The organism is Oceanobacillus sp. MO10714A (genome assembly GCF_037072045.1).
GTDB lineage: Bacteria > Bacillota > Bacilli > Bacillales > Amphibacillaceae > Oceanobacillus > Oceanobacillus indicireducens.
In genome coordinates this window covers 57672-100599 of the sequence record NZ_JAXHDC010000007.1, presented here as the reverse complement: position 1 = coordinate 100599, position 42928 = coordinate 57672, and the positions used below count along the sequence as shown (strand labels likewise).

44 protein-coding genes and 1 pseudogene are annotated in these 42928 nt (G+C 40.4%); 15 read left to right on the top strand and 30 right to left on the bottom strand.

The window, feature by feature from the left end; genetic code table 11:
- Positions 1 to 226 (top strand): annotated as a pseudogene (locus SPD53_RS07385) (ABC transporter ATP-binding protein); the annotation flags it as partial.
- A complete protein-coding gene (locus tag SPD53_RS07380) occupies positions 223 to 981 on the top strand; it encodes a hypothetical protein (protein ID WP_336252131.1) in 759 nt (252 codons plus the stop codon). The pseudogene SPD53_RS07385 and the gene SPD53_RS07380, both read left to right, overlap by 4 nt.
- A 298-nt stretch (positions 982 to 1279) precedes the next feature.
- On the opposite strand, the gene SPD53_RS07375 is transcribed toward SPD53_RS07380, so the two are convergent.
- Positions 1280 to 1693 (bottom strand): MarR family winged helix-turn-helix transcriptional regulator, encoded by a 414-nt coding sequence (locus SPD53_RS07375; RefSeq protein ID WP_336252130.1) that lies wholly within the window; start codon positions 1691 to 1693, stop codon positions 1280 to 1282.
- A gap of 93 nt (positions 1694 to 1786) precedes the next feature.
- Between SPD53_RS07375 and SPD53_RS07370 the strand changes: the two genes are divergently transcribed.
- Both SPD53_RS07370 and SPD53_RS07365 read left to right on the top strand, forming a co-directional pair.
- Positions 1787 to 2833: an NADH:flavin oxidoreductase/NADH oxidase gene (locus SPD53_RS07370; RefSeq protein ID WP_336252129.1), complete on the top strand. Its 1047-nt coding sequence runs from the start codon at positions 1787 to 1789 to the stop codon at positions 2831 to 2833.
- Positions 2834 to 2943: 110 nt separating this feature from the next.
- The gene (locus tag SPD53_RS07365; protein WP_336252128.1) at positions 2944 to 3492 is read left to right on the top strand and encodes a short-chain dehydrogenase; all 549 of its coding nucleotides are present in this window, start codon (positions 2944 to 2946) and stop codon (positions 3490 to 3492) included.
- Here the strand turns inward: SPD53_RS07365 and SPD53_RS07360 are convergent.
- Positions 3489 to 3971 carry a GNAT family N-acetyltransferase gene (locus SPD53_RS07360; protein WP_336252127.1) on the bottom strand — a complete coding sequence of 161 codons (483 nt, stop codon included), beginning with the start codon at positions 3969 to 3971 and terminating at the stop codon, positions 3489 to 3491. The genes SPD53_RS07365 and SPD53_RS07360 overlap by 4 nt on opposite strands.
- Positions 3972 to 4149: 178 nt before the next feature.
- Between SPD53_RS07360 and nagB the strand changes: the two genes are divergently transcribed.
- The 7 genes from nagB (at position 4150) to SPD53_RS07325 (ending at position 12775) form a co-directional block, all read left to right on the top strand.
- Positions 4150 to 4884, top strand: a complete 735-nt coding sequence (gene nagB, locus SPD53_RS07355; RefSeq protein ID WP_336252126.1) for a glucosamine-6-phosphate deaminase — start codon at positions 4150 to 4152, stop codon at positions 4882 to 4884.
- Positions 4885 to 5104: 220 nt separating this feature from the next.
- Positions 5105 to 6550: a PTS mannitol transporter subunit IICB gene (locus SPD53_RS07350; protein ID WP_336252125.1), complete on the top strand. Its 1446-nt coding sequence runs from the start codon at positions 5105 to 5107 to the stop codon at positions 6548 to 6550.
- Between the two features lie 16 nt (positions 6551 to 6566).
- The gene (locus SPD53_RS07345) at positions 6567 to 8621 is read left to right on the top strand and encodes a BglG family transcription antiterminator (RefSeq protein WP_336252124.1); all 2055 of its coding nucleotides are present in this window, start codon (positions 6567 to 6569) and stop codon (positions 8619 to 8621) included.
- A gap of 49 nt (positions 8622 to 8670) precedes the next feature.
- Positions 8671 to 9108 (top strand): PTS sugar transporter subunit IIA, encoded by a 438-nt coding sequence (locus SPD53_RS07340; RefSeq protein ID WP_336252123.1) that lies wholly within the window; start codon positions 8671 to 8673, stop codon positions 9106 to 9108.
- Positions 9109 to 10260 carry a mannitol-1-phosphate 5-dehydrogenase gene (locus SPD53_RS07335; RefSeq protein WP_336252122.1) on the top strand — a complete coding sequence of 384 codons (1152 nt, stop codon included), beginning with the start codon at positions 9109 to 9111 and terminating at the stop codon, positions 10258 to 10260.
- A 39-nt stretch (positions 10261 to 10299) separates the two neighbouring features.
- On the top strand, positions 10300 to 12021 hold the full coding sequence (gene ptsP, locus SPD53_RS07330; protein WP_336252121.1) for a phosphoenolpyruvate--protein phosphotransferase: 1722 nt from the start codon (positions 10300 to 10302) through the stop codon (positions 12019 to 12021).
- A 580-nt stretch (positions 12022 to 12601) separates the two neighbouring features.
- Complete coding sequence (locus SPD53_RS07325; protein WP_336252120.1) at positions 12602 to 12775, top strand: hypothetical protein; 174 nt, start codon at positions 12602 to 12604, stop codon at positions 12773 to 12775.
- Positions 12776 to 12781: 6 nt separating this feature from the next.
- Here the strand turns inward: SPD53_RS07325 and SPD53_RS07320 are convergent, their stop codons facing one another.
- The 3 genes from SPD53_RS07320 to SPD53_RS07310 all read right to left on the bottom strand — a co-directional run bounded on the left by SPD53_RS07320 (position 12782) and on the right by SPD53_RS07310 (position 16164).
- Complete coding sequence (locus tag SPD53_RS07320; protein WP_336252119.1) at positions 12782 to 13144, bottom strand: DUF2200 domain-containing protein; 363 nt, start codon at positions 13142 to 13144, stop codon at positions 12782 to 12784.
- Between the two features lie 120 nt (positions 13145 to 13264).
- Positions 13265 to 14725 carry a CoA-acylating methylmalonate-semialdehyde dehydrogenase gene (locus SPD53_RS07315; protein WP_336252118.1) on the bottom strand — a complete coding sequence of 487 codons (1461 nt, stop codon included), beginning with the start codon at positions 14723 to 14725 and terminating at the stop codon, positions 13265 to 13267.
- Between the two features lie 77 nt (positions 14726 to 14802).
- Positions 14803 to 16164: an aspartate aminotransferase family protein gene (locus SPD53_RS07310; RefSeq protein WP_336252117.1), complete on the bottom strand. Its 1362-nt coding sequence runs from the start codon at positions 16162 to 16164 to the stop codon at positions 14803 to 14805.
- 219 nt (positions 16165 to 16383) lie between these two features.
- On the opposite strand from SPD53_RS07310, the gene SPD53_RS07305 reads away from it, so the two are divergent.
- Complete coding sequence (locus SPD53_RS07305) at positions 16384 to 18012, top strand: PucR family transcriptional regulator (protein WP_336252116.1); 1629 nt, start codon at positions 16384 to 16386, stop codon at positions 18010 to 18012.
- A 70-nt stretch (positions 18013 to 18082) separates the two neighbouring features.
- Here SPD53_RS07305 and SPD53_RS07300 read toward each other — a convergent pair whose 3' ends face one another.
- The 10 genes from SPD53_RS07300 to SPD53_RS07255 all read right to left on the bottom strand — a co-directional run bounded on the left by SPD53_RS07300 (position 18083) and on the right by SPD53_RS07255 (position 27855).
- Entirely contained in the window at positions 18083 to 18613 is a 531-nt protein-coding gene (locus SPD53_RS07300; protein WP_336252115.1) for a M20/M25/M40 family metallo-hydrolase, read from the bottom strand.
- 200 nt (positions 18614 to 18813) lie between these two features.
- On the bottom strand, positions 18814 to 20436 hold the full coding sequence (locus SPD53_RS07295; RefSeq protein WP_336252114.1) for an amidohydrolase: 1623 nt from the start codon (positions 20434 to 20436) through the stop codon (positions 18814 to 18816).
- A gap of 46 nt (positions 20437 to 20482) precedes the next feature.
- Positions 20483 to 22003 carry a sodium:solute symporter family protein gene (locus tag SPD53_RS07290; RefSeq protein WP_336252113.1) on the bottom strand — a complete coding sequence of 507 codons (1521 nt, stop codon included), beginning with the start codon at positions 22001 to 22003 and terminating at the stop codon, positions 20483 to 20485.
- Positions 22003 to 22224 carry a hypothetical protein gene (locus SPD53_RS07285; RefSeq protein WP_336252112.1) on the bottom strand — a complete coding sequence of 74 codons (222 nt, stop codon included), beginning with the start codon at positions 22222 to 22224 and terminating at the stop codon, positions 22003 to 22005. Before SPD53_RS07285 ends, SPD53_RS07290 begins: the two co-directional genes overlap by 1 nt.
- Before the next feature lie 395 nt (positions 22225 to 22619).
- A complete protein-coding gene (locus tag SPD53_RS07280; protein ID WP_336252111.1) occupies positions 22620 to 22787 on the bottom strand; it encodes an NAD-dependent epimerase/dehydratase family protein in 168 nt (55 codons plus the stop codon).
- A gap of 207 nt (positions 22788 to 22994) precedes the next feature.
- Positions 22995 to 23912 (bottom strand): 16S rRNA (adenine(1518)-N(6)/adenine(1519)-N(6))-dimethyltransferase RsmA, encoded by a 918-nt coding sequence (rsmA, locus tag SPD53_RS07275; RefSeq protein WP_156855276.1) that lies wholly within the window; start codon positions 23910 to 23912, stop codon positions 22995 to 22997.
- Position 23913: 1 nt separating this feature from the next.
- Positions 23914 to 24471, bottom strand: coding sequence for a ribonuclease M5 (gene rnmV / locus SPD53_RS07270; protein ID WP_336252110.1), 558 nt, complete (start codon positions 24469 to 24471; stop codon positions 23914 to 23916).
- Positions 24472 to 24544: 73 nt separating this feature from the next.
- On the bottom strand, positions 24545 to 25759 hold the full coding sequence (locus tag SPD53_RS07265; protein WP_336252109.1) for a ubiquitin-like domain-containing protein: 1215 nt from the start codon (positions 25757 to 25759) through the stop codon (positions 24545 to 24547).
- A gap of 467 nt (positions 25760 to 26226) precedes the next feature.
- Positions 26227 to 26991 carry a TIGR01457 family HAD-type hydrolase gene (locus SPD53_RS07260; RefSeq protein WP_336252108.1) on the bottom strand — a complete coding sequence of 255 codons (765 nt, stop codon included), beginning with the start codon at positions 26989 to 26991 and terminating at the stop codon, positions 26227 to 26229.
- A gap of 24 nt (positions 26992 to 27015) precedes the next feature.
- Positions 27016 to 27855, bottom strand: coding sequence for a YitT family protein (locus tag SPD53_RS07255; RefSeq protein ID WP_336252107.1), 840 nt, complete (start codon positions 27853 to 27855; stop codon positions 27016 to 27018).
- 220 nt (positions 27856 to 28075) lie between these two features.
- Between SPD53_RS07255 and SPD53_RS07250 the strand changes: the two genes are divergently transcribed.
- Positions 28076 to 28726, top strand: coding sequence for a LysR family transcriptional regulator substrate-binding protein (locus SPD53_RS07250; RefSeq protein ID WP_336252106.1), 651 nt, complete (start codon positions 28076 to 28078; stop codon positions 28724 to 28726).
- Positions 28727 to 28928: 202 nt separating this feature from the next.
- On the opposite strand, the gene SPD53_RS07245 is transcribed toward SPD53_RS07250, so the two are convergent.
- Both SPD53_RS07245 and metG read right to left on the bottom strand, forming a co-directional pair.
- Positions 28929 to 29702 (bottom strand): TatD family hydrolase, encoded by a 774-nt coding sequence (locus tag SPD53_RS07245; RefSeq protein ID WP_336252105.1) that lies wholly within the window; start codon positions 29700 to 29702, stop codon positions 28929 to 28931.
- A 69-nt stretch (positions 29703 to 29771) separates the two neighbouring features.
- On the bottom strand, positions 29772 to 31775 hold the full coding sequence (metG, locus tag SPD53_RS07240; RefSeq protein WP_336252104.1) for a methionine--tRNA ligase: 2004 nt from the start codon (positions 31773 to 31775) through the stop codon (positions 29772 to 29774).
- Positions 31776 to 32284: 509 nt separating this feature from the next.
- Between metG and SPD53_RS07235 the strand changes: the two genes are divergently transcribed.
- The gene (locus SPD53_RS07235) at positions 32285 to 32563 is read left to right on the top strand and encodes an AbrB/MazE/SpoVT family DNA-binding domain-containing protein (protein WP_156855284.1); all 279 of its coding nucleotides are present in this window, start codon (positions 32285 to 32287) and stop codon (positions 32561 to 32563) included.
- A gap of 93 nt (positions 32564 to 32656) precedes the next feature.
- Here SPD53_RS07235 and rsmI read toward each other — a convergent pair whose 3' ends face one another.
- The 13 genes from rsmI to SPD53_RS07170 form a co-directional block, all read right to left on the bottom strand.
- Positions 32657 to 33532: a 16S rRNA (cytidine(1402)-2'-O)-methyltransferase gene (rsmI, locus tag SPD53_RS07230; protein ID WP_336252103.1), complete on the bottom strand. Its 876-nt coding sequence runs from the start codon at positions 33530 to 33532 to the stop codon at positions 32657 to 32659.
- Positions 33529 to 33801, bottom strand: a complete 273-nt coding sequence (locus SPD53_RS07225; RefSeq protein WP_336252102.1) for a GIY-YIG nuclease family protein — start codon at positions 33799 to 33801, stop codon at positions 33529 to 33531. The genes rsmI and SPD53_RS07225 overlap by 4 nt, the downstream gene beginning before the upstream one ends.
- Positions 33794 to 34534, bottom strand: coding sequence for a tRNA1(Val) (adenine(37)-N6)-methyltransferase (locus SPD53_RS07220; RefSeq protein ID WP_336252101.1), 741 nt, complete (start codon positions 34532 to 34534; stop codon positions 33794 to 33796). Before SPD53_RS07220 ends, SPD53_RS07225 begins: the two co-directional genes overlap by 8 nt.
- 125 nt (positions 34535 to 34659) lie before the next feature.
- Positions 34660 to 35016, bottom strand: coding sequence for a DNA replication initiation control protein YabA (gene yabA, locus SPD53_RS07215; RefSeq protein WP_156855288.1), 357 nt, complete (start codon positions 35014 to 35016; stop codon positions 34660 to 34662).
- Positions 35017 to 35033: 17 nt separating this feature from the next.
- On the bottom strand, positions 35034 to 35858 hold the full coding sequence (locus SPD53_RS07210; protein ID WP_156855289.1) for a PSP1 domain-containing protein: 825 nt from the start codon (positions 35856 to 35858) through the stop codon (positions 35034 to 35036).
- A 10-nt stretch (positions 35859 to 35868) separates the two neighbouring features.
- Entirely contained in the window at positions 35869 to 36858 is a 990-nt protein-coding gene (gene holB / locus SPD53_RS07205) for a DNA polymerase III subunit delta' (protein ID WP_156855290.1), read from the bottom strand.
- A 185-nt stretch (positions 36859 to 37043) separates the two neighbouring features.
- Positions 37044 to 37478, bottom strand: a complete 435-nt coding sequence (locus SPD53_RS07200) for a YaaR family protein (RefSeq protein WP_156855291.1) — start codon at positions 37476 to 37478, stop codon at positions 37044 to 37046.
- A gap of 209 nt (positions 37479 to 37687) precedes the next feature.
- A complete protein-coding gene (locus SPD53_RS07195; RefSeq protein ID WP_156855292.1) occupies positions 37688 to 38017 on the bottom strand; it encodes a cyclic-di-AMP receptor in 330 nt (109 codons plus the stop codon).
- A 17-nt stretch (positions 38018 to 38034) separates the two neighbouring features.
- Positions 38035 to 38661 carry a dTMP kinase gene (gene tmk, locus SPD53_RS07190; protein WP_188856992.1) on the bottom strand — a complete coding sequence of 209 codons (627 nt, stop codon included), beginning with the start codon at positions 38659 to 38661 and terminating at the stop codon, positions 38035 to 38037.
- Positions 38662 to 38682: 21 nt separating this feature from the next.
- Positions 38683 to 40095: an aminotransferase class I/II-fold pyridoxal phosphate-dependent enzyme gene (locus tag SPD53_RS07185; protein ID WP_336252100.1), complete on the bottom strand. Its 1413-nt coding sequence runs from the start codon at positions 40093 to 40095 to the stop codon at positions 38683 to 38685.
- 250 nt (positions 40096 to 40345) lie between these two features.
- Positions 40346 to 41245, bottom strand: coding sequence for a TraB/GumN family protein (locus tag SPD53_RS07180; RefSeq protein WP_336252099.1), 900 nt, complete (start codon positions 41243 to 41245; stop codon positions 40346 to 40348).
- Positions 41246 to 41410: 165 nt separating this feature from the next.
- The gene (locus tag SPD53_RS07175) at positions 41411 to 41599 is read right to left on the bottom strand and encodes a sigma factor G inhibitor Gin (protein ID WP_156855296.1); all 189 of its coding nucleotides are present in this window, start codon (positions 41597 to 41599) and stop codon (positions 41411 to 41413) included.
- A 169-nt stretch (positions 41600 to 41768) separates the two neighbouring features.
- Positions 41769 to 42032, bottom strand: a complete 264-nt coding sequence (locus tag SPD53_RS07170) for a pro-sigmaK processing inhibitor BofA family protein (RefSeq protein WP_156855297.1) — start codon at positions 42030 to 42032, stop codon at positions 41769 to 41771.
- A 175-nt stretch (positions 42033 to 42207) separates the two neighbouring features.
- Here SPD53_RS07170 and SPD53_RS07165 point away from each other — a divergent pair, with 175 nt between their 5' ends.
- Positions 42208 to 42759: a DUF7010 family protein gene (locus SPD53_RS07165; protein WP_336252098.1), complete on the top strand. Its 552-nt coding sequence runs from the start codon at positions 42208 to 42210 to the stop codon at positions 42757 to 42759.
- The last annotated feature ends 169 nt before the right edge of the window (positions 42760 to 42928 follow it).

Genomic DNA, 42928 nt, shown 5'->3' with positions numbered 1-42928 from the left:
TGTTAAATTAAAAAGCGTACTACAGGAAAAACATGCTTTAATCAAACCTCATAACCCAGGTCTCGAAGTACGAAACTTAGATGCAAGTGAAATCGGAAGGTTAGCTCATGATCATCACATTATCCTATTTCAACTAACAAAAGTAAATCCTTCTTTAGAAGACCTATTTACCGAAATAACCGATGGGAAAGTAGAATATGTTGCAAAAGGAGTTGAGACCAAATGAAAAACTTAATTAAGGCAGATTTCAAAAAAACATTCTTCCTTCCAAGCAATCGATACTTTCTGCTTTCAACCATTTGTTTGAGTACCTTACTGGGAATGACTTTTTTATTCACCACGAATGTTACACAAGGGAGAGTATTAATAGAGCTATCTAGTATGGAAGTTATTGATATAACATTACTTGGTATGGACGCTGCAGCAATAATGCTCGTTATATTTACTGCTAATTATATCAAAAAAGATTTAACTTCAGGAGCAGTTCATACAAACCTTGCAATTACTCCCGTTCGGCGAAATTATTTTCTGTCTAAAGTTTCATTTATATCCATTCTCGCCATTCTTACTAGCATTATATTAATACTACTTTTCTTGGCCATTGATCAGCTGGTATTATCAATGAATGATATGGGAGGCTTATCAATATTCGTTATAAATATTTTTACTAGGATTGTTGGTTCTGTCGTGATGGTATTATTCTACAGCCTATTAAGCGCGTCAGGTACTTTTTATCTACAATCCGCATTTGGGGGGGCAGCTTTTGCACTAAGCGTGATGTTCCTTCCAGCGCTCATTAAAATGTTTCCCGCCGATATTTCTAATATATTATTACCGCTTTTTCCCGAGGATGCATTATCCACACTCATCGATGTTTATTCTGCTGATGGGTCACTTTCCCAAGCAATATTAATACTATTATTATGGATCATTGTTTCAAGTCTAATAGGACAATGGAAATTTAAAAGAATTGATTACTAACTTTTCAAGGGGGGAGTTGCAGCAAAGCATAGCAGGCCCTTTCCATTTATTACTCTATCTATTGCTAGGTATTCACCTTCCTGTCCCCTTGCTGCAATTGTTCCCTTGATTTCAAATATTCAACGACAAATTTAGCTTGTTCTCCACCTTTGTCTACATGGAGGATTCTTAATTTTTAATTGCCCCTATAACGATTATTGTTAACAATATATTTCACTTAAATTCTTAGATAAAGAAAGCCGGAATCCTATGAGACCTGATTAGTCTATATTTGATAATTTCGAAACCACATCACTTTTCACTCAACAAGCCGCTTAATATTTATTATATCCTTCTCTACCATTCTCGATTGCAAGCTCTCATTAATCAGCATTTGCATTTCAGAAACAAGTTCTTCTCCCTTTTCTAGAAGCACAATAGCAACCGATCGTTTATCTTCCTTGTCCGCTTGCCGCTCCACCAAGGCACCATCCCGATATTTCTCCAGTCTTGTAACTAACCGTGATAACGCGCTATGACTGAGACCCACTTTCGGAACTAAATCCGATAATCTCATCTTTTTCTGTTCAGATTGCTGTAAATAATACATCAGATAAAACTCTTTTATTCCTATTTGATACTGATCATGAAGTGTATAATCAATTGCTTTTAATATGCGGTCATGATATTTTGTCAGTTTGATCCAAGCATGAAACAGTTCATTATGATCCATAAGAATAATCTCCTCTAAACATATTTATTGCACCTGCATATATTGTACGTTATATTATATGCATGCGCAAACAAATGAAAGGAGTTTTACATGATGAGTCAACTATTCAGCCCTTACACGGTTAAGAATTTAACATTAAAAAATCGGATTGTAATGGCACCAATGTGTCAATATTCCGTTACAAAAGAGGATGGGATTCCAAATGATTGGCATTTTGTCCACTACGTCTCACGAGCAGTTGGAGGAACTGGTCTCATCATAATGGAAATGACGAGTGTCACTCCCGAGGGTCGGATCACAGATAACGACCTTGGATTATGGTCAGATGAACATATTCCACATTACGAACGCCTTGTTCAAGCTATCAAAAAGCATGATGCCAAGGTTGGTATTCAAATTGCTCATGCTGGGAGAAAAGCGGAAGATGCAAAACAACCGGTAGGGCCTTCCAATATTCCAGTAGAAGTATTGCCAGAAGAAACTATGGATGGTGGACTAAAAGCCCCACGAGCTTTAACAACCGAAGAAGTAAAAGAAACGGTTCAGCAATTTAAGGAAGCTGCCGTGCGAGCAGTAAAAGCTGGATTTGATACGATTGAGTTACACGGTGCTCATGGCTATCTTATTCATCAATTCATGTCACCGAGCATTAATAATCGTACAGATGAGTATGGAAAAGATTTGGCTCTGTTCGGGGAAGAAATCGTTAAAGCAGTAAAAAGCGTAATACCTGCAGATATGCCCCTTCTTATGCGTATGTCTGCTATAGAATATATCGATGGAGGATATGACTTAGATCATTCAATCGCGATTGCCAAGCGATTTAAAGAAGCAGGTGTTGATGTCTTTCACGTTTCTAGCGGTGGAGAAGGTCCCCCAGGTAAACGTAAACCATTAAACACCCCAGGCTATCAAGTTCCTTTCGCACGCGAATTCAAAAAACAATTGGACGTTCCAGTAATCGCAGTAGGTAATTTGAGCAACCCAGAACTTGCTGAAGCGACCATTACTAATGGAGATGCAGAGCTTGTATCTATAGCAAGAGGGATGCTTAACGATCCTTATTGGGGATTACACGCAGAGAAAAAACTAACTCGGAAAGTAAGTCCACCGTTTCAATATGAGAGAGGAATAAGGTAAATATAAAATCTTATCATTACCCGTTCATGTGTCTAAACGGGTGATGATTCCCAATATCGCGGTGATACAACTTGATTTTAAAAAAATTAACTTAGAAGGAGCAGATTGGAATGAAACACGCACTAGTAGTCGGTGGAACAGGCATGTTATCAGACGTATCACTTTGGCTAGTGGATCAAGGTTACCACGTGTCCATCGTTGCTCGTAATCCTGAACGGATGGAAGAACTAATGAGCAAGACTGTTTCAAGTGAAAAGATAACACCACTCTTCGTTAATTACAGAAATGAAGAGAAATTACAAGAAAAAATTAACGGTACAATTAAGAAAAATGGCAACATCAATATCGTAGTAGCATGGATTCATTCCATTGCCGAAAATGCCCTGCCAATAATCACAAATGAAGTCGCTAAAAGTCAAAATGAGTGGGAATTATTCCATATACTAGGCAGCAGTACAGACTTAGATGAAATCCAACAAAAGACGATTGTACCTAATAATTGTTTGTATCATCAAGTCCAACTGGGCTTTGTAATCGAGGGCAATCACTCTAGATGGTTAACTAACAAGGAAATTTCTAATGGTGTAATTGAAGCAATTAAAGGAAAAAGGCAAGTGCTCACGGTTGGCCAACTTGAACCCTGGGAAGACAGACCTTAACCAATTCGTCGTAAATAGCGCCCTTTCTGATCCAGCTGCCGAAAGCCACGAGCCTTATAAAAAGGGATGCCAAGTTCATTTCCCTCTTCAACAGATACATACTGTTCCCTTGCACCTTTTTCTACATGTTTCATCGTAAATGCCTCGAGTAGCCTTGCACCAATACCTTGATATCTATAGTTTTCATCTACATAGAAAACATATATCTCACTGACACTTGGACCTGTCATCACCCCTCCGATTGTCCCAGCAACTTCTCCATCTACCAATGCGACGTGCGTGTATGCACCTTGAACAATATCTTCAAGAACCCGTTCATGGTTATACCAATGTTCTACATTTTTAGCTTGGTATTCCTCATCATAAACACCTCGAACCGTTTGCCGCCAGCCAATGGAACAGATTCTACTTATCTCTTCCGTATGTTCTGGAGCTGCTTTAATAATTGAAATATTAATCGTTAGCCCCTCCCGTATCATAATCTTCTTTTATCATACATCAACTCCATTGTGAATATCTACACAAATTCCTGAAATTGACACACTTTATCAATTTCAAAAGTGTTAAACTTAATGTACCAATATGGTTGTTTCATGACCATATCAATCTTAACGTCATCTATCTAAGATGCGCGTTTCCTACAAGGAGAGTAAAAAGATGAAAATCATTCAAGTAAAAGATTATGATGCATTGAGCGAGAGGGCTTGTTCTTTCCTCGTTGAAAGAATCAATGAACTCGAAAATCCTGTATTAGGATTAGCTACCGGCTCGACTCCTGAAGGGCTTTACAAACAAATAATTAAGAAATATAACCAAGGCGAGGTTTCCTTTCAGGAGGTAAAGACATTTAACCTCGATGAATATGTCGGCATCGAAAAAACCGATCCAAACAGCTATTATTATTTTATGAAAGATAAATTATTCGATCATATTAATATCTCATTAGATAATGTCCGGATTCCCAATGGAGTTGCTCCAGATTTACAGCAAGAATGCGAAGAATATGAAGAAGCCATCCAGGCTGCAGGGGGAATTGATATTCAAGTACTAGGAATTGGTGCAAACGGCCATATCGGCTTCAATGAACCTGGTACACCATTTACTTGCAGAACCCAAGTTGCTAATTTGGAAGCATCGACCATTGAGGCAAATTCACGCTTCTTTCACTCTATTGAAGAAGTGCCCACTCAGGCAATCTCCATGGGAATTGAAACGATCATGGAAAGTAAAGAAATACTTCTGCTTATTTCTGGTGAAAATAAAGCAGAGGCCTTGGCAACCTTACTCACTTGTGACGTAACAGAAGAAATCCCAGCGTCTGTCTTGAAAAAACATCCAAACGTAACGATTATTGCGGACGAAGCAGCTTATTCAGTGATGAATCAATTATAAGAAGGAGAATGAGCACCTTGGCTTAGTAAGCCATAGGTGCTTATTTTGTATTCTCAAGCTTATCTTATCACTCAAAATGGGCATAGTAACAACAGAGACAACCAATTCAAATGATGGCAACAAGTCCCTTGCCAAAGTTATGTTTAGATTCCATTGAGTAGTGCGAACAAATTACTTTAGAATAAAAGTATAAGATATTACTTTAAAGGGAGTGTGAAAAATGGCTGAACAGAAGGGCATTCGAGCAAAAGCACAACAGTTCGGTAGTTATTTAAGCGGAATGATCATGCCGAACATCGGTGCATTTATTGCTTGGGGGATTATAACGGCTTTATTTATTGAAGATGGTTGGTTGCCAAATGCACAATTGGCAACAATGGTTGACCCGATGCTGCGCTACTTATTGCCATTATTGATAGGGTTTACAGGCGGTCGGATGGTCTATGACATACGTGGTGGAATTGTTGGTGCTACGACTACGATGGGAGTTATCGTCGGAGCGGATATTCCAATGTTCCTCGGTGCTATGGTTATGGGACCACTTGCCGGCTATTTAATGAAGAAAATAGATGATCTCTTCCAGGCGAAGATTCGTCAAGGGTTTGAGATGCTTTACAATAACTTCTCTGCTGGTATTTTGGCAGCACTACTTGCGATTGTTGCTGTCTATGCAATTGGGCCAGTAGTTGAAGGATTGAACACAATGCTTGCAGCAGGGGTCGGAGTGATTATTAATGCAGGGTTATTACCACTTGCCAACATCATTATTGAACCTGCGAAAATTTTATTCTTAAATAATGCAATTAACCACGGGATACTAAGTCCTATTGGTGCAGATCAAGCGAGTGAAGTTGGAAAATCAATTCTATTCTTACTGGAGGCAAACCCTGGTCCGGGTATCGGGATATTGCTCGCATTCATGATTTTTGGTAAAGGTGCTTCCAAGAGTTCTGCACCAGGAGCAGCAATCATTCAGTTCTTCGGTGGGATACATGAAATTTATTTCCCTTACGTATTGATGAAACCTATTCTAATTCTTGCAGTAATCGCTGGTGGTGTGAGCGGTGTGTTCATGTTCCAGCTCTTTGGTGCAGGATTAGTTGCCCCTTCATCACCCGGTAGTATTTTCGCGGTCCTTGCGATGACGGCACAAGACAGTTATCTTGGTGTAATCTTAGGTGTTCTAGTGGCAGCTGCTGTTACCTTTGTTATTGCTGCTATCATTTTAAAATCAAGCAAGACAGAAACGGACAGCTTGGCAGAAGCTGCAGGTAAAATGGAAGAAATGAAAGGGAAGAAGAGCTCTGTTACAGGTGCTTTGAACCAAGATGAAGAAGAAAATGAAGACATTATAAAAACAGTCACCATCCAAAAGAAAAAACCAGAACAAATCGATAAAATTATTTTCGCCTGTGATGCTGGTATGGGCTCAAGCGCAATGGGTGCATCCCTTCTGAAAAATAAATTCAAGAAGGCAGATATCGATATTTTCGTAACAAATAAAGCAATTAACGACATCCCGGATGATGCAGATATTGTCATCACCCATAAGGATTTGACGGATCGTGCGAAGAATAAGCTTCCAACGGCTGAACATATTTCCGTAGATAATTTCTTGAGCAGCCCGAAATATGACGAGCTGGTAGAGCGCCTGAAAGATAATTAATGGGGGAGAATTCGCCTTGAGTATTACAGCGCGGGAAAGAAAAATCATTCTTTTCTTACTCCAAAAACAAGTACAAGTGACAGTAGGAGATCTTGCTGAAGCCCTTGATGTTAGCCCGCGGACGATTCACCGGGATTTAAAAGGTGTTGAAAAAATCCTTTTAAACCACCGGATGGAGCTTGATAAAAAGGCTGGTGTCGGGCTTCAAATCGTTGGTGAACAAGCAGATAAACAATTATTAGAACGGCTGCTTACAAGTATTAGTCCGAATGACTATACTCAAGAAGAAAGACAAGCAATGATTCTATCCATGTTGCTTGAAGCGAATGAGCCAGTGAAATTATTCACTCTTGCTCACGAATTGGATGTAACCATTGCGACAATCAGTAACGACTTGGATCAATTGGAAGCGGAATTAGAGAACTTTCACTTAACACTTACCCGTCGCAGAGGATATGGCGTGCAAATCGAAGGAGATGAAGCGAATAAGCGGTCCGCAATTACGCATTTAATTGCCAAATATGTGGACCCTTTCTCCTTCATTTCCCTACTAAAGGAAAACATCCAAAACAAACAGACGCCAACCATTTCCAACCGCTTATTGGGACTCGTCGATCCAGATAAATTACGAGTGATTGAAAAAATCGTGGAACAAGCAAGTACAAAGCTCCCCTATGAATTAGCCGATAGTGCACGCGTCGGTTTAGTTGTTCACCTTGCACTCGCAATCGAACGACTGCAAAAAGGGGATACGATTCAATTTGACCAGGCATATTTCGAACAGTTACAGGGTACAAAAGAATACAAGATAGCGGAAAAAATCATCAGCGAATTGGAAACAAGCTTGGAGATCAGCATCCCCAACGATGAGATCGGTTATATTACCATGCATTTAATGGGAGCGAAACTTCGCTCAGACCAACATGTTTTATTAGAAGTAGAGAACACAGGATTTGCCTATCAGGTTAAGCAGTTAATTGCTTATGTAAGTAAACAGATTCATGTGGATATGATGGGAAACAACCAATTACTAAATGATTTAGTCACCCATTTGAAACCGGCCATTTACCGGATTAATAAGCGGATGAAGATTATGAATCCAATGATCGAGCAGATTAAACATGACTACGATGATTTGTTTCATTTAATTGGAGAAGCGACGAGCGTCATTTTTCCAGATTTAGATTTCCCGGATGACGAAATTGGATTTATCGTTCTCCATTTTGCAGCTGCATTACTAAAAGGTGAAAGGCAAAAGGCCCTTGTTATTTGCTCCAGTGGGATTGGCACGGCGAAAATCTTAGCAACTCAATTAATGAAACAAGTGCCGGAAATTAAGCAAATAGAAAACAAATCGATGTTCGATGTAGACGAGGAAGACTTGGATCATTACGATTTAATCATTTCAACGCTCCCCTTAAAAGAGTTGGAGGAAACCGATTATATTCTCGTTTCTCCAATGTTAAATCAATCGGAAGTCCAGCAGATTAAAAAGGCAATTCGCCAGCAGAGAATCGTTGTAAATAATGAAAAGCAAAAAAGTAATCCGAATTCGCTTTTGCAGTTAGAGGCAATCAAGCTTTATACCGAAACAATTCTTGACCTGCTCCATTCCTTCTATGTCGATGAACGGAATCACTCAGAATCAACATTACGAGCGATTTGTATCGATCTGGAAAAGCGGAAAAGAGTAAAGAATAGCGAAACAATTCTTACCAAACTAATGGAAAGGGAGCAAGTTGGCGGGCTCGGGATACCAGATACGAGCTTGGCACTTTTCCATACACGCTCTAGAGACGTGCCTTCCATCCATTTTTCAATTTATGTGTTAGAAAATCCGCGACTAATGAGGGGAATGGACGGAAAAGAGATGGAAGTGAAACATATCCTAGTCATGCTTGCCCCCAAAGATATTCAGCAAGAACGTTTAGAAACACTAAGTTATTTAAGCAGCTTGCTCATCCAGGAAGACGAAGCAGTTCGTTTATTTGAATCTGCTGATGAAACGGCAATTAAGTTCTATTTAGCCGAGCGTTTTCAAATGTTTTTAAAGGATAAAAGGTTACTATAGTTTTTACCGAGCTTTTTGAACAATCTCTATGTAAGGAGTGGTGTTTACCATGGCAAAAGAAGTATTAGCAAAAGAAAATATTAAGTTGAATGTTTCATTAAACAATCAGGAAGAAGCGATTCGCTACACAGGTCAAATTTTAGTAGATAACGGCTATGTCGAACCTTCCTATATTGATAAAATGTTTAAACGGGAAGAATTAACATCAACCTTTATGGGGAACTTCGTCGCTATTCCACATGGTACAGAAGATGCGAAGTCATTAGTGAAAGAATCGGGCTTATCTGTCGTTACCATCCCGGAAGGTGTAGAGTATGGAGAAGGCAACACGGTGAAAATCTTAATCGGTATTGCTGGTAAAGGAGACGAGCACTTAGACATTCTCTCCAATATCGCAATCGTGCTTTCCGACGAAGACAATATCCAATCGATTCTTAACGCAGCGTCAGAAGAAGAAATCATTCGTATCTTTGATGAGGTGAACTAAATGGAAGCAGTACATTTTGGTGCAGGCAATATTGGACGTGGTTTTATTGGTTTATTACTCCATCAAGCGGGATATCATACAACATTTATTGATGTGAATGAAGCAGTGATTAAAGAAATCAATGAGAAAAAACAATACACCGTCGTACTAGCAGCAGAGGAAAGCGAATCCTTAACCGTTAAAAATATTTTCGGAATTAACAGTATCCAAGACCCGGGTAAAGTCATCCAGGCGATTGTCCATGCGGATATGATTACAACTGCTGTCGGGCCAAATGTATTGCCGATCATTGCTGAGCTCATCGCTAAGGGTTTAAAAGAGCGAGCTAAAACAACTAATCAACCGCTGAATATTATCGCCTGTGAAAACATGGTCGGTGGCACTTCCTTTTTAAAGGAGAAAGTTTACGAACACCTGACACAAGAAGAAAAGACAACATTTGATAACTTGTTCGGCTTCCCAGACGCAGCGGTGGACCGAATTGTACCGAACCAGAAACATGACAATTTACTCCAAGTTTCTGTAGAACCTTACTATGAATGGGTTGTTGAAGAACCTGCAATCAAAGGTACCAAGCCAGATGTTAATGGGATCACTTTCGTGGATGATCTCACCCCTTATATCGAACGTAAGCTATTCACGGTAAATTCTGGTCACGCAGCCGTCGCTTATGTCGGTCATCAAATGGGATATCAAACCATTACAGAAGCAATTAATGACGAAAAGGTACAAGAAATCATTAAAGGCGCATTGCATGAGTCAGGCGAAGCATTAATTCGAACATACGACTTTAACCGGGAAGAACATCAAGCTTATATTGAAAAAATTATCGGCCGCTTTATGAATCCATATATTTCAGATGAAATCACAAGAGTAGCAAGAGGTCCAATCCGTAAGCTAGGTGCGAAAGAACGACTTATTCGCCCGGCATCCATGTATATGGACGTAACCGGGAAAGAACCAACCTATCTCGCAAAAACAATCGTAGCAGCTCTCAAATTTACCAATGAACAAGATAATGAAGCAGTAAAGTTACAAAAGATAATTGCAGATCAGGGTGCCCAAGAAGCACTGAAAGAAGTTTCCGGATTGGAAGCGGGACATCCCTTGCTTAAAGTTATTTTAAACGCGTATAATGAAATAGGAGACTAAATATAAGAAATTACGATAATTTATTCAGGGGTTGGTAAAATGAACATACAATTAAATGGAATTGCAGCATCACCTGGTATAGCGATTGCTAAAGCATATCAACTCGTAACACCAGACTTATCCTTTGAAAAAGTAACGACCGAAAATACGGAGGAAGAGATTAGTCGACTAGAACAAGCATTGGAAATTTCGAGAACGGAACTTGAGAAAATCAAAGAGCATACGGAAAATAAGCTTGGCGAGGATCATGCTGCGATTTTCTCCGCTCATCTCTTAATTTTAAATGACCCGGAATTAATTAATCCAATGAAAGAAAAAATCGAAACGGATAAGGTTATTGCAGCAACTGCTGTTGAAGAAGTATCCACGATGTTCATCGATATGTTCGAAAACATGGACAATGAGTATATGCGAGAACGTGCCGCAGATATTAAGGATGTTACGAAACGGGTCATGGCACATCTACTTGGTGTCACCTTCCCGAACCCTGCATTGATTGACGAAGAGGTCGTCATTATCGCAGAGGACTTAACACCGTCCGACACGGCGCAATTGAATCGCGAGTTTGTTCAAGGATTCGCAACAGACATAGGTGGCCGGACTTCCCATTCTGCCATTATGGCGAGATCACTAGAAATACCTGCCGTTGTCGGAACGAAAAATATCACCGAATCCGTTTCACAAAATGACCTCATCATTATTGATGGACTAGAAGGTAATGTCATCGTCCATCCAACCGATGAGGAACTGGCAACATATAGAGAAAAGCAAGAGGCTTACGCGAAACAACGAGAAGAGTGGGCTAAATTAAAAGACGAGCCTACGATTACAAAAGACGGCGTCCAAGTCGAGCTTGCAGCGAATATTGGTACTCCAGATGACGTAGCAGGTGCACTTCATAACGGAGCAGAAGGTGTCGGCCTTTACCGGACTGAATTCCTATACATGGGTAAAAGTGAACTGCCATCTGAAGAGGAACAATTCGAAGCATATAAATCCGTGCTTGAACAGATGGGTGACAAACCAGTTGTCGTCCGTACGCTAGATATCGGGGGCGATAAAGAGCTGGACTACATGGATCTGCCGAAAGAATTGAACCCATTCCTAGGCTTCCGTGCAATTCGTTTCTGCCTGGAAAATGAAAATGTTTTCCGCCCGCAGTTACGTGCCCTCCTGCGGGCAAGTGCCTTTGGGAACTTAAAAATCATGTTCCCGATGATTGCAACACTGGAAGAATTCCGTCGGGCAAAAGGAATCCTACTTGATGAGAAGGAAAAGTTAGCAGCTGAAGGCATTAAAGTTGCCGAGAATATCGAAGTCGGAATTATGGTCGAAATTCCATCTACGGCTGTAACTGCTGCACAATTTGCCAAAGAAGTCGACTTCTTCAGTATTGGAACAAATGACCTTATCCAATATACAATGGCTGCTGACCGGATGAACGAACAAGTTTCTTATCTCTATCAACCGTACCATCCGGCAATCTTGAACTTAGTCAATAATGTGATTGAAGCAGCTCACAAAGAAGGTAAATGGGCCGGCATGTGCGGTGAAATGGCTGGAGATCCGATTGCCGTTCCGATTCTGTTAGGACTTGGACTAGATGAATTCAGCATGAGTGCAACATCCATCCTCCCTGCCCGGACACAATTAAGCAAACTCTCAAAAGAACAAATTGCTTCCCATAAGGAAGAATTGTTGACGATGGGTACGACGGATGAAGTTGTTGAATTTATTAATCAATTGGTGAACAAGGCTTAAAACACTTACTTGAAATATGGGTACTGCATCTTCGGATATGCAGTACCTTTTTTAATTCATACAACTTTCGCAGTCTGAAACAGTAAGCCACCCTCCGGTATAATTAGTGAAGGTGATGGAGGAGTTCTAATCGAACGAAGGGAGTTGATTTCTATTTGTTCGCAGGATTAGAGGCCTTCTAGTCAAACAAATGAAGAGGACTCCAGATTGTTCGTGGGATTAAAGGCTGTCTAATTAAACGAATGAAGCTGATTCCAGATCGTTGGTGGGGTTAGAAGCTGGCTAATCAAACGAATGAAGAAGAACTCAGTTCGTTCGTGGGATTAAAGGTACGCTATTTACCCGTTCGAGTCAGATTTAAGTTTTTTAGGCTGAAAGATCTTATCAACATCTGAAAAATACTTACCCTGCTCCATTTCGCGAGTTTATCAATCCGAAAGTTGAGTTAAATAACTTTAAACATTTAAATAAAGAAAGGAGAAAAAAGAAGCGATATCCTACCATCACAAGAGCACATACATAAACTTTTTCACACCAAGAATCGTAATGATCCTCCAGTGAAGAACCTTCTCAAAAAGATTTGGTAGCAATAATGGAGACAGCGGAAGAATTTGATTTGGAATATATTCTCTTTGAACAGAATAGTGAGAACCGGCTATCCAGAGTCGTTCAAGATGAGATTGGTGCGCAAGACTTAATCATTATAATAAACCCATGCTCCCTTTTTTATAGAAGGAGCATGGGTTATATTTAAACACAGTTAGAGCGGGGCTGGTGTCCGTAAAATCTTCTCCATCTTTTTCCCTTTCGCCAACTCATCAATCAATTTATCCATATAGCGAATTTCCTGCATCAATGGTTCCTCTATCTCTTCTACCCGAACTCCGCAAATGACACCTTTAATCAAAGAGCGCGAAGGATTCAACTTTGGGGCTTCCGCAAAGAATGTTTCAAAGTCCGTCTGTTTTTCGAGATGTGCTTCCAGTTCGTCTTGGCTATAGCCTGTCAGCCAGCGAATGATTTCATCGACCTCTTCCTTTGTGCGATCTTTTTTCTCTGCTTTCGTTATATAGTGGGGATATACACTTGAAAAGCTCATCGTATATATACGGTGTTTAGCCATTTACATTCTCCTTTCAACTATTCGTAGCCCTATCCCTTTATTTTATCATCATTCGGCTTAAATAACGCTCGAAACAGGAAAAAAGCGCAAGAAATATTCCTGCGCTTTTCATGATTCATTTTACACCCATCTTGTTGTAATCACTTTCTTACGCGTATAGAAGTTAAGCCCATCTTTCCCGTTCGCATGCAAGTCACCGTAGAAGGAATCTTTCCAGCCAGAGAACGGAAAGAATGCCATTGGAGCTGGAACTCCGATATTCACTCCCAGCATACCTGCATCAATTGTTTCTCTGAATTGGCGTACGCTTCCACCATCTTTCGTGAAGATACATGCACCGTTTGCAAAGCGAGACTTGTTGGAAAGCTCTACTGCTTCGTCTAAATCTTTCACTCGAGAGATCGACAGGACCGGTGCAAAAATTTCATCTTGCCAAATCTTCATGTTCGGCGTAACATTGTCAAAAATCGTTGGGCCGACAAAGTAGCCTGCTTCTTTCACCGCTTCGTCTTTACGTCCATCACGGACAAGTTTTGCTCCTTCCTTCTCACCTTTTTCAATATAACTTAACGTACGCTCTTTATGCTGTTCACGGATAACCGGTCCGAGGAAAATTCCTTCGTCTAAACCGTTGCCGATTTGAACGTCATCTGCTTTTTGTTTTAATAAAGCGATAAACTCATCTGCCACTGATTCCTCTACCGCGACGACAGATGCTGCCATACAGCGCTCACCTGCTGAACCAAAAGCTGCATTTAGAATTTGTGTCGCCGCGTTCTCCAAGTTCGCATCACCTAATACAATCGAGTGGTTTTTCGCACCTGCCAATGCTTGAACACGTTTCAGCTTATCCGTTCCCCGCTTATAAACATACTCTGCTACCGGTTGGGAACCGACGAACGAAATTGCCGCTACTTTTTCATGGTCAATTAAACCATTTACAACATCATGGGCACCATGAACAATATTGAATACCCCTGCCGGCAAACCTGCTTCTTCTAAAAGCTCCGCTAGACGGTTCGCAAGGAGTGGTGTCCGTTCAGACGGCTTCAATACGAATGTATTCCCAGTAGCGATTGCCATTGGGAACATCCAAGCAGGAACCATCATCGGGAAGTTAAACGGTGTGATTCCGCCGATTACGCCGATTGGGTAACGATACACTCCAGATTCGAGTCCTGTTGCAATCGATGGAAGCGAATCACCCATCATGAGTGAAGGTGCACCTGCTGCAAACTCGACATTTTCAATGCCGCGTTGAACTTCACCTTGGGCTTCCTCAAAGTTTTTCCCGTTTTCAATTGTTATGAGACGAGCAAGCTCATCCCAATTATCTACTAGTAACTGCTGATATTTAAATAGAATCCGTGCACGGCGTGGTACTGCTAACTCCTTCCACTCCTGGAATGCTTCGTTTGCGGTTTCTACCGCATGTTCCACATCTTCTATGGATGAAATCGGCACATGTGCGATAACTTCTCCAGTTGCCGGGTTGTAAACCGGTTCCGACTTATCTGTATTAGCTTCCACCCATTTACCACCAATATAGTTTTTTAATACTTCTACTGCTGTTTGTGCCACGTAAAATTCCTCCTTGTGTTTACGATAATACTTTTTCAATTGCTTCCAATACTTCCCTTCTGAGACTCTCCCTTGCGTTATTTATTTTCGGCAAATACTTCATTCAGAACTTGCAGGATGAAATCAATGTCTTCATCTGTTGAAGATAACGGCGGGCTAAGCGTTAAAATGTTGTTTTGCCCTGCAACCGTGTCTCCGTTCCGACCAATGATTAAGCCTTTCGCTTTACATGCTCCGATAAGCTTGGCAATCCGGTCATTGGAAGCAGGCTCCTTCGTTTCTTTATCTTCTACAATTTCAATTCCGGCAAGTAGGCCGAGTCCACGGACATTACCGACGTTAGGATGATTTTCCAGCTCCTCTAGTCCTTGCAATAGCTTCGCACCCAGTTGTTCAGAGCGTTCAAACAGACTCTCCCGTTCCATAATCTCAATATTTTTAAGAGCAACGGCACAAGCTGCTGGATTACCGCCGAACGTGTTCACGTGACGGAAATGATGATTATCTTCCGTTCCTTTAAATGCTTCGTAAATATCTTTACGAACAGCCGTAATCGATAACGGTAAATACGCACTCGTTAAACCTTTTGCCATTGTAATGATATCTGGCTTAATGTTGAACTGCTGGTGACCGAATGCTTTACCAGTTCGACCGAAACCACAAATGACCTCATCAATAATGAGCAGGACGCCGTGACGCTCACAAATACGCTCCACTTCCTGGGCATACACTTCATGAGGCATAATGACTCCGCCTCCAGTTATGAGCGGTTCCATAATTACTGCTGCGATGGATTCCTTTTGCTCATAATTGATCGTCTCTTCAATTTCTCTTGCCTTTTGTAAGTTGTATTCTTCTACCGTTACGTTATCCGGTTTACGGTAGTTATCCGGTGGAGAAACATGTAAGAAACCAGATGAAAGTGGCTCATATTTATATTTTCTTAACGCTTGCCCTGTTGCTGAAAGAGCCCCCATCGAACTGCCATGATATGCACGGTAACGGGAAATCACTTTGTAACGGTTCGGGTCTCCGTTTTGCTGGTGGTATTGGCGAGCGATTTTAAACGCAACTTCATTCGCGTCCGATCCACTGTTAGAATAGAACATCACATAGTCGTCATCCAGCATGCTATTGACCTTTGCTGCCAGTTCAATCGCTGGCTCGTGACTATTCGTCATAGGCGTATAAGCGATTTTCTTTATTTGTTCTGCAGCAGCCTCAGCTAATTCCTCCCGTCCGTAACCGACATTCACACACCATAGCCCAGACATACCGTCTAAATAACGATTGCCATTCTGATCGGTAATCCAGGAACCTTCGCCTTTCTCAACAATCATTGTTGCTCCTTCTTCCCGATAAGGAGAAATATGGTGCCAAACATACTGACGATCCTTTTCTTCCAGTGATAATTTTTCTGTTTGTTGCAGCGCTTTCATTTCAAATGTCTCCCTTCCATAATAAAAATATTTTTTGACGAAATGTACAGTCTGTTTTTCCTGTTGTATTCAAAATGTGATTGTAAATTTATTCAACTACTTGGGTTGACATACCTTGGGTCCCATTCCATAATTGAGTTTACACTGTTCCGAAAATAATATCATCTTACATAAAGTAAAATTATTAAGAAATTTATTTAACAATTTGGAGGGGAACTGATGGGGAATTTTAAGGTAACGGTAAGAGATATCTTAAAGCGAAAGTTATTTAAAGGAGCAACCTTAATTACTGGTGAAAAGGGAGTCGACCGGGAGATTAAATGGACACACATTCTGGAAATGGAAGCGTTTGATTCATTTATCAATGGCGGGGAACTTATTTTAACAACTGGCTCTAATATGCCACTTGACTCTAAAGATGGGATCTCTAAGTTAAAGAAATTGATTGAACTGGAAGTTGCGGGACTCTGTATGGAACTCGGGACACATGTTCAGGAAATTGAGCCTGCGATTATTGAATTTGCTAATCATCATGACTTTCCAATTATTATATTCCCAGATGTCGTGAAATTTGTAGATATTACCCAGGATTTACATACGATCATTATTAATAGTCACCATGAACAACTAAAGCATCTCCATGATCTTTCCAATGCGTTTAACGAATTGTCTTTAGAACCGAACGGGATTTTGAAAATACTAAAGAAATTATATGAATCTTTCCATTTGAATGTTTTACTTATTTCTGATGATAAACAGTTATTCTACTATCCACTTAAAAACAAAGACCAAGCAGAATCTATCCTTTCTCTAATTAACGAAAAAAGAGAAGTCGAACCCTATCATGAAGTCTTTCTCCATGGTGACTACTACACTGCTTTCCCAATTAAAGGGCTCGGCTCTTCATGGGGGGATCTTTATATTCAACAACGAAGCGGGGAATTGGATGAGTTCGCTTTCTCCATTGTTGACCGTGCCACTTTAGCCATTGCCCAGATTATGCTAAGGAATAAAACAATCGAGGAAAGAAAGCAGAATCAAGAAGAGAATCTGGTGCAACAGTTATTGCACGGAGAGGAATATGAATCGACTGCTGCATTAAAGTTTTTACCTGCTCCGGCTGAGAACCTTTATTACCGCTTAATCATGATTGAAAATAGCTCTTATCATAAGGAGATAAGAGATGAGGATTGGGAAGAGATAAAGCTCCAGCAATCGATTATTCTCCGCTCCATTTTTAAAAGATATAATTTCTTCCCTGCAATCTCCATTACGAAGAATAATATTGCTGTAATTGCTTCGTATTATAAGAGCAGTTATGCAACTAGCGACACTAACACGTTCACATTGATTACGGAAGCGATTAAAAACAGTCATAAAGATAATATTTTCCGAGGGAAAGACTGTTATATTGGCGTTAGCAGTCTGCAAAAGGATTATTCTAAATTAAGTAAGTGTTACGATGAAGCAAGTGCGGTACTAGCAATTCAAAAAATGGATATTCTAGATATCTTGTTCTTTGAGGATATTGGGATTTACCGGTTGCTGATCAACCTTCCTAAGCATGAATTGGAAGCATATGTCTCGGATTACTTAGGGCCGCTGCTAGATCATCAACAACAAACGAAGAATGATTTACTGCAGACACTTGCTGTGTACTTGGAAACGATGGGATCCAAAAAGGAAACATCGGAACGGCTATCCATCGTGAGGCAAACATTATACCATCGCTTGGAAAAGATTGAGGAACTGATGGGAGAAGATTTTATGAATCCGACGAATCGGCAGGCGATTGAGCTTGCGATTGGGGCTTATGCGTTGTTAGATAATAAAAATAAAATAAGTTAAAGAAGAGGCTCAAAAATGAGACTCTTCTTTATTTTTGACGGATCAAATCTAAAGTTATATCGTCATAAACTTATCTTCGGCAAGGTTTCCCACGTAAAATTGCATTTCTCGTTTTGTCAAATTCATGATTATAGAAAATACTGTTTCCATTTGTAAGTGTTCTGGATTTTCTAGATTGCAGAAATGGTTGATGGAATTCTAGGAATGCCTTTGCTTCTTTTAATCTATTTTCATCAGAACCTTCAAATCCGCCGAATTCAAGTGCTTCCTTGAAGGAAATACCTTGCTGACCAGTAGATTGAATCACTTCTGATTTCTTAAATTTACCGGATAAGACCCTCGACGACATGATAGACGGCTCAAACCTCGCTCCTTCTTCATTTGTAAAATTGACAAGGACAATTGGCACCCTTGGCTTGATGCCATTTTTCTTTATCGTTCGAACAACCTCTAAGCCAGCAATTACTCCAAGCGTTCCATCAAATCTGCCACCTTTTTTAACTGAATCCAAGTGGGGGCCGATGACTACTGGTGGTTTGTCATTTTGGACACCATCCAGCCTCGCATATATATTTCCCATATCATCCCATTTGACTGTCATACCTGCTTTCGAGCATAATTTCACGAAATGATTTCTTGCTTCGATGTCTTCCTTTGATAGCGCTAGCGGTGTAACCCCACCGTTTCTAGTCTTACCAATTCAGCAAATTCTTCTATTGTAGGTTGCAACCGTTCACCGTTGATTCGAACAGGCTGTTTAATCAATATTTCCCCCTCCAATTAACCAACAAGAAACGTTTTTTAAATGGTCGATTCCATCTTCGATTTATAATAGACAACTTCTCCATCTATCATTGTCCACTCTACCCCGATTTCAGGAATGGCTTCAATATCTGAATTTAAAATTGATCGATCAAGCATGATTAAATCCGCTAGTTTACCAGGCTCTATACTCCCCTTGATATCTTCTTCAAACGAAGCATAGGCGCCATTAAGTGTATACATCCGAATCGCATCAAGTAATGGTACTGTTTTATCTTCGCCTATCACCCGTCCAGCATTGGACTTCCTAGTGAGAGCAGCGTGTAATCCCCGCATCGGATTAAAGTCTGTCACGGGACAATCTGATGCAATTGCAGCTACGATTCCTGTCTCTTTATAATCATTTAATGGATACATGTAATTCGCTCGTTCTCCGTAATTTTTTACGTAACCCTCTCCGTATTCATAAAGAAAAGCTGGATTTGGCGTTGGTACTACTTTTTGCTCTTTCATCCGTTCAATCAAGTCAGTGGCTGCGATTCCTGCATGTTCAATCCGATGTCTCGCATCAGGACGTGGATGAAGCCGATTAGCCTTTTCAATCGTATTCAACAGCATATCAATTGCCGCATCGCCTTGAGCATGAGCCGTTATTTGCCAGCCGTTCTTATGTGCCGGGATGAAGAGTTCGTCCACTTCTTCTTGTGTAAAATAGTGAATTCCATGATTAGTTGAATCACTCGTATACGGGTCTCGACTCCACACGGTTGGCCCGCTACTGCTTCCATCAAGAAATAGCTTAACAGGTCCTAATTTAAACCTTTCATCTCCGAATCCAGTGTATATTCCAGCTTCGACCATATGCTTAACAACACGTTGCGCATCAAATAATGCGCCAACCATAACATAAAGTCTTTGTTTGATGAGCCCGTTTTTCGAATCGGTTTGTAAAGAGTTAAAGTTGCTTAACCCATAGCCGCTTGCATCGTGGATTGAAGTAATTCCTTTTTCAGCAAAGTGTTCAGAAGCAATTTTATGCGCTTGAGCTAATTCCTCTTTGGAAAAGGCTGCAATATTAAACATTTCCATATGAGCGTTTTCCAACAACAATCCAGTAGGCTTACCTTCATTATTACGCTGTATTTCTCCCCCTTCAGGGTTCGGAGTTTTTTCATCGATTCCGGCAATCTCAAGTGCTTTACTGTTCACTGCTGAAATATGTCCACACGCTCTTCCTACAAGAATTGGATGCTCTGTTGAAACCGCATCCAATTCCTCTTTTGTTGGGAAACGTTCATCAGCAATCGTTGTTTCATTGTAGCCCCAAGCTCTGACCCATTCATTTGCTGGTGTCTGTTCCGCCCGTTCTTTCAACTTTTCCAGTAAATCACTAATCGACTGTACTTCCTTATCTTTACATGAAATCGATATACTGTTTGTACCGTACATCGAAATATGCAAATGGGAATCGATGAAACCGGGCATTAACGTCTTCCCTTCAAGATCAATGACCTTACTATCCGCCTCTTTCAAAGCAAGTATATCCTTATCTGACCCAACAGCAATAATTTTGTTTTCTCTTACCGCTACTGCTTCTACCACTTCATTATTTTGATTTACAGTTATAACTTCTCCATTAATAAATAGGTATTGTTTAGCCACACTCTACACCTCATCTTATTAAAATTTTAGTTTTCTAATTCATTTTTTAACCTTCATGTGCTTCCAGGGCAGGTTGAGCTTTATTGTTCTTATTGTTATTTTCATATAGCTCATCCATCATGTCCGGGAAGAAGCGTTCGACTGTTTTTTTAGAAACAGGCTGAGTCATTATCGAAACTGCTACAAAGATAATCATATTTACACCTAGCCCCCAAATTCCAGCATGGACTCCTAGTGGATGCGGGAAAATGAAGGAGAGCAAGACCGTAATGATAAAACCAGTCAGCAATCCGTAAAAGGCACCGTATTTCGTTGCCCGCGGCCAGATGAACATTCCAAGGATAGATGGGAATGCTTGAGCAATAAATCCGTAACCAATCAATAAAATATAAACAAGACTACTAGGTTGCATAATTGAAATTGGCGCCACAATAAATGCCATGATTGGAAAGATTAATCTTCTTGTCATTCTTCCTGCTTGCTCATCATTCCATTTAAATAATGGCTGCAGCACGTCTTTACTATACGTTAGTGCGGTTGCATGGATACAAGGCTCACACGAAGACATCGCAGCCGCGAGAATTCCGGCACCGAATAATCCGGCAACAATTACCGGCATCGTATCTACTGCTAACTGAATAGCGATATGATCCGGATTTCCGATGGTTGGGTAGACAAAAATACCAATATACCCTACAATAATCATCGGGATAAGGACGAGATAAAAAGTTGGCAGCATGGTTGCGGATCTTCTGATTGACTGTTTCGATTTCGCTCCCATCCATTGAATCCAGTGTGTTTGCCAAATTGAGAAAAATGAAATGAGAATGGAAGTTGTCCAAAACGTAACATTCATATCACCTAATGCTCCCGGAAGAGTTAGGAATTGAGGCACATCTTCTCTGACGCGTTCAAAAATAGGGGTGATGGAGAAACCGCCTGTAAATTGCCTAGTTGCCCAGATTCCAATAAAGAAAGATACAAATATCATGAGGGCTCCTTGTAAAGCATTTGTTACTCCGATAGCTTTTAAACCACTTCGATATAGATAAATTGAGATTGCTCCGAGTGATAGGAATACCCCTGCCCAGATTGGGATTAAACCATAACTCATAACGTTTAAAATATAAGCAGCCCCGATTGTTTGAATTATAGCATAAGCAAGAATCCCGACAGAAGTGACGATAGCTGTCAAACCACCTAAAGCTTTACTTTCATAGCGGTCCGTAATCGTTTCTGCCTGTGTAACGTATTTATATTTTTTACCAAGCTCCCATACTTTCGGGCCGAAATACCAAGCGATAATCGTCATATAAGTAAGATAGACGACAACGTATAACGCTGGAGCTCCTTTAGAATAAGCCCAGCCGGGAGAACCCATATAAGTATACGCACTCACACCACCTACCCCAATTAACAGATACATCATAATTGGACCAAAGCTTCTGCTGCCTACACCCCACTCCTCTACATTATTCATATCCCTGCCTCTACCGGCAAAGTACCCCATCAAGATCGCAACAATAATATAAGACATTGTTATAAACAAAGGAATAAATTCATACATCAATCCACACCCCCATTCCTATTGATAATAACCATCACGAAAGTCGTAACAAAGATTAAAATGATACTCCACAACATGATTAATGGAAAACCAAAGATTAGAATATCTTTATTGAATAAGGGAATTACCGGCCAATTTCCTAGTAAAAGTACAACTATAATTGCTCCAAAACTGAACCAACCTTTTTTAGTTTTAGGACGTTTAAACACGGTTACTTTCATAACTTAATTCCTCCCTTTAGTATTAGTTTGTACAAAATGCCCGATGTATAAAAATTATATATTGTCGCCATCTTATACAATAGATTAAATTTTCTATAATTATATCGATAGTCGTAAGCATTTTCATTTAGCGAAACGTTAAATATCTCCTTATTTTTTTTGACTTTCTGTCCAACAAATATAAAAAGCATAGGACTATACCTCTTTGAAGGCATTTCCTACGCTTCTTTTCACCAATATAAACCTGAACAATATGAAGTTCCCTTTCCACCTTATCTTTCTTATTTTCTTTATCTTTACCTTCCGACACACCTTCCCAAAAGTCGATATTGATTCGTATTACTTTCTCTGGAGGAGGCTGCATGCCTTATTCATCAACCAATCTATCACACTATTCATTGAATACCTCCTGAATGCACCGAAATACTTTCTTGTGACGTAATATCAACCGTTACATCCGAGTTATTACGACTTGCTTTTATAATTTCTATCCAGTCGCCTTCCAACTCCTTTACGACTGCTTGCCCAATCGTTCCACTTGCTCCCACTACTAAAACTTTCATTCTTTAACACTTCTATCTTTCTATTTATAGTGCAGACAGCTGATTGATTAGCTGTCCGTTTTCATTGTTGCTTCAGTGCATCCTGCCGTCTTTTCTCTTATTCATTTATTTCTTTGTAAAGTGAAATCTTATTCCGCGGGGGGTTTCTTCACTCCCACGGAATGTTAGTTAAACCAATCGGACTGTTACAGGCTGTTAATCTCCCACTTAGAATTTTTGGTTTTTCTCAATACTTGAGGGAGTTTTACAGCTAGTTACACTTCGATAAAACACATTAGCAAGCTGTGCAAATTCCTCCATGCTCAAGGATTCGCCCCGTCTGCCGCCATCAATCCCAGCCCGGTCCATTACTTTCTGTATCTCCGTCTTATTCATATCGGTAAATAGGTTTGCTAAATTATTTCGTAACGTCTTCCTTCGCTGGGCAAAGCTTGCCTTAACGATTCGGAAAAAGAAATCCTCATCCTCTACATGGACTGGTGGCTCTTTACGTAACTCCAGCTTTAGAATGCCGGAATCAACATTCGGCTGCGGATTAAATACGGTCTTCGGCACATTCATGACCACTTCCGCATTCGTATAATACTGAATAGCAATCGTTAAGGAGCCGTAACTTTTACTATTTGGTTCAGCTGCCATCCGCTCTGCCACTTCTTTTTGAATCATGACCGTAATACTTTCAACCGGCAACTGGTCATGGAGCAGCTTCAAAAGAATCGGTGTTGTAATATAATATGGCAGATTAGCGACGATGCGGATCGGCTGATTTTCTTTGAATTGTTCCTTGATTACTTCAGTGACATCCGCTTCTAATATGTCCTGATGGATGATTTCAATATTAGAATAGGCCTCTAAAGTGTCATCTAAAATCGGTAACAGGCGCTGGTCGATTTCAAAAGCGACAACTTTGTCCGCATGGATTGCAAGTTGCTCAGTCAAAGCACCGATTCCCGGACCAATTTCAATGACACCTGAATCTTTATCCACACCTGCATGCTTTAAAATATTTTGTAAGATGTTTACATCAATAATAAAATTCTGTCCTAAACTCTTTTTGAAAGCGAAGGCATATTTTTTCAGAATTTCTTTTGTCTTCGATGGGGTTGCAATATATTTGGTTGACATGTCAATCCTCCTGCTGGATGGCTTCTACTGCCGCTTCGAACTCTTCTTTGGAAATCTGGAACTGATTTAATCGTTTCAACAATTGTTTCCCGTTCGTATGGCCAATTTTCAAATGTTCTCCTAGCTGTTTTCTACGTTCACTTGCTTCTCTTACACCGATGAGGCGATTGATGAGAAGATCTTCTTTTGTGATTTCTCCTCGTGTTTCTTCGGTGAGTTCATATACTTTACGGAGTGCTTCTCTTATTGTTTCCGGGCTAGCGTGTTCAATGCCCAAACTCCTGTTATGCGCATTTTTCGCCCGTGCTTCGTCCTGGGTAAGAAATGCATGCTTACAACCGGGAACGGCCTGGTCTATGATGTGGCGAATACGCTGGCCGGGATAATCGGGATCGGTGAAAATAATAACGCCCCGCTTTTCTTGCGCGTGACGGATTCGGTTAATGATTTCTTTATTAACCGCTGAACCGTTCGTCTCAATCGTATCCGCTTGGATTGCCTGATTAATTTTAGCTGTGTCGTCTCTACCTTCCACGACGATAATTTCTTTTATCTTCAAAACTTGCCCTCCACGTAAATAAAGCTCTTCCCATGATTTTACCATGAGAAGAGCATAATTCCTAAAATAAGTATTAGTCTATGATTTTCACTTGTACCGTACGTACTCCCCAATCATATGCTGCACCCTGATTCGGGACATGCACATCAATACGGTTTCCACGGATCGCACCGCCAGTGTCTCCAGCTACAGCTTCCCCATAGCCTTCCACCCATACTTTTGTTCCAAGCGGAATGACATTCGGGTCCACTGCGATTACTTTTTGATCTGGGTTGGCTTTTAAATTGATTCCAGTAGTCGTAACACCCGAGCAACCACCACAGGAAGCAGTGAATGCACTTGCAGTAACTGTTAGCGTTTTCCCGCTACTCTGTGACTCCTCCGATTTGTTAGCAAGTGTAACAAGCCCTGGATCCGCTTCTTGGACAGGCTCTTTCGTACCGATTGCTACTACACGGTTCTTGCTCTCTTTCGTAACTTCTTCTTCAATTATTTCCCGGGAAACTTCTTCCCCATTTTCTTTTGTAATCTTATACTTCTTTACAACTTGGCCATCTTCTCCTTGGGTAATGACCTTTTCTTCCCCTTTTTGCAGTATGCTATCTTCTTGTTTCTCCGTTTCAAAAGCAACTGCTTCTTCTTTTTCCACCGTCTCTGTTGTCACACGAACAATATCAACGGTCGTATCCTTCTTTACCTTTTTGTCTAAAGCCGGCTTGATCTTATCAGCATCATTCAGCTCGATGTCATTCTCCTCTAGCAATTCTTCTACTGTGCCACCAGTGGTAGGAATGGTTAGCTCCTTACCGCCATCAACGACTGCAACATCAAATGCCTGCCTCACATCGATTTCCATACCGTCCTCAATGAACGCACCATCTTCATGGGAAACCTCGTCATGCTGGGAGAAGGTTAGATCTTGCTGTTTTAAAAATGCTAATACAGTATCTTCTGTTGTATAGAAACTCTCAGGCTTGCCGTCAATTGAAACGGTTACCTGCTTTGCTGTCTTATAATCGATTGTCATTCCGTTTTCAATTGGTGCTTCTTCCTCATGTGATAGTTCATCATGGGCACCAACTGCAATTCCCACTTCTGAAAATAGTTCTGCCACTGTGTTTTTGTGGGTGTTCACAACTTGTTCTTCTCCATTGTCTACGATGATTACTTCTTTTTTTGTTGCTTCAACTACTAGTAAGCTCGTAAATAAAACAAGTGCTAAGACACCAATACTCGAAAGAACCATTTTCGCTTTTGATGCTAGCATAAGCTTATGAAAAATTTTCATGCTCCTGCCTCCTTGTACGAAACCGATTATATTAATACGTATATGTAAAGTCAAAGCTATTCCGTTTACAATCAAATTACAATTCAATTACAGTTCGATTGTGGATATATTTCATAGCCTCTAATCGGTTGGGAGGCAAGGGTTACAAAATTATCTTTGTATTCAGATTAATAGTGTTTAGCATGTAAATTCTAGCTTATTAGGGGATGGATGTTTCTGGAAATAAGACATTGTTTACATTTATATAACAGAAATAAAGGAGTTCCGACATAGTTTTACAAAGTTTTTTCTTAGTAGAGGAAATATAGGAGAACTAAAGGAAAAAGACTGAGATATAACGAATCCCAGCCTTTTTAATTAGATGACAGAATATCCACCGTCGATAAAGAAGTGGGTACCTGTTATAAAAGTCATTATGGGAGCCATCCCTTTATATCGATGAGTTATTTTTAGAATATACAGCACATCTAAATTTCAAACTCTGATAAATCCTTTAATACATGAGTTGGCTGTACGTCATAAGTCAAAATATCTTCTCGTTTTGAAAAGCCACCCTCAATGTAAATGGTTGGAATTCCTGCGTGTATTCCTGCTAAAATATCCGTAAAATAATTATCACCAATCATTGCCACATCTTTTCTTGAAAGACCTATTAAATCTAAAGCCTTTTCCATAATCGTACTATTTGGTTTTCCAATAAAAATAGGTTCCATACCTGTAGAAGCACTAATAACAGATGCCAGCGCACCATTTCCTGGCATTAACCCTCGTTCTGTCGGAAGCGCCAAGTCCCCATTCGTTACAATAAAAGTTGCTCCATTATAGATTGCTAAACAGGCTTGAAAGTATTTTTCATAATTTATTTCACGGTCCAGTCCAAATACAACATAATCGGCTTCTTCTCCTTGTTCAACAAGAGTCAGCCCTTTCTCCTTCAGAGCTGATTGAAGACCCATTTCACCAATCATATAAATTCTTGCATTTGGGTTCTGGTCATAAACATACTGAGCAGTCGCCAATGAAGATGTATAAATTTGTTTTTCTGTAACCGGGTAGCCAAATGACTTCAATGTTTCTACAACCATTTGTGGTGTCTTTGTTGAATTATTAGTTAAAAACAAATAAGGTATTTCTCTGTCGTGTAGTTTTTTTACAAACTCTAATGTTTCCAGAATAACTTCTTTTCCACGATAAGCAGTGCCATCTAAATCAATGAAATATCCTCTATACATCCTAATCCTTCTTTCCAACATTTATTATGTCTTTGAAATATCCATAAACCCTTCTCCAAACACGTCCCGCACATCATGGATTGCAACGAAAGCATCTTTATCCGTTGCCTTTACAATTTTCTTTAATTTAATCACTTCTTGTTTGCTAATAATGATATATAGAATTTCTTTTGTGTCTTTCGTATAATATCCATGTCCAGAAAAGACGGTAACACCCCTACCAATTGATAGATTTACCTGTTCGGCAATTTCATCCGGATTTTTGGTTATAATTGTAGCAGCTTTTTTCGGATTTAAACCCTCAATAATGAATTCCATTACTTTTGTTCCTATGTATAGCATAAGAACGGTCAACATCACTTTTTCTACCCCTATGATAAAGTAAGACCCCATGACAACAATTAAATCAAAGAATAACAGGCCATAACTGATACTCCATCCCAAATATTTATTCGTGATACTAGCAAGAATTGCCGTTCCCGCAGTCGTACCCCCGACTCTAATAATTAAACCAATCCCGACACCAGCAAAGACCCCACCAAATATCGCATTAATAATAATCTCATTTGAATCAACATTCCAGCTCTCTGTTAGATGCAAAAATAGCGAAAAGAATAATATCGTAATAATCGTATAAACGGTTGTTGTTTTTCCTAAAAACCGGTAACCTACGACGAGTAGAAATGAGTTTAATATAAGGTTAACAAGTCCGGGTGACCATTCGAACATATAGTAAAATATAATCGTTAACCCCGTTACTCCCCCTTCACCGAGCTCATTTGGTATAACAAAAAGATTAATCGATAGAGCGAATATCAAGGAACCTATTATAAGAAAAATAATATCTATTATTCTTTTCTTCATAACGATCTCACATCCTTTACTTGACTTAATTTTAATTTAAACAGAGAATGATTAACAAAACAAATTTATATTAACTAGACCATTAATTACTTTCATAATGGTGGGCTTACTGTTACGATCCAGCGGTATGAAATTCATGCGATTAAAAGCCTGAAGATGAATTAGGATTCCGCCTGTTAATCCGTAATCGTTTTTGAGATTAGTTTAACAAGACATCAATATGAATAATATCTTGTTCGAGGAAGCGGCCGCATTAGTCGGAATGGAAACAGGCTGTATCAAGGTCGGGACTTTTTCAAGTGTTACGACGAACTGGATGCCGACGATTTTTAAAGCATTTAAACAGAGCTATCCAGGGATTTCGATTGAATTTGTTGAGGATGATTTCGACGGGCTCGAAGATAGAGTAATCGCTGGAGAACTGGACTGCTGTTTTACAACAAAACCGGCTGGTAAAAATATTGAATTTATCCCTTTAAAAAGAGACCCACTATATTGTATCGTATCGGAAGCAAGCCCCTTACACAAACAGAAAAAGATGAAAATGAGTCAACTGGAGGAATATCCGTTGATTCAGCCGGAAGTAGGCTGGGACAATGAAATCTATGAATTATTTCACCGACATCACATTGAGCCAAATGTAAAATATAAAATTTCGGACGATCATTCGATTTTTGCCCTAGTTGAAGCGAATATCGGGATCAGTATCCGGCCAGGACTCGTATTAAAACATTATTGGCATCATATTATCCCACTTGAATTTGAAAAGGAGGCATATCGGGTGATCGGAATTGCACATACTGACCAAGCATCACCTGCGACGAAAAGTTTCATTTCTAAAGTGATAGAGTTGTATCAAGATGATGAGTAAATAAGTTGGGACAGATAAAGTGAAACTTCATTCAGTGGGGGTTTCCTTTCCTCCCCACTGAATGTTAGTTGAACAGAATCAGGGATTTACGGACTGTATATCCCACATCTTCATATGTTGGTCTTCCCTCCTGTTTAGAAGTGGGGGTATTACAGACTGTTAATGCGTGATAAAGACTTGATCTCCAGCCGTCCCATCTTTTTTAGTTTGATTCTATATTATAAACATGAATTGCATTTTTCGTTGTCGCTTCAGCAACTTCTTCAAGCGTTATCCCCCGCAGCTCAGCAATTTTCTCAGCAACAAGCTTAACATAAGCTGGTTCATTGCGCTTTCCACGGTTCGGATGTGGTGCGAGATAAGGTGCATCGGTTTCAATTAATAAGCGGTCTAGAGGCACTTCTTTTGCCACTTCTTTCGGTAGCGGGGCATTTTTAAATGTGACCGGACCACCTAACGAAATATAAAAATTCATATCTAAACAGCGGTCGACATATTGGACGGAATCATTGTAACAGTGCATAATGCCACCAACCGTATGGGCTTTTTCTTCTTCAAGAATTTGAATAATATCTTCCGTAGCTTCCCGATTATGGATAATAATCGGCATGTCTAATTTTTTCGCCAGTCGTATCTGTTTTCGAAACACTTCAGCTTGAACGTCTTTCGGAGATTTATCCCAGTGATAATCGAGCCCCATTTCACCGATAGCAACAACCTTTGGATGCTCCGATAACTCTTCAATCCAAGTTAATTCTTTATCCGTCATATCAATCGCATCGACTGGATGCCACCCAATAGCTGCATAAATCGTCTCATACTGTTCCGCTATTTCAATGGCAAGGGGAATCGTTTCATGGTCAAAGCCAACAACGGTCATATGCGTAACCCCTGCATCAAAGGCACGCTGAATCGTTTCTTCGCGGTCTTCTTTAAATTGCCAAGCATTTAGGTGGACATGTGTATCAAATAACATTCTTTCAGCTCCTTTATATAAAGAAAAGAAACCCTGCTCCATGTGGCAGGGTAATTCTTTTTTATAGGTTTACGATATTAATGAACCATTCGGTACGTCTTGAGGTGCTTCAATAACGGTAAGTTTCCCGTCAGTTTCTGCAGAAAGAATCATACCTTGACTCACTTCTCCACGCATTTTACGTGGTTTCAGATTCGCGACAATTACTACCTTTTTACCTATTAATTCTTCCGGATTCGGATAGTGCTCGGCAATCCCGGATAAGATCTGACGATGTGCTTTATCGCCCGCATCAAGGCGGAATTTCAGCAACTTGTCCGCGCCTTCCACTTTAGCGCATTCGATCACTTCCGCAACCTTCAGTTCTACGCGGTCAAATTGATCAATTTTAATCTGTTTCTCTTTGCTTGAAACAAGCTCCGTTTCTTCTGGGTCCCATGCTTCTTCAGCAGTATCACCAGTCATTTGAGAACGGATATACTCCGCTTCTTCTTCTACATCAAGACGAGGGAATATTGGTGTCCCTTTTTTAATAACTGTAACATTTTCAGGGAAGTTCCCAAATTGAATGTCTTTCCAATCACCTGCTGTATCAACATTCAACCCGAGCTGTTCGAAAATCTTTTTCGGTGCGTGAGTGAGGAACGGTTGTAGCAAGGATGCAGCAATTCGCAAGCTTTCCGCCAAATGAATCATAACACTTGCCAGTTCCGCCTGTTTGTCTTCCTCTTTTGCAATCTTCCACGGCTCGGTTTCATCAATATATTTATTCGCACGGGAGATCAGACGCCATACAGAGGCGAGCGCACTACTGAACTGCATTTTCTCCATCTCTGTCTGATAATCTGCAATTGCTTCTGCCGCTGTCCGTTGCAAGTCTTCATCAAATGCAGTAACGTTCCCTTTGTAGCTTGGAACTTGTCCGTCCAGATATTTATTAATCATTGCGACCGTACGATTAAGTAGGTTCCCTAGGTCATTCGCAAGGTCGAAGTTGACACGGGAAACGAAATCTTCTGGAGTAAAGACCCCATCACTTCCAAAAGCAACCTCACGCATCAAGTAATAGCGCAGCGCATCTAATCCGTAGCGTTCAACAAGCATTTCTGGATAGACGACGTTCCCTTTTGATTTCGACATTTTCCCGTCTTTCATTAATAGCCACCCATGGGCAAAGACTTGTTTCGGTAACGGTAAATCAAGGGCCATCAACATAATTGGCCAGTAAATCGTATGGAAGCGGACAATTTCTTTACCAACCATATGAACATCTGCCGGCCAGTATTTATTAAATAGCTTATCATTTTCCGTACCGTATCCAAGTGCGGTAATATAGTTTGTTAAAGCATCAATCCATACGTACACGACATGTTTTGGATTGCTTGGAACAGGGATACCCCAAGAAAAGACGGTACGCGATACTGCCAAGTCTTCCAGTCCCGGCTTAATAAAATTATTGATCATTTCATTTTTACGGGATTCCGGTTGAATGAATTCAGGATGTGTTTCGTAATATTCAAGTAAGCGGTCTGCATACTTACTCATTTTAAAGAAATACGATTCCTCTTTGATCAGTTCAACTGGATGTCCACTGTCCGGGGATTTTCCAGCAACGATATTTCCGTTCTCATCGTATTCCACATCGACTAATTGTGTTTCCGTATAGAACGTTTCATCTGGAATAGAATACCAGCCTTCATACTCATCAAGATAAATATCACCTTGTTCAAGGAAACGTTCAAATATATCCTGTACAACTTTTTTATGGGTTGGCTCGGTTGTACGGATGAATTTATCGTTGCTAATTTCAAGCAACTTCCAAAGTTTCTTCATTCCTTCTGCCATTTCGTCCACGTAGGCTTGCGGTGAAACATTCAAATCTTCTGCTTTTTGTTCAATTTTTTGCCCGTGTTCATCACTTCCCGTAAGATAGAACACATCATATCCGGTCATTCGTTTATACCGCGCCATGACATCACAGGCGATTGTGGAATACGCATTACCAATATGTAGCTTTCCACTTGGATAATAAATGGGTGTTGTTATATAAAAGGTGTTTTTCGAATTACCCATGGTGAACCTCCTCATTAGTATCTTTCTACCTAAAATCTATTGTAACGATTATATAAGAATTTGCCAAATACCGCAAAAGTGCTAAGCCTCATGTCTTAGCCAATCGGCAAGTCTTCTTTATCCCGTCATGAGGTAAAGGAAGTCTTGCTAGTAGCTGGGTGCTGGATCTGGGCGTGGTAGTTAGGCTATTACAAAAAGCTAAAATTGTAATTGGTTATAATTGGCTAAACCGCGAATATAAGATTGTTTTCGACAAATGGATTCATCAATTTTCTAACTAATGAATATTTTGAGAAATAAAATTGACATTATTTAGTGATGTTGTTATTCTATTGCTAAGTAAAGATGTTGCTATTTGTATTCTTTTAGTTTAACTAGAGTTATCAGTAATTGCAGAATATAGAGATAAATATAAAGTATCTGCGATTATTTAGATAAAGAAAACAAGGAAATTGGCAGCGTACATATAAATAGCGCCATTTCCAACATTATCTGGGGAGGATAAAAATATGAAATCTACTGGAATTGTTCGCAAAGTCGATGAGCTTGGGAGAGTCGTAATCCCAATCGAGTTAAGACGTACACTGGATATCCACGAAAAAGATCCGATTGAAATTTATGTGGATGATGACAAAATTATTTTACGGAAATATGAATCTCGGATGGAGTGTCAGATTACTGGTGAAGTATCCGATGATAACTTGCTTCTCGCGGGTGGCAAACTCATCCTAAGTAAAAATGGAGCCGCTGCGCTAATTAAGGAAATTGAATCCCGCTTAGTTAACTGATTATTACTACCCTATAGGGGTAAGTTCCTTCATAAGCTCTAAAAATAAATGAACTGGGTTGAATCTGCACCCAGTTTTATTTTTGTGTAACTCCTAGTTCTGAATATGATAGTTTTGGTAGACTTCCCGCTTCGGAATTCCTCGGTCTACTGCTGTTTGCTTAATTGCCTCCTTACTCGATAATCCTTCCTTATCTATATAGTGTTCGACATGCTCTTTCATATCGAGCCCTGTCCACCAGTCCCCTTCAGTATCTGTCTCATCCTCACTTGCTCCTTCTACGACGATGACGAACTCACCCTTCAATTCATTTGTTTCCGTCCAAGCGAGCACTTCTTCCATTGTCCCACGAATATATTCCTCAAAACGTTTCGTAAGTTCGCGAGCTAATGCAATTTCTCTATTTCCTAATGTTTCATGTAGAACATTCACTGTTTGTTTTACCCGGAATGGGGATTCATAGAATAGGAGCGTTGCTGAGATTGATCTTAACCGTTCAAGTACTTCCACCATTTCTTTTTTCTTCCGTGGCAAAAATCCATAAAAATAAAATTCTTCAGTGGAAAGTCCTGAACCGACAAGAGCACTAAGGGCAGCGTTTGCGCCTGGTAAAACAATGACTTTAATATTACGCTCCAATGCGGCTTCAACAATATCTGTACCCGGATCAGAAATGGCAGGCATTCCCGCATCACTCACAACAGCGATTTTGGCTCCTCTTTCCGCTTCGTTGATCAGCTTTTCTATTTTTTCTTTCTTCGTATATTCATGATAACTCGTAAGCGGGGTAGTAATTTCAAAATAATTGAGGAGTTTCCTCGTATTGCGCGTATCCTCTGCTGCAATAACAGTCGCCGTCTTTAACGTATTCAACGCTCGGTACGTAATATCCTCTAAATTCCCAATCGGTGTGGGAACAAGGATAATGGCACCTTCTATTTCATTTGCAAAGCTTTTTTGAATCATCATTTCCGCACACACTTCTTTCTATTAGCCCCGATTAACGCTTCCTTCTGAGGACGTGAGAGCTGCTTGATTTGATATTCCCGTTGTAATGCTTCTTCCTTTGTCGGAAATTCCTCTATATGTACCACTTCAAAGGGGCCTCGGCCTCGGGTATATTTTGCCCCTTTCCCTGATTCATGCATCATGACCCGGTGGGCAAGATCGTTCGTATAGCCTGTATATAACGTATTATCCTTACATTTCAACATGTAAACGAGATGTGCTTTAGCCATAGATAATGCTCCTAGCTTCCTCCGTATAGCTTCCATCGTCATTATAAATATATAGTGGAGGAAGAAGTTTGATATCCGGTTTCCCGTCTCGAATCCCTTCGACTAGTAGCATGTTCGCTTCTTTTCCATGCTTTGGATAAACAAACTGGATCCGTTTGGGTTCTATTCTTTCCTGCCGGAAGCGTGCAATAATATCGACGAGTCTTCCCGGCCGGTGAACCATTGCAACTTTTCCGCCTGGACGGACGTGTAATTTACATGCTTTAACAACATCCTCTAACGTACAATAGACCTCGTGCCTTGCAATCGTGAGGTATTCATTTTCGTTATGCTCCGTTGCTTTTGGCGAACGGAAATAAGGTGGGTTACACGTTACTACATCAAAACTGCTATGACCAAGCACTGGCAGCATTTCCTTTAAATCGCCGTGGATGACAGAAAGCTGCTCATTAAGGTTATTTAACGTGATATTTCGCTCTGCCATTTGATAAATCCGTTCTTGGATTTCCACACCTGTAATCTTCGCATTGCTCCTTTTCGACAATAGTAAAGGGATGACGGCATTTCCCGTACATAAATCGAGGATTGTCCCACGTTTGATTGGAATACTTGCAAAATGGGCAAGCAATACTGCATCAAGTGAAAAGGCAAATGCTGTTGGGCTCTGGATAATTTTCATCGACTCATCGGCCAATAAGTAATCGAGTCGTTCGTCACCATATAGTTTTACCATATTTGAATCCTTTCTATGCTAACACCTTAATAAAGTGAAAACTTCATTCAGTGGGGATATTACAGACCGTTAATTCGTGAGAAAACTGCCCTATTTTTTATAATAGGACAGTTTTAGCTAGTTCGTTATTTTCTCTTTGCAAAGAAATCCAGACAAAAAATACAATCTTCATTTTGTCGTGGACTTCCAAATTCTAAATTACAAATATGAAAACCTTCATCGTAAAGCCTTGCAAGGTTGTCACGGCCTTCACCTGGTAAGTATTCTTTCGTATCTTCATCTTTATTGTTTTGCTTCTGTTTTTCTTTTTCCTGATTCGTTTGCTCTAAATGATTGCGCAAATTGTGATTCTCTACTTGCAGGCGATGATTTTCTTCAAGCACGCTACTCAGTTGCCCTTTCAATTCGCCAAGTCGTTCATATAGTTCACCAATTTGCTTTTCCATATCGGCAACCTGGTCAAATATTTCCCTATTATTCACGCCCACTCACCTCTTCACTACTTTGTGGCCTGCGCTAACATTCCTTCTTCGATCATTTCATCCAATGTATATTCAATCGTACGTTCTTGTTCTTTTAATTCTATGTGTACGAGTTTTTCCAGGATATTTAAACCAACAACCTTGCCCTTACCGTGTGGCGTTTTAATCGCTTCGCCAAAGTCTGGAAGTTCTCTTTTAGCTTCTTCATAATGATCATTTTCATACTTCAGGCAACACATCAAGCGGCCGCATAATCCGGAAATCTTCGCTGGATTAAGGGACAAGTTTTGATCTTTTGCCATTTTAATCGATACCGGCTCAAAGTCACCTAAAAAGGTCGAACAACAAAGCATACGTCCACATGGTCCAATACCACCAAGCATTTTCGCTTCGTCACGGACACCAATTTGCCTTAATTCGATTCTTGTCTTGAACATCGCTGCGAGGTCTTTCACAAGATTACGGAAATCGATCCGGCCGTCTGCCGTGAAATAGAAGATGATTTTATTCCGGTCAAATGTATATTCCACATCAACCATATTCATCTCCAGTTCATGTTCTATGACCTTTACAGAACAGGCTTCCATTGCTTTCTGGGCTTGTTTCTGATTCTCGACAACGGTGCGTTTATCTTCATCGGTCGCTACTCGAATCACTTTCTTGAGCGGGAGGACAACATCTTCCTCGTCCACCAGCTTACTCGCAATAACAACTTTCCCAAACTCGATCCCGCGAATTGTTTCCACAATTACATAACTATCCGGTGTAATCTGTTCTTCCCCTGGATCAAAATAATATATTTTACCCGCCTTTTTAAAGCGGACACCAATTACTTCTATCATTCTATTTTTTTCACCTCTTCATTTTCAGTACGAGCTGCTCCATTACTAATGTAGGCTGGACATTTTGTGAGAGTTTCCGTTTTGCCTGGATGACGTAATCAAGCAGTTTCGATAAATGATGTTGTGAAAATTTCATCGAGCTCTTCTCGAGTAATGCATCCGCCGGTTTGAAAACGGTCATCGCATCCTCATTCCCAATATGGTAATAGAGGACGTCACGCAGGGCAAGGAGTAATATATCAAGCCCTCGGTCGTGATCATCTCTCTCTTTAAAATGTGCGAGCCATTTACTGTGGAGATAGAGATAAACATTTTCATGATTCGTGGTGAGCATTTCAATTAATTGTAACACTAGCTTTCTTGCTTCCACAAACCATTCGTCTTGGACAACCTGGAACGCATCATCCAAATTATTCGTCAGAGCACTCATCAAGGTAGCATCCTGCTCCCGCATCCCTTCTGTAACCAACTGTTTCCGGAATTGGATAGGATTGAGGGGTTTTAAATCAATGACCTGACAACGAGAACGAATCGTTGCTAGAATCGCTCCACTGTTCTCCGTAAGCATCATTGCTGTCGTCTGTTTACTCGGTTCTTCTAAAAACTTCAGGAGACTGTTCGCTGCATTTACCGTCATCCGGTCCGCATGTTTAACAACATACACCTTCTGATTGGATTCCATCCCTGAGTAGGAGAATTCCTTTTGCAAATGCTGCACCTGCTCCTTCGATATGGATAAACCTTCTGGCTCGATCCAATGAACGTCCGGATGGTTGCCAGAAGTGATTCGTTTACAATTAGTACAGGTGTTACAAGGCTCAGCCCCTTGTCTATTTTCACAGAATAGACTCTTTGCCATGACAAGGGCGATCTGTTCTTTTCCAGTTCCTCGTTCACCTTGTAAAAGATACGCATGAGAAATTCGGCCTTTTTCTATACTGTTTGTGAGAATCTGAGTTGCCATTGGCTGTATTTCTGTTAATTCAGACCAAGTATTCATGGGTATCCTTCCTTATCATCTAGCGCTTTCGCTTTTGTTACGTCTAGCTCTAGCGCCCAGCGACTAGCAGATTTCCTGCTCCTCCGTCGATAAGTCAACATCAGCTTCCTTTGGTCGCTGTGTTTCCTTTATCTCCTGCGGACCAGTCCAATCTGTACGTCGCTGAACGGGCGCTTTCGCTTTTGTTACGTATATATGTTAATCAGTAAACCCTTGATTTCGCCTATAAGGTCAAGGATATCTACCGTCTTCTTTTCCTGATTCATCACTTCTTCTGTGAGTTCCAATAGCTTGTCATCAAGCTCTTTAATAATCGTCAGTTTACGGCTGCTGCCATCGAAACTGAACGAATGTCCGTGTTGTAATTTATAACCGGTCGAGACTGTTTCTTGTAAAAATCCTTTGATCATTCGTTTAAATTTAACAAGCTCCCGCATCGTGCGGTAGTGTGCTAATTTTTCCCCTTGCTTTGAAATGTTTTGTATTAATTGCTGCAGTTCTTGCTGTTTCAAATTCTGAGATTCGGATTGTACTAATTTTTGGAAGGACTGGGTCTCCGCATGAATTGGCCTAGGGATCTTTACTTCTGTCTGCGATTTTATTTCCTGGCTGATTTTCATTCCTTCTCCACTCCTTCCATTTTTGTGCTTTTCCAAGGAAAAATAAAATAAAATCCTCTGTATTACAAAATTGCGAGCAATGGCCACGTCCAGCACCAGTGCCCAGCAAAGTCCAAATGAATTACTTCTTGAGTAAGCCTCTATGAGTAATCTTCTTAAGGCTTTGTAAAACGACTTATCCTGTAAAGGCGCTTGCGCCTTTGTTCGCTTTAGAATTGAATAAATGATTCAATCGGCACGACAAAGACGGTTGCGCCACCAACTTCGACTTTAACTGGCTTCGGTATATACGAATCAGCGCTTCCTCCCATTGGTGAAATTGGAGCAACCATTTGTTCACGCTGGGAGCAATTTTCTTTAATAATATCTAGAGCTGCATCAACTTCATCGTCATTACAACCAATCATTAAAGTCGTATTACCTTCTTTTAAAAATCCTCCTGTTGAAGCAAGTTTCGTCGTTTTGAAATCTTCTTCCGCCAGCGCATTAACGAGACGGGTGGAATCCTTATCTTGAAGCACAGCAAAAATTAATTTCATTGGTTTAGTCTCCCTTCTTATTTTAAATAAGCTAAAATACAATCCAATGCACTTCTCTCAACATCTTGGAAGGCCTGGTTGGCATTGATTTTTTGAATGCGGTTTGGATACTGCTCATGAAGCAATTGATAACCTTCATACACTTTTTCATGGAAAGCAATTGTCTCTAGATCTAAACGGTTCTTCTCTCTATTCTTATTCGCCGCAATCCGCTCTAATCCCTTTTTTGGAGCGATATCAAATAATAATGTTAAGTTCGGCATCACATCCTGGATGGCAAATTGATTAATCTGGAACACTTCCTCCATCCCAAGGCCCCGGGCATACCCTTGGTAGGCGAGGCTTGAGTCGATAAAACGATCACAGAGCACAATTTTTCCTTCGTCGAGTGCAGGAAGGACTTTCTCTACCAGATGCTGTCTGCGGGCGGCGGCATAGAGTAATGCTTCTGTGCGTTCCTCCATCTTCGTGTTCGCACGGTCATGGAGGATCGTGCGGATTTGTTCCGCAATGTCAATTCCACCCGGCTCTCTTGTTGCTACAACTTCATAGCCCAAGTCTGTTAATTTATCAGTTAATGCGTGGAGAACGGACGTCTTTCCCGCTCCTTCCACACCTTCAAACGTTATGAATTTTCCCTTCACTGCTTTTTCTCCTTCAGGTTATTACTTAAAAATACGGATACCTTCATTCCGCTGTTGAATTCGTACACCACGGGCAGTGAGCTGTTTGATTGCTTGGATATGCTCGTGGGTCACCACTTCTCCTTTTAATATAAAAGGAATTCCCGGCGGGTAAGGAATAACTGGCTCAGCGGCAACTTCCCCGATACTTGCTTCTAAGGGGATGAGTTTAGTTTCCAATCCTTCCATCTCTCTATAGGACAAAGCTAATTCTTGCCATTTGCTAGCAAAAAAGTTTACTACCTCTATTGTAGCATGATTTCGCTCGTTTTTTAATTTTTCATTGACAGAATGGATGACTTTTTTCAAGCGATTCCATTCAGTAAATGGTGCGAGCCCGAAAATAAAAAGAATTTGCCGATCCGTCACGAGCTCCGGGTATATTCCTTGCGCTTCAAAGAGCATGGCAGCCTCTTTTGCAGTATACCCATCTTTCAGCTGAATTGTTAATTTTAATGGATCGTTGGATGAGATAATTTCCCATTTGTCGAATGTTTCGGCTGCGAATAGTGCTCTGATTTCTTCCGCGTCAGTAAGTGCTTTCTGAATCGTTTCTTCCGTCTGATTGGCAAGAAAATAGCGCGCGATATCTAAAGAAGCCATAAGCGGATAAGATGGGCTGCTTGATTGAAGCATTTGTAATCTGTAAGCTAGGCTTTCTTTCGTGACACGTGTTGAATTTATATGTAAATAAGAAGCCATTGTCATTGCTGGAGCCATTTTATGAGCGGAGTGTACAACAACGTCCGCACCAAATTTTAAGGCGGTAGACGGAAACGGATTTCCTAGACTAAAATGGACTCCATGTGCTTCATCAACAAGAACAAGGGTGTTATTTTTATGAGCGAGTTCAATCATTGCTTTTATATCATACGTCCGTCCAAAGTAGTCTGGGTACATCAGAATAACAGCTTTTGCATCTGGATGTTCAGCAAGTGTGTCCGCGAGTGTTTCGTATGCTGGACTTGTGAACCTATGAACTTCTGAGTCGTATTCCGGTGCGATAAAAATTGGATGCGCACCAGCGAGTTCGAGGCCATTCATGATGGATTTATGACAGTTGCGCTGGACAATGACCTTCTCTCCTTGCTTACAGGTTGCGAGAATCATGGCAAGATTGCCTACCGTACTCCCATTGATCAAGAAGAAGGTATGATCAGTTTGGAAAAACTCAGTTGCGAGCTCTTCTGCTTCAGCAATTGCTTCTTGAGGCGCGTGCAAGTCATCGAGGCCTGGAAGCTCAGTCACATCAAGCTTCAAAATGTGCCCATAATATGTCTGCGCTTGTTCCGGAAATATTGCACCATTTTTATGGCCAGGCACATGGAAGGAAAGTGGGTTGGTTTCGGTGAATTCTTCCAGCATATGTAGAATTGGAATGTTTTTTTGCTTCATTGATGGGTACCTCCTCCTGTTAGGTATAGTTTAACATAGAGCTTGGCTGGGCGGGAGGGTGCTCAGTCGTCCCAGGACCCCTCCCATTTGTGAACCTCAGCATTTGAGTTGTTAACTTCGGCATTTGCAAATTTACAGTACATTTATTCAAACGGAGCTGTTGGAAAATGAGATATTGTTCATAGTAGAAGAAAATCCCGCACAACAACGAAAAGACCCCTTTTAAAAAAATATCTAAAAGGGGCTCCGCTTAATAAATATGTTCAACCTTATAACCATCATCTTCAATCAATGAAACAATGCTTGGTTCTTCCACCATATGCATCGCACCGACAAAGACAAAATACTTTTCACCGCTATCTTCTTCAAGCAGTTCAAGAATCGTGTCTGCCATGCCAATATTACGATTCGTATTCATTTCCTCCATGTATTCTTCATAGCCTTCAAAACTTTCCTCAACATCAGTTGTTCCACTCAATTCTTCCGTTGCACCACTCAACCAGTGTGCGGTGATTTCATCTAATCCTTCCGCCATATCATCATAATTTAAAATAGCATTTTCCAGCATTTCGAGTTGTAATTCATCGGAGAATCCTGATAGCATCATGAGCTGTTCTTCAAATGATTCCAGTTCTCGGATTTCTTTTCCATCCTCGGCCGCTCGGTCTAAGAAATATTGGTCCACCGCATATTCTGGACTATATTCCGTCTCCTCCAGCGCAAATTCCATCAGCAGCATTTCCATGAACCACGGCTTGAATTGCTGAACCATTTCGATGCTTATGCCATTCTCTTGAAGGATTTCCTCTAAAGCTGCATATGTATCCTCGGTTAAATCATCAGCTATCGTCTGGCCGTCTTCGTACATGGCAAGCTCCATCATCAACGTTTGAGAAATGCTAGGATCGACCTCATTCAAATCAATTTCAGGCAGAACAACATCAGATTCTTCATAAGCATCCTCAATTTTTTTATTTAATGGATAGAAATCTTCATTGCCTACATGAATCGTCCCTTGCAGATAAACAGTCGTGTCCTCATTTTCTACTTTCCAGAGAAAACCGCCATCATTCCGCTCCTCAGCCGTATCACTTTGACAACCGAAAAGCACGGTAACCATGACAATCATCGTAAGTAAAATTTTCTTCAACTAATCACCTCTTTTTCATATGGACAAATCAATTATAACTATTCAGAAAGTTAAAAAGAAAACTCTCATCCAGAATACCATGCTGGTAACTGACTTTGCAAAAGTTTCCTGTCTTTGTCTTTAGATATAAATGCAAAATAAAAAGCCTTTGCGAAAACAAAGACTCTAGGAAAATAACTGTTGCTGGTTTACATTTTTTAGTTTTTTCACGTAGTAACGGTACTTCTCTTCGCGTGGTTCTGTGTGGATTATATTATATTCGCACTCCTTGCAAATAAACATCGTGTATAAATGAATCCCATGCTCCTTATCTTCCTCACAGATTCCGCAGTGTTTCAGCGCTTTAGCTTCCATCTCCCCACCTCCATGAGCATAGTATCTCCTAATCTGTTGTATCTTATTCACAAAATGTGAAAAATGCTATTTTCATAATAAAAATGGGCGTATGGAGGCAAGAAGGTAAATAGAATGTGCACATGATTGGGCGGAATCGGGACAAATGCACTGACCCCATGTCCCAGTTTTACAGAATGAAGACATGGAGGGCTACGAGGGATCCGACACCGAATAGTCCAAGTAGGCCGGAGACGAGGGCGGTGAATAGGTTAATTGGGACGTGGATGCCGAAGTTTGCCCCGAATACGTTGACGAAGAATAATAATAAAACGCCAATTACTAGTTTCACAGACCCTTGTCCAATTATTTTCATTGGCTTGACAGGTGCTCCAATGGTGAGGAGCAAGACAATAACGGAAATCATAATGATAATGATTAAAGTTGAACTCATTTCTTACACTCCTTCGACATTAAAATTAGTGCTCCAGTGGGACAGTTGCTTTGACCCCGTGTCCCGGTCATCTTATATATATGCGCTGGAAATAATTATAGAAGTGAAAGGTATAGAGCGTATTCCAATAACTCTTTTATGGTGGTATTCTTAGAATGTCAGATAATGGAGGGAGGTGGAAATTCTGAATTTCGCTGAGATAAGAAATGAGCTATCCATTAGAGGAAAAAATGGAATTGGCTTTCTAGCAGCAGGGTTAGTTGTTTGGATGATCATCACAGTCATCTTTTTAACAAATCTCGATATTTATTATAAAACAATTGGTATGTTATTTGCGACGGGAGTTATGTTCCCGCTTTCAATTGCTTTTAATCACCTTCTGAAAGCAGATTGGAAATTAGAAGGGAATCCTTTAAGTACCCTCGGTTTGATTTTAAATGTCGCCCAATTTGTCTATTTTCCCATCCTTTTTTGGGCGATTGGCACAAATACGGAAATTGCTGTTATTTTTGCGATTATTACAGGGGCGCACTTCTTTCCATATGGTTGGTTTTATCAGTCAAAAGCCTATTACGTCATGTCGCCAGTCATCTCCATTGCGATTATGCTGATCGGCTGGAATCTAGCGGTAGAAAGATTATGGATTGTGCCGCTCACGACGGTAATTCTACTTTCTATCTTAGTTATTTGGCTGTATCAAGAATACCGCGGTAAAACAAACGAATAGTCCTGCCAATGGTAGGACTTTTCCAGATCAAAGGCGCAAGCGCCCTTACAGGCTAAGTACGCGATTCGTTTCGAACGCTTGGGACTGCGATTACTCGTCCCACCGAAGAGCATTTGTACTAGCACTTCCAGTAGTCGCAGCAACGTACAAACTGTGCCTCCCAGGATGG

Excerpts from the sequence above, each read along its gene's own strand:
- SPD53_RS07200 (WP_156855291.1), bottom strand. The coding sequence starts at position 37,478 with ATGAAAATCAGCCAGGAAATAAAATCGCAGACAGAAGTAAAGATCCCT.
- SPD53_RS07285 (WP_336252112.1), bottom strand. The coding sequence starts at position 22,224 with ATGAAAGTAACCGTGTTTAAACGTCCTAAAACTAAAAAAGGTTGGTTC.
- SPD53_RS07220 (WP_336252101.1), bottom strand. The coding sequence starts at position 34,534 with ATGGTAAAACTATATGGTGACGAACGACTCGATTACTTATTGGCCGAT.
- SPD53_RS07255 (WP_336252107.1), bottom strand. The coding sequence starts at position 27,855 with ATGAAGAAAAGAATAATAGATATTATTTTTCTTATAATAGGTTCCTTG.
- SPD53_RS07170 (WP_156855297.1), bottom strand. The coding sequence starts at position 42,032 with ATGAGTTCAACTTTAATCATTATCATTATGATTTCCGTTATTGTCTTG.
- SPD53_RS07250 (WP_336252106.1), top strand. The coding sequence starts at position 28,076 with ATGAATAATATCTTGTTCGAGGAAGCGGCCGCATTAGTCGGAATGGAA.
- SPD53_RS07350 (WP_336252125.1), top strand. The coding sequence starts at position 5,105 with ATGGCTGAACAGAAGGGCATTCGAGCAAAAGCACAACAGTTCGGTAGT.
- SPD53_RS07375 (WP_336252130.1), bottom strand. The coding sequence starts at position 1,693 with ATGGATCATAATGAACTGTTTCATGCTTGGATCAAACTGACAAAATAT.
- SPD53_RS07175 (WP_156855296.1), bottom strand. The coding sequence starts at position 41,599 with ATGGAAGCTAAAGCGCTGAAACACTGCGGAATCTGTGAGGAAGATAAG.
- rsmA (WP_156855276.1), bottom strand. The coding sequence starts at position 23,912 with ATGTCAACCAAATATATTGCAACCCCATCGAAGACAAAAGAAATTCTG.
- SPD53_RS07335 (WP_336252122.1), top strand. The coding sequence starts at position 9,109 with ATGGAAGCAGTACATTTTGGTGCAGGCAATATTGGACGTGGTTTTATT.
- SPD53_RS07235 (WP_156855284.1), top strand. The coding sequence starts at position 32,285 with ATGAAATCTACTGGAATTGTTCGCAAAGTCGATGAGCTTGGGAGAGTC.
- SPD53_RS07380 (WP_336252131.1), top strand. The coding sequence starts at position 223 with ATGAAAAACTTAATTAAGGCAGATTTCAAAAAAACATTCTTCCTTCCA.
- SPD53_RS07370 (WP_336252129.1), top strand. The coding sequence starts at position 1,787 with ATGAGTCAACTATTCAGCCCTTACACGGTTAAGAATTTAACATTAAAA.
- SPD53_RS07245 (WP_336252105.1), bottom strand. The coding sequence starts at position 29,702 with ATGTTATTTGATACACATGTCCACCTAAATGCTTGGCAATTTAAAGAA.
- SPD53_RS07265 (WP_336252109.1), bottom strand. The coding sequence starts at position 25,759 with ATGAAAATTTTTCATAAGCTTATGCTAGCATCAAAAGCGAAAATGGTT.
- SPD53_RS07340 (WP_336252123.1), top strand. The coding sequence starts at position 8,671 with ATGGCAAAAGAAGTATTAGCAAAAGAAAATATTAAGTTGAATGTTTCA.
- ptsP (WP_336252121.1), top strand. The coding sequence starts at position 10,300 with ATGAACATACAATTAAATGGAATTGCAGCATCACCTGGTATAGCGATT.
- rsmI (WP_336252103.1), bottom strand. The coding sequence starts at position 33,532 with ATGATGATTCAAAAAAGCTTTGCAAATGAAATAGAAGGTGCCATTATC.
- SPD53_RS07210 (WP_156855289.1), bottom strand. The coding sequence starts at position 35,858 with ATGATAGAAGTAATTGGTGTCCGCTTTAAAAAGGCGGGTAAAATATAT.
- SPD53_RS07195 (WP_156855292.1), bottom strand. The coding sequence starts at position 38,017 with ATGAAATTAATTTTTGCTGTGCTTCAAGATAAGGATTCCACCCGTCTC.
- SPD53_RS07225 (WP_336252102.1), bottom strand. The coding sequence starts at position 33,801 with ATGGCTAAAGCACATCTCGTTTACATGTTGAAATGTAAGGATAATACG.
- holB (WP_156855290.1), bottom strand. The coding sequence starts at position 36,858 with ATGAATACTTGGTCTGAATTAACAGAAATACAGCCAATGGCAACTCAG.
- SPD53_RS07185 (WP_336252100.1), bottom strand. The coding sequence starts at position 40,095 with ATGAAGCAAAAAAACATTCCAATTCTACATATGCTGGAAGAATTCACC.
- nagB (WP_336252126.1), top strand. The coding sequence starts at position 4,150 with ATGAAAATCATTCAAGTAAAAGATTATGATGCATTGAGCGAGAGGGCT.
- SPD53_RS07280 (WP_336252111.1), bottom strand. The coding sequence starts at position 22,787 with ATGAAAGTTTTAGTAGTGGGAGCAAGTGGAACGATTGGGCAAGCAGTC.
- SPD53_RS07300 (WP_336252115.1), bottom strand. The coding sequence starts at position 18,613 with ATGACAGTCAAATGGGATGATATGGGAAATATATATGCGAGGCTGGAT.
- SPD53_RS07305 (WP_336252116.1), top strand. The coding sequence starts at position 16,384 with ATGGGGAATTTTAAGGTAACGGTAAGAGATATCTTAAAGCGAAAGTTA.
- SPD53_RS07310 (WP_336252117.1), bottom strand. The coding sequence starts at position 16,164 with ATGAAAGCGCTGCAACAAACAGAAAAATTATCACTGGAAGAAAAGGAT.
- SPD53_RS07290 (WP_336252113.1), bottom strand. The coding sequence starts at position 22,003 with ATGTATGAATTTATTCCTTTGTTTATAACAATGTCTTATATTATTGTT.
- SPD53_RS07260 (WP_336252108.1), bottom strand. The coding sequence starts at position 26,991 with ATGTATAGAGGATATTTCATTGATTTAGATGGCACTGCTTATCGTGGA.
- metG (WP_336252104.1), bottom strand. The coding sequence starts at position 31,775 with ATGGGTAATTCGAAAAACACCTTTTATATAACAACACCCATTTATTAT.
- SPD53_RS07320 (WP_336252119.1), bottom strand. The coding sequence starts at position 13,144 with ATGGCTAAACACCGTATATATACGATGAGCTTTTCAAGTGTATATCCC.
- SPD53_RS07365 (WP_336252128.1), top strand. The coding sequence starts at position 2,944 with ATGAAACACGCACTAGTAGTCGGTGGAACAGGCATGTTATCAGACGTA.
- SPD53_RS07360 (WP_336252127.1), bottom strand. The coding sequence starts at position 3,971 with ATGATACGGGAGGGGCTAACGATTAATATTTCAATTATTAAAGCAGCT.